This is a genomic window from Burkholderia sp. Bp8963, assembly GCF_003854275.1.
Classification (GTDB): Bacteria; Pseudomonadota; Gammaproteobacteria; order Burkholderiales; family Burkholderiaceae; genus Burkholderia.
On record NZ_QTQP01000047.1, the window covers coordinates 1 to 54,347 of the forward strand.

Here is a 54,347-nt window from a genome sequence, read left to right on the forward strand (position 1 = left end):
GTTAACTACCCACCGAAGGTCGCAGTATCAACACTTGTCGCGTCGCTCAAGGGCGTATCGAGCCGGATGCTGCGGCAGCAGTTCGGCGATTTCCACCCGTGGCTCAAGCGCCGTGGCGTGCTATGGTACGCCGTCGTACTTCGCCGCGTCGTGCGGAGGCGCGCCAATCGAGATTTTGAGGAAGTACATTGAGGACCAGCAATCGCCGCACTAAGGCCTAAAGGACGCCCGCGGCGTCCGTGCTCTCGCCCCCGGATTGAACTCCGGGGCTTCCCGCACATTTGGTGAAATGTGTCCGAAATTTGTCTACATTTATCGGACTCTGCGGATGACCAATGTGATGACAGTCCAGCCAGAGCGAACCTTCTGGGACAAGATTGTCATCCTGCGTGGGCTGCGCCAATGGTACGAGCGGCGTGGCGAGTTGCGTCATGGCGGACAGCGCGTATCGCGTCACTATTACGACGTTCACCAGCTCATGTGTAGCCCGCAGGCCGCCGGATGGATGGCGAACACACTGCTGGCCGAGGACTGCGCGCGCCATGCGCGGCTATTTTTCGGAAGTGCCGATTTGGGCCTGGACCTCGCCCGACATGGCTCCTTTACTCTCATGCCGTCCGCTGCGATGCGCGAAGCGCTGCGACGCGACTATGCCGCCATGGCGGGCATGATCTTCCGTGATGTGCCTGCGCTGGACGATGTGTTAGCAAGCGTGGAGCAGAGTGTGGCGACCATCAACGCCCGAGCGTAGGGCGGCGCGCCTGACTTGCTGGACTCCCGCGAATCAGGGAGTGAACAAGGTTCACTCTAATGCGCCGCAGCGCATAAGAGTGTCCGCGCCACGTCCGACATCCGGCGCAGCGCATTCGCCACGAATCAGGCCTCGCGATACGTACCCTTGGCCTTGGCCGCCTGGATGGCCAGAATGTCCATCAGCGCCGGACTGAGGCAATCATAGGGTTCCAGACCTTTGTCGCGCAGCGTCTGACGTACTTCGGCCATCGCGGACGGCGGCGTTCCGCTTTCGATGATGGACGAGACGAACGCCGCGAAGCCCGGGCCGTCCCAGCCGGCGTCTGTCGACAACTCGGTGTGAATGAAGTCGAGCCCGTAGAACGCATGCGCGCTGTTCTCGATACGGCCGAACAGGTGCGTGCCGCAGGCCGTGCACGCGTGTCGCTGGATCAGTGCACTTTCGTCGACGATCTTCAGCTTTTCACCGTGCGCAGTGACCGACAGCTTGTCGCGAGGCACCACGCCGACGACTGAAAACAGCGCGCCCGCGGGCTTCCAGCATTTGGTGCATCCGCATGCGTGGTTGAACGCGACTTGCGAATCGACGCGAACCTCGACGGGCTCGTCCGCACACCGGCAGCGCAACGTGCCACCAGCGAAATGCTCGGCACCTTTCTGGATGCCGCGATCAACCGACGGGTGAATGGCGACGGCCATGGTCTGTCTCCTTTCGCGAGTGTCAGAAATGCACGACGGTCCGGATGGATTTGCCTTCGTGCATCAGGTCAAACGCTTCGTTGATTTCGGTGAGCGACTTCGTGTGGGTCACGAACGGCGCCAGCTCGATCTTGCCGGCCATTGCGTCCTCGACCATCCCCGGCAATTCGGAGCGGCCTTTGACGCCGCCGAACGCGGTGCCGAGCCAGCGGCGGCCGGTGACAAGCTGGAACGGACGGGTGGAGATTTCCTGGCCGGCGCCAGCCACGCCGATGACGACGGATTGCCCCCAGCCGCGGTGCGCGCATTCGAGCGCGGCGCGCATCACGTTGACGTTGCCGATGCACTCGAAGCTATGGTCGACGCCCCAGCCGGTCATTTCCACGATCACCTGCTGGATGGGTTTCTCAGAGTCCTTGGGGTTCACGCAATCGGTGGCGCCGAAGGCACGCGCAAGGTCGAACTTGCCGGGATTGGTGTCGATCGCAATGATGCGCCCGGCCTTGGCGAGCTTGGCGCCCTGGATCACGGCCAGACCAATGCCGCCGAGGCCGAACACGGCGACGGTATCGCCTTCCTGCACCTTGGCGGTGTTTTTCACCGCACCGAGGCCCGTGGTGACGCCGCAGCCCAGCAGGCAAACCTGTTCAGGGTTCGCCTGCGGATTGATCTTCGCAAGCGACACTTCGGCGACGACGGTGTATTCGCTGAACGTCGAGCAACCCATGTAGTGGTAGATGGGCTGGCCGTTGTAGCTGAAGCGCGTCGTTCCATCGGGCATCACCCCCTTGCCCTGGGTTGCCCGCACGGACACGCAAAGATTGGTCTTGCCGCTCTTGCAAAACAGACACTCTCCGCATTCGGCGGTGTACAGCGGAATGACGTGGTCGCCGGGTTTCACGCTCGTCACGCCTTCGCCGACTTCTACCACGATGCCGGCGCCTTCGTGGCCCAGCACGACAGGAAACAGCCCCTCCGGATCATCCCCGGACAACGTGAAAGCATCGGTATGACAAACGCCGGTGTGGGTGATCTTGACCAGTACCTCGCCCTTGCGAGGCGGTTCGACGTCAATTTCGACGATCTCCAGCGGTTTACCAGCCTCAAAGGCAACAGCAGCACGTGATTTCATAGCAGTCCTGTTAAAAATCTCGTCGAGCAACTCGGCGTGTTGGAGATCCCTCGTCAGTCAGCGCAAGTAGGAGCGAACGAGGGTCACGATTTCATCAATCGATCCGGAAGAGGGCGGTGCAGATTCCGCGAGGTGGGTGAACTCTTCGCGCAAATGGCTTTCGAGTACGCCAGCCATGACCCCATTGATCGCGCCCCGGATCGCTGCCAGTTGCTGGAGCACCGGGCCGCAGTCCGCGCCTTCTTCGAGCGCGCGTTCGAGGGCGTTCAACTGTCCGCGAACTTTACGCACGCGTGTCAGGACGCGTTTCTTTTCTTCGGGCGAATGGGGCATGGCGTCGCGAATGACATGATACTGGGCGGCAGTATAGGTCAATACTGGTCAGGAGTATAGGGGAGAGTCGCCGACGTTGGCCCGAAGTGTGAACGAACCGGTGTAGCGCATGAGCGATCACCGCGATGCCAGCAAACCAGGGGCGACGTGCATTTGCCCGTTTTCGAACGCGGGCGCAAAGGCGTCGAGGTGGTCGTTGTTCATGCCGACTGGCGCAGATTTTGCATTCGTTTTCCCGTAAAGCGGGCGGAGACTTGCCGCCTATATTATGAATCGCCGCCTGTCGATTAATCGGCAAAGTGCAATTATTAGTCATTCGTAATAACAATTTTCAATTGCTTGCTTTTTCTCCGCCTACCTATACTCAGGCCACACCAGGCGCACCGCGTGATCGCATGCCGTAAGCGGGACGAGCGGGACGGCATCGTGCGACGCGGTGGCAGTCGAGCGATAAAAACGAAATAAAAAATACGCGCGTTTGTAATAAATCGTGATTGCGGGGCGGACAATTGACGGGCACGTGTCAGTTTCCGGAAAAATATTAATTCGGGGGTCATATGGCGAGTGAGACTGACGCGCAGCAACCGCGCTGGGCGCGCGATTACGTGTTCGACGCGCTGCGTGAGCTTGGCATCCATTACATCTTCGGCGTGCCTGGAACCAACGAGATTCCTGTCATCGACGGCACGTCCTATCCCGAGAATCAGGTCCAGTACGTCGAGTGCCTGCACGAAAACATTGCGATCGGGGCGGCGATGGGCTCGGCGCGGATGACGAACAAGCCCGGCGTGGTGGTCGTCCATGTTACGCCCGGCATCGCACATGCAGTCGGCAACCTCTTCAATGCCGCGCGTTCGCAGGTGCCGCTCGTGATTCTTTGCTGCCAGCAGCAGAACGAGCTGGTGACTCAGGAGCCGCTCCTCGCGTCGAATCTCGTCGAGATCGCGCGGCAATATACGAAGTGGGCACATGAGGTGCGTGCGGCTGAAGAGTTGCCGCTGGTGCTGCAGCGGGCCTTCAAGGAGGCCATGGCGCCGCCGGGCGGGCCGGTGTTCGTGTCGATTCCGTGGGAGTACACGATGCGCCGCATTGGTGACGCGGATCGGCTGCCCGGCATCACGCAGATTTCCCCGCGCTTTACCGCGGATGCCGACGCGATTCGCGAGGCCGCGACGTTGCTCGCCGACGCAAAGAATCCGCTCATCGTCGGCGGGGACGCGGTCGGCTACGCCGGTGCATGGCATGAACTGCAGCAACTGGCCGAACTGATCGGCGCGCCGGTGCTGCTGCAAAGCTTCAGCAGCCTCGCCAACTATCCGAACGACGACTATCACTGGCAGGGCGAATTGCCCGGCACGCAGCAGGGCGTTCAGAAAGCGTTTGCCCCGCACGACGTCGCGTTTCTGGTCGGCTTCAGCAATCAGGCGCAGGTGACGATCTTCAAATATTCCGACGGGCCGTTGATCCCTTCGGGCGTCAAGCAGGTCTACCTGACCAACAACACTTGGGATATCGGCAAGAACTTCTATGGCGAAGCGGCGCTGTTTGGCGACATCAAGAGCACGTTGCCGCTCATCAACGATATCGTCCGCAGGAATCCGCCGCCCGGCGCGGGCGCGCGCAACGGCCGTCTGCGCGAGCTGGACGCCGCGCGTCGTGTGTCTTGGGACCACTACCTGTCGCTCGCGATGCAGCAGGACGAAATCTGGGCCGTCGTCGTCGCCGACGCGCTGCGACGCGAGATTCAGGCGCGCGGCCTCGGCAGGAAGTTCGTCTACGTCCATGAGGCCGTGTCCGATCCGGCGCCATTCCAATACCTGTTGCCGCTCGGTACTGAAGGGGCCGAGCCGATCAGCTACTACTGTGTCGGCGGAGGCTCGCTCGGCTGGTCGATGCCGGCCTCGCTAGGCATCAAGCTCGAGCAGAACGGCTGGCAGAATGTCGAAACCAGCCTGGTCATCAATGCAGTCGGCGACGGCTCGTCGCTGTTCTATCCGCAAACCTGGTGGACCGCCGGCCACCGCGAGCTGGGTGTGCTCTACATCATCACCAACAACCACGAATACCACACGCTGCAACTGGGCCTCCAGCAGGTGGTCCAGGCGTATGGTTCGTCACCCGACTACGGCTGGAAGCCGAAGACCGACGATCCTGACTACCTGCGGATCCGCCGTCCCGCGCCCGACTTCGTGTCGATCGCGCAAGCGATCGGCGGCGTCGATGGCGAGGTCGTGCGGCATCCGGAGAGTGTCCGCGCTGCCGTGAAGCGCGGCATCGACCATGTGCTGCAGTCTCGCCGCCCGTACATTCTCGACGTACGCACCGCCGGCGACCCGCCGTCGTCACCCCAAGGGCTTCAGGCCAACGCGCTCCAGGCCAACGCGCTCCGGCGCCTTGTCGCCCAGCCGCCGCTCGACGTGTTCCACCGCGATGTGCGGATCGCGCAGTCCGCGCGTGACGAGGGGCCGCCGATGCCGAACCTGCCCGTGATCTTCTGAGCGCCACGCGCTCACGTTCGCGCAGAACGGCGCACCGAGGGCGCACCGAGGGCGCACCGAGGGCGCGCCGAGTGCGCGATCCTCGCGATCCTCGCGATCGTCATGATCCGGCGCACCGGCGGAAGAAAGCCGTGCCAGGAATCGAAGCACCACCAACCCGTATCCGATCATCCGGAGGTAGCAGACTATGGCTGACGAGCATATTGATATTGCTGTCGTGGGCGCGGGCATATCGGGTGTCTATAGCGCGTGGCGCCTGCGGCAAGCCGATCCGAAGCGCAAGATCGTCGTGTTCGAAGGCAGCGACCGGATCGGCGGCCGGCTCCTCTCGGTTACCCCGCCGGACATTCCGGACATGGTGGCAGAGCTCGGCGGCATGCGCATCCTGCCCGCGGTGCAGCCGTTGATCTGGACGCTGATCGGTACGCTGAACGCGACGTTGCCCACGAGCCAGAAGATCGAACTCTACAAATTTCCGGTCGACGAGCCGGTCAACCTCGCCTATCTGCGCGGCGTCCATCTGCGGTTGTCGGATTTCACGCGGGAGCCGTTCAAGGTCCCCTACCAGTTGTCGTTCCTTGATCGCGGCCAGAGTGCGGGCAGCATCATCGTCAACGCGATCGAGCAGATCGTGCCGGGTATTACCGACAAGGGGCTGACCGAAGAGCATCGCAGACAGATGGCTCAGCAGGCGTGCTTCGGCGGGGTGCCGCTGTACAAGCAAGGCTTCTGGAACGTGCTGGCGCGGGTGATCAGTGGCGAGGCGTATCAGCTCGGCGTCGATGCCGGCGGTTACGACTCGACGCTGACCAACTGGAACGCAGCCGACGCGATTCCGTGGTTCCTGTCCGACTTCGGCGTCAATCCCCAGTACCAGGGATTCAAGAAGGGCTTTCAGGAAGTGCCGAAGTCGGTAGCACGGCTGTTCATGCAGTCCGGCGGTGACATTCGCCTCGGCGCGCCGGTATCGGATCTCGAGTGGGTCGATGGCGCGTTCGAGTTCAGCACGCAGGGCAAGCGGATTCGCGCGAAGAACGTCATTCTGGCGATGCCGCGGCGCTCGATCGACTTGCTGGCACAAAGCAGCGCCGTCCTGAACGAGATCGAGGGGCTCACGTCGACCGTGACGCCAAGACCCTTGTTCAAGCTGTTTACGACCTACCACAACCCGTGGTGGCGGGCGGCGGGCTGCACGCAGACGGCGGCAGACGGCACTTCGTCGTTCGCGCCCGTGGAAGCGGGCCGGTCGGTCACGGACTTGCCGGTGCGGCAGGTTTACTACTGGCCGAAGTCGAGCGGTTTGCCTGCGACCGGCGGACCGTCGATGTTGCTCGCGAGCTATGACGACGGATCCAACATCGGCTTCTGGGACGGCCTGCGTCCGCGGCGCCGGCAGCCGAGGCAAGCCAGCCGGGAGGTGGCGGAGCTGGCGGATCCGTTTATCGGCGCGGAGAACGACACGCGCAACGAGTTACCCTGGTTCGAGTATCAGGCGCCTCGGCGAATGGTCGAGGAGGTGGCGCGGCAACTGTCGACACTCCACGGCTTGTCGTACACGCCGGAAGTCAGGAATGCTGCGTTTCGTGACTGGGGCGACGACCCCTATGGCGGCGGATGGAACAGCTGGAATATCGGCGTGAAGAGCTGGGAGGTGAAGCAGCAGATCGTTCAGCCGATGGGGGACAAGCCGCTGTTCATTTGCGGAGAAGCCTATTCGGATGCGCAAGGTTGGGTGGAAGGGGCCTTGCAGACGGCGGACCTCGTACTTCGCAAGTTCGGCGTCGCAGCGCTGGAACCGACTTGACCTGCCGGTCGATTGACCGGGCCAAGGCGCGGGGCTTTGCTCCACGCCTTGGCATCGCCGGTCTGAATTCAGAACGACCTTCATGCGGGGCGTGCGTTGCGGCCCATGATGACCGCCGGCAGACACGCACTCACGTATGTGGCCCCGCTCACCCGCGTCGTCAGTGTGATTCGACGAGACGCGGATCGATATAGGTGTCGACGTCCTGCGACTGCTTGTACACCGCGTTGCGCACGTTGAACGCGTTCGCGTTGCGCGTCGACCCGTAGATCGAATCGAGGCCGTCGCCGTTGCGGAACGCCTGCTTCGCAGCGGCCATGTCGAGCAGGTGCGTGCCCTTCAGCAGCGGCAGGTATTGCGCGGGCTTGAGGCCCACGCGTGCGGACATGATCTTCACCGCGTCGGCCTGGGTTTTCGGATCGTTGATGTACGCGACGCAGCGATACCAGACCTTGATCACCTTCGCCCAGTCGGCCTTGCGTGCGGCAAGGCTCGTCGGCGTGACCGTGATCGCGTCGTAGATCAGCCCCGGCGCGTCTGCCGACGTGAAGATCGCGCGCGCGCCCGGTGCGCGCTTCAGCGCCTCGCCGGCGTTCGGTTGCCACGCGGCGACGGCCGCGATATCGGCCGACGACCCGAGCACCTGCGGCAGCTCGTTGGTCTTCGCATTGACGAGCGTCACGTCGCCGTCCTTCAAGCCGTGCTTTTGCAATGCGGTTTCGAGCAGCAGGTGGTCGACGAGGCCGAGCTCGACACCGACCTTTTTCCCCTTCAACCCTTCGACGGTGCGCAGCGGCGGCTTTGCGACGATCATGTCGTTGCCGGCCGAATAGTCGGTGAGCAGGATCATCACGTTCTTCGCGCCGGCCGCGCCCGTCACGAGCGCATCACCATTCGTTGCCGCGACCGCGTCGAGCTTGCCCGCGGAGAACGCGTCGAGCGACGCCGAGTAATCGAACCATTCGAAATCGACGTCGACGCCGGCCTCCTTGAACCAGCCCTTGTCGAGCGCGACCTGGAACGCGACCCAGCCGGGCCAGTCGCTATAGCCGATCTTCAGCGGCGCGGCCGCGTGCGCGGCGGGCGTCGCCAGCAGCGACGCGGCAACGGCGGCGGCGCACAGCAGCGGGCGGACGGAAACGGAGGACAGCAGGCGGCGGAACGGCGAGGCGAGGCGGGTCATCGTTTTCTCCAGGAGACCGGGATCGGGATCGTCGGTCCGGACCGCGCTCGTGCGCGATCCGGCCGCGTGGCCGGTTCCTGCGGATGCGGGACGAACGACCGGCCACGGAGAGGCGCGACGGCCGTCGCCATCGCCAATCTCCCGGGCTTTTGTCCCGCCGTGTAGCGCCGTATCCATGCAATCTGACGACCTGCCGAATCCGCGCCGGGCTGCTCTCGGACCAGACGTTCGATGAACCGGAACCCTAGCATCCCTAAGATGCGACGCCGCCGCACCTCTCGGTATCGGGCTGAGCGAGAAGCGTGCCAGTGACGTGGCAGGCAGCGAACGCGACGCATGCGCGGCGCGCCGATCAGCGCCGGTTAGTGCCGGTTAGTGTCGGTTAGTGACGGTTAGCGGGCCGCTGCAATTCGATGAAGCGGGCGGAGAAGAGCGCGGCCAGTGCGCGCCGGAGCCTGTCGAGCGTATTCATGAGCGGTCGGTTCGGGAATGAGGATGCGTGTGTCGTGCAATGCCCGTGCCATCGCCACATGGTCCGCATCGGGCGTGCATCGGGCGCGCGCGGTCGCCCCGCGCTGGTGCGCATCGCGTTCGCGTGGTGCGCGGCGCGCCCAGCGCTTGGGCAGGCTGGCCGCCGGGTATCGCACGCTGCACGGCGGCCGCACGGGGCGACCGCGCGCGCCGCGGCGCACGGTTGCGCGTGGTCGTGCGTGGTCGTGCGTGGCCGCGCGCTCACGCTGGCACGCAACTCGCTTATCCGTTGCCCGAGAGGTGCGAAGCAATTTGCATCATCTTCAGGATCGCTAGGGTTCCGGTCGCGCGACATCACACACCGCGCGACGCCTGGTCCGAGAGCAATCCGGTCTTGCTGCCTTTCTCGCTACGAGGAACCGGCGAGGCTCCACGGAGGGATAAAAGCCCGGGAGGTCGCGATGTCGTTCGGTCGCCCTCTCACGCTTTTTTTCCGCAACCGATCCGAGGAGCCGCCATGTCGCCGAGCCCCCAAGCCGTCCTTGCCCCGCTGCCACACGTCGTGTGGGAGACACTCATTCCCGCCGGAACCCACTGGTCCGGCATCCTGCGCCGCGGCCTCGCGCTGCGCGTCGTCGACGTCGACGGTGGCGCGAACCTGTCCGCCGTGTTTCATCGCCAGGAAGACCCGCTCGAACGCTACAACATGGCCGACACGCTGAAGGCGCAGCACACCGCGCATCTGACGCGCGGCCATGCGCTGTATACCGACATGGGCCGCGTGATCGCGTCGATCACGGCTGACACGCTCGGCTGGCACGACCCGCTCGGCGGTGTCGGCGACGCGCGGCTGTTCGCGCGCAAGTACGGCGCGTCGTCGTATCAGGCCGACCGCAACGCGATGATCCGCAACGGCCGCGACAGTCTCGTGCTCGAACTCGCGAAATACGGGCTGTCCGCGCGCGACCTCGTCGCCAACGTCAACTTCTTCAGCAAGCTCGCGCCGCGCGACGACGGCGCATTCGACTTCGTTGCCGGCCATTCGCCGGCCGGCAGCGCGTTCGACCTGCGCTTCGAGATGAACACGCTCGCCGCGTTCTCCACCGCGCCGCATCCACTCGATCCGAGTCCCGACTATGCGCCGAAGCCCGTGAAGCTGATCGCGTACCGCGCGTATCCGGCCGACGGGGCCGCGCCCGACGACGACCCGTGCCGCCGCGCGCGCCCGGAAAACGCGCGCGGCTTCATCAACACCGACCGGCTGTTTGCGTGAGGCGCCCCATCATGACGATCATCGAAAGCCGTCTCGACACGCAACACGCGGTCTACGACACCACGCTGAACGCGGGCGAACCGTGGCTGCACGCGCTGAAACGCGGCCAGATCTTCCGCATCCTCGATCTCGAAGGCAACCAGGCCGTCGACACGCTGTTCTATCGCACCGACGATCCCGACGAACGCTACAGCGCGCAGGACACGATCCGCGAGCAGCGCAACCTGTACCTGAGCGCGGGCAGTGTGCTGCTGTCCAATTTCGGCAACCCGATGGTGACGATCGTTGCCGACACCTGCGGCCGCCACGATACGCTCGGCGGCGCCTGCGCGGCCGAGAGCAACACGGTGCGCTACGCGCTCGACAAGCGTCACATGCACAGCTGCCGCGACAGTTTCCTCAACGCGATTGCGCACTGCACGTGCGGCGCCGGCGCGCGACTGTCGAAGCGCGACCTCGTCAGCAACGTCAATTTCTTCATGAACGTGCCCGTCACGCCGCTCGGCCGGCTCACGTTCGAGGACGGCATTTCCGCGCCCGGCAAGTATGTCGAGATGCGCGCGGAGATGGATGTCACGGTGCTGATCTCGAACTGCCCGCAACTCAACAATCCGTGCAACGGCTATAACCCGACGCCCGTGCGCCTGACGATCTGGGAGGGTGAATGAACTACCCCCACGCTCACGATCGTTCGCTGCCCCCCAAGGGGGCGGTTGCCTGCCACGTGGCGGCCCAGCGGGAGGCAACATGAGATTCACAAAAGTCCTCGTCGCGAACCGCGGCGAAATCGCGTGCCGCGTGATCCGCACGCTGAAGCGGCTCGGCATCGCATCGGTCGCGGTCTATTCGGAAGCGGACCGCGACGCACGCCATGTGATGCTCGCCGACGAAGCCGTGTGCGTCGGCCCCGCACCGGCGGCCGACAGCTACCTGAATGTCGCGGCGATCCTCGACGCGGCGCGCGCGACCGGCGCGCAGGCCGTGCATCCGGGCTACGGCTTCCTGTCGGAGAACCCCGGCTTCGCCGACGCGTGCGAAGCGGCCGGCCTGCGCTTCATCGGGCCGCGCGGCGGCCAGATGCGCGCGTTCGGCCTCAAGCACACCGCACGCGAGCTCGCTCGCGCACATGACGTCGCGCTGCTGCCCGGCACCGGCCTGCTGGCCGACGTCGCGACGGCGCTCGCCGAAGCGGACACGATCGGCTATCCGGTGATGCTGAAGAGCACGGCGGGCGGCGGCGGAATCGGCATGTCGCTGTGCCGCGATGCCGCACAGCTCGCGGCGGCCTTCGAGTCCGTCGTGCGGCTCGGCAGCGCGAACTTCGCGCATGCGGGCGTCTATCTCGAGAAATTCGTCGAGCACGCGCGGCACATCGAGGTGCAGATCTTCGGCGACGGGCAGGGCGGCGTGATCGCGCTCGGCGAGCGCGACTGCTCGGTGCAGCGGCGCAACCAGAAGGTGATCGAGGAAACGCCCGCGCCGGGCCTCACCGACGCGGAGCGTGACACGCTGCACGCGAGCGCGGTGCGGCTCGCGCGCGCGGTCGATTACGCGTCGGCCGGCACCGTCGAATTCGTGTTCGACGTGACGACGCGCCGGTTCCACTTCCTCGAGGTGAACACGCGGCTGCAGGTCGAGCATTGCGTGACGGAGGCGGTGACGGGCGTCGATCTCGTCGAATGGATGATCCTGCACGCCGAAGGCGACCTGCCGCCGCTCGACACGCTCGCCGTTGCACCGTGCGGCGCGAGCATCCAGGTGCGGCTGTACGCGGAAGACCCGCACAAGCAGTTCCAGCCGAGCGCGGGCATGCTCACGCACGTCGTGTTTCCTGACGCGGTGCGTGTCGATACGTGGGTCGACGCCGGCACCGAGGTCAGCGCGTACTACGATCCGCTGCTCGCGAAGCTGATCGTGCGCGGCGAGACGCGCCGCGACGCGCTCGCGGCACTGCGCACGGCGCTCGAGCGCACCGAGCTGTACGGGATCGAGACCAATCTGGACTACCTGCGTGCGATCGCCGGTTCCGACACGTTCGCGCGCGGCACGCAGACCACTGCATTCCTCGCGCGCTTCGCCTACGCGCCGCACACGATCGACGTGCTCGACGGCGGCGTGCAGACGACCGTGCAGCAGACGCCCGGGCGCATCGGCTACTGGAACATCGGCGTGCCGCCGTCCGGGCCGATGGACGATCGCGCGTTCGATCTTGCGAACGCGCTGCTCGGCAATCCGCGCGACGCGGCCGGCCTCGAATTCACGATGGTCGGCGCGACGCTGCGCTTCAACACCGCCACGCTGTTCGTGCTCGGCGGCGCGCCGCTCGCGGCGACGCTCGACGGTGCGCCGGCGCCGTTCTGGCAGGTGCTGCGCGCCGCGCCCGGCGCGGTGCTGAAGCTCGGCGGCGTGACGGGCGCCGGCGTGCGCGCGTGCGTCGCGGTGAAGGGCGGCCTGCAGGTGCCCGACTATCTCGGCAGCAAGGCGACCTTCACGCTCGGCCAGTTCGGCGGCCACGCGGGCCGCGCGCTGCGCAAGGGCGACGTGCTGCACCTGCATGCGGACGCGGGGTGCGGCGAAGCCGGCGCGACGCTGGCCGACGCCGACCGGCCGGCGCTGACGCACGCGTGGACGCTCGGCGTGCTCGACGGCCCGCACGGCGCGCCGGATTTCTTCACGGCGGACGACATCGCGATGCTGTACGACACGCGCTGGACGGTTCACTACAACTCGAGCCGCACGGGCGTGCGCCTGATCGGCCCGAAGCCGCAGTGGGCGCGCGCGGACGGCGGCGAGGCGGGCCTGCATCCGTCGAACATCCACGACAACGCGTATGCGATCGGTGCGGTCGATTTCACCGGCGACATGCCGGTGATCCTCGGGCCGGACGGGCCGAGCCTCGGCGGCTTCGTGTGCCCGGTGACGGTCGTGCGCGACGAGCTGTGGAAGCTCGGCCAGCTGCGGCCGGGCGATACCGTGCAGTTCGCGCGCGTGGCCACGGCGCCCGCGCGCGTGCCGTCGGCGCCCGCCGTTCTGTCGAACGCGGCCGTGCCGGACGACTGCGTGCTGTACCGCGATCCGGCGGCCGGCGACGGCATCGGCGTCGTCTACCGGCGTTCGGGCGACCGCAACGTGCTGATCGAGTACGGCCCGCTCGCGCTCGACCTGAACCTGCGATTCCGCGTGCATGCGCTGATGTGCTGGCTCGACGCGCACCGGCTGCCCGGCATGCTCGACCTCACACCGGGCATCCGCTCGCTGCAGGTGCAGTTCGACCCGCGCACGCTGCTGCTCGACGCACTGCTCGCGCATCTGCAGGCGGCCGAGCGCGAACTGCCCGACGTCGCCGACATGCGCGTGCCGAACCGCATCGTGCATCTGCCGCTGTCGTGGGACGACCCGTCGACGCGTGTCGCGATCGAACGCTACATGCAGTCGGTGCGGCCGGACGCACCATGGTGTCCGAGCAATATCGAGTTCATCCGGCGCATCAACGGTCTCGACTGCATCGACGACGTGAAGCGCATCGTGTTCGACGCGCGTTACCTCGTGATGGGTCTCGGCGATGTCTATCTCGGCGCGCCCGTCGCGACGCCACTCGATCCGCGCCACCGGCTCGTGACGACGAAGTACAACCCCGCGCGCACGTGGACGCCCGAGAACGCGGTCGGCATCGGCGGCGCGTATCTGTGCGTGTACGGGATGGAAGGGCCCGGCGGCTACCAGTTCGTCGGCCGCACGGTGCAGATGTGGAACCGGCATCGGACCACGCGCGAGTTCGAGCCCGGCAAGCCGTGGCTGCTGAGGTTCTTCGACGAGATCCGGTTCTACGAAGTCAGCGAGGCCGAATTGACGGCGTTGCGTTCGGATTTCATCGCCGGCCGTGCCGGGTTGAAGATCGAGGCATCCGAATTCGATCTCGGCGCATACAACCGCTTCCTGCTCGACGAAGCCGATTCGATCGCCGCGTTCAAGGCGTCGCAGCAGGCCGCGTTCGATGCCGAACGCGAACGCTGGCGGGCGGCCGGGCAGGCCGAGTATGTCGGCGAAGCGGGGCAGGGCGACGCAGCCGCAGCAGCCGCGGACGGCGCGCTCACCGACGCGCAGCGCGGCATTACCGCCGACGTGTCGGGCAGCGTGTGGAAGGTGCTGGTCGATGCCGGCGCGCGCGTGACCGAAGGGCAGGTCGTCGCGATTCTCGAATCGATGAAGATGGAGGTGGCGGTGGTGGCAATCGAAGACGGCGTGATCGAGACGATCGACTGCGCACCGGGCGCGGCGGTCGTCGCCGGGCAGCGGCTGATGGTGATGAAGGCAGGCGCCGCCGAGGAGGTCGCATGAGCACGCACGACCGTCTTCCGATGCTCGACATTCGCTCGATTGCGGCGCTGCGCGCGCGCTACGAAGCGGGCAGCCTGACGCCGCACGCGCTCGTCGACGCGATCGCCGCGCAGTTCGACGCGGGCGATCCGCATCATGCGTGGATCCGGCCGCTGACGCGCGACGAGATGAGGCAATACGCGGACGCGCTGACCGGACGCGACATCGCGACGCTGCCGCTTTACGGCGTGCCGTTCGCGATCAAGGACAACATCGACCTGGCCGGCATTCCGACCACGGCCGCGTGCCCCGCCTACGCGTACACGCCTTCGCGCAGCGCGCCCGTCGTCGAGCGACTGATCGCGGCCGGTGCGATTCCGGTCGGCAAGACCAATCTCGACCAGTTCGCGACCGGGCTGTCGGGGCAGCGCTCGCCGTACGGCGCGTGCCGCAACGCGCTCGACCCGCGCTACGCGTCGGGCGGATCGAGTTCGGGGTCGGCCGTGGCCGTCGCGCTCGGCGTCGCCGCGTTCTCGCTCGGCACCGACACGGCCGGCTCGGGTCGCGTGCCGGCCGCGTTTCACGGGCTCGTCGGTCTCAAGCCGACCAAGGGCGTGCTGAGCACGCTCGGCGTCGTGCCGGCCTGCCGGTCGCTCGATTGCGTGTCCGTATTCGCGCATTCGCCGGCCGACGCGCGGAGGGTGTTCGCGGTCGCGCACGGCGTGACGGAAGGCGATCCGTACGGACGCGAGTGGCAACCGCTGCTGGATGCGGACGGCAGCCGCGCGCGGCACGCGCCGCCGCTCGGCCGCATGCGCTTCGGCATGCCGCGCGCCGACCAGCTCGAATTCTTCGGCGACGAATCGTACCGTGCGGCGTGGCGGGCGACGCTCGAGCAGCTGCGCGCGACCGGCGCGCAGATCGTCGAGATCGACTTCAGCGCGTTCTTCGCGACGGCGCGGCTGCTGTATGAAGGTCCGTGGGTTGCCGAGCGGCTCGCTGCGATCGGCGCGTTCTTCGCGCGGCAGCCCGATGCGCTGCATCCGGTGATCCGCGAGATCGTGGGTGGCGCATCGCGCTTCAGCGCTGCCGACGCGTTCGCGGCGTTCGACCGGCTCGCCGCGCTGCGCGTCGAGGCCGGCCGCGCGTGGGACGGCATCGACGCGATCGTGATGCCGACGTCGGCCACGACCGCGACCGTCGACGAACTGGAAGCCGATCCGATCGGCGTCAATTCGCGCTTCGGCTATTACACGAATTTCGTGAACCTGCTCGACCTGTCGGCAATCGCGGTGCCGGCAGGTGTCTGTGTGACGGGGCGCCATGCGGGCCTGCCGTTCGGGATCACGTTCGTTGGCCGCGCGCATGACGACGCGATGCTGATCGATCTCGCCGAAGCATGGGGGGAGGCGCGCGAACGCGGCGGCGTCGCGGGCGACAGCGCTGCGTTGCGCGCGAGTGATGCCGACACGTTCGCCGGTGCCTTCGCCGATGCGGACGGCGAACCCGATGCTCGCGATAACCGAAGCCATGGCGCGGCTGCACCGACGCTCGCCGCGCCGTTCGGCGTCGTGCGGGTGGCCGTGGTCGGCGCTCACCTGCGCGGCGAGCCACTGAACGGGCAGCTCACGCACCGCGGCGGGCGCTTCGTTGCCGCGACGACGACGGCGCCGATCTACCGCCTTTACGCGTTGAGCGCGGCCGCGTCGGGCGGCGTCGCCAAACCCGGCCTCGTGCGCGTGCCCGAACGTGGGGCCGCGATCGCGGTCGAGATCTGGGAGGTGCCGATCGTTGCCTATGGCAGTTTCGTCGCCGGCATTGCGGCGCCGCTCGGCATCGGCACGCTGACGCTCGCTGACGGCACGCAGGTGCAGGGTTTCCTGTGCGAGAGCGCGGCGCTCGACGGAGCGGAGGACATCACGCGCTTCGGCGGCTGGCGCGCCTACCGTGCGAACGGCACGAACGGCACGAACGGCACACCGCGATGAACGCCCGGTCGCGCGCGGCGAGACCCCATCCCGCGCTGGCGCGACAGGCATGCAACACGATACGGAGATTCACCATGTCAGTGACCCGCAATACGACCGAATGGCTCGCGGTGCGCCGCGAGCTGTCGACGCGCGGCAAATGGACGCTCGGCGTCGCGTCTTTCCTGCTGCCGCTCGCCGTCTGGTGCGTGCTCAGCTACGCGCCATTCGTCTGGCACCCGCAGGTGCGCATCACGAACCCGGGCAGCGTCGACTACTTCCAGACCGGCATGCAGGTCGATCGCGATGTGTTCGACGACGAGCTCGAGCACGCGCGCGCGACGCATGCGGCCGTGCCGGAAGGCGAGCGCGCGAACCCTGTTTACCTGCCCGCGCCGCATCAGGTGCTGCGCGCGTTCTTTACCGCGTTCACCACGCCGCCCGCATCGCGCGAAGGCGTGTGGCTGCACGAGAGCCTGTGGCACAGCATCCGCATCATCTTCTGGGGCTTCGTGATTTCGTCGGCGATCGGCGTGCCGGTCGGCATCGTGTGCGGCACCTTCAGTGCACTCGCGCGGCTGCAGGAGCCGTTCTTCGAGTTCTTCCGCTATCTGCCCGCGCCCGCGTTCGGCGCGCTGATGGTCGCGATCCTCGGCATCTACGACGCGCCCAAGATCGCGATCATCGTGATCGGCACGTTCTTCCAGCAGGTGCTGATCGTCGCGAACACGACGCGCAAGCTCGAATTCGGGCTGTTTGAAGCCGCGATGACGCTCGGCACGAAGAAGCTGAAGCTGATTTCCCACGTCGTGATTCCCGGCATCCTGCCTGACCTGTACCGCGACCAGCGGATCCTGCTCGGCTGGGCGTGGACTTACCTGATCGTCGCCGAGCTGGTCGGCACGAGCTCGGGCATCACGTGGTACATCAGCCAGCAGGCGCGCTACCAGCATTTCGACAACGTGTATGCGGCGATCCTGATGATCGGGATCATCGGCCTCGGCACCGACATCGTGCTCGCGCTGCTCGGCCGCAAGCTGTTTCCGTGGGATCGCACGCTGAAGGCGTGACGGTCTTCGACGACGATCTTTCGAACGATTTCCGCAGAGGCCATCATGCAGAATCCGCACTTCATTCCCGATTACCTGATCCAGTCCGACGCGGTGCGCGAGCGCTTCGCGCGCCTGAAGGCGCGCGACGTGATTCTCGACGTGCGCCATCTCGGCAAGCGCTTCCGCACGCCGCAGGGCGAATGCGTCGCGTTGAGCGACATCAGCTTCCGTACGCACCGGCGCGAATTCGTTTGCGTGATCGGACCGTCCGGATGCGGCAAGTCGACGCTGATCCGCATCCTGGCCGGGCTCGAATCGCAGACCAGCGGCGACGTGCTGCTCGACGGCAAGCCCGCGCAGGGGCCGGGCGCCGACCGCGGGATGGTGTTCCAGGGCTATACGCTGTTTCCGTGGCTGACCGTGAAGAAGAACGTGATGTTCGGCCTGAAGATGAACGGCAGCAGCAGTGGCCAGGCCGAACGCGAAGCGCTGCAGTGGCTCGATCTCGTCGGGCTCACGCGCTTCGCGGACATGTATCCGCATCAACTGTCAGGCGGGATGAAGCAGCGCGTCGCGATCGCGCGCGCGCTCGCGAACCGGCCGCGCATCCTGCTGATGGACGAGCCATTCGGCGCACTCGACGCGCAGACCCGCGCGAAGATGCAGACTCATCTGCTCGACATCTGGCGCAACATCGACATCACGATCCTGTTCATCACGCACGATCTCGACGAGGCGATCTTCCTCGCGGACCGGATTCTCGTGCTGAAGGCGAACCCCGGCGAAGTGCAGGAGCTGATCGAAGTGCCCGTGCCGCGCCCTCGCGGCGACTCGCAGTTCAATACGCCGGAGTTCATCGCGACGAAGGCGCGGCTCGAGGCGCTGATCCATCCGAAGGACGTCGCCGGTGCGGAGGGCAGCGATGCCGTGAAGCCGCACATGATCCGGATGACCGACGTCGCGGACAATGTCGAGTGAGGGGGGGCGGTCGTAGACGTTAGCGGCGTTTCGTGCGTCATTCGTCGATGACATTCCACGGAAGGCGCGGGCAACGATGGGTATTGCGGCGATTTCCACAATCGTCTATAAGTTGGCATTCGTTCTACAAGAACGGATGCCCGTTCCCCTTACCCATGGAGGATGCTATGTCACCGTTAAACGTAACGCCGCGCTGATCGTCTCGACAGCCACACCTTCAAACGCTTCCCCCTCCCCGAGCGCTTGCGCCGCCGCGCGCAACGGCTTCGTGCTTCATTCCCGCGCTTCGTTCTCACGCATTTCCCGCGTCGTTTTCCGTTTCATTTCCCGCGACATTTCTTGTTTCGTCGCAGTCGGTCCGCTCGGCCCGCGCGAGCCCCGACCGCCGGATATTCGCGCTGTTGGTCGCCGTGCTCTTGCAACCCGGCCTGCTTGCCCATGCCGGCCGGCCGACCGTCACGCGGCCGTATCGGGCCGCCATTAGCGCCGTCGAACAGGGCTGTTTGCTCGTCACCGATCGCATGGATTGCGGCGGGCACAGCGCGTGCTGCGCGCCTGTTCCGCGCCATCCGGCTGCTTACCATACCGACAAAAAAGGGAAATGCTCATCATGTCTCAAGCAACGACACCGCTCGTCAGCCGCGCTATTCCGGAGAAGCCAGGACTCGAAGGAATCGAGGCGAAATGGAGCGCCCGCTGGGAAACCCGGCGCATTTATGCGTTCGACAGCACCGCCACGCGCGAATCGGTGTATTCGATCGACACCCCGCCGCCCACCGTGTCCGGCTCGCTGCACGTCGGCCACGTGTTCAGCTACACGCACACGGACATCATCGCGCGCTTCCAGCGCATGACCGGCAAGACCGTGTTCTATCCGATGGGATGGGATGACAATGGGCTGCCGACCGAGCGCCGCGTGGAGAATTTTTATGGCGTCGTGTGCGATTCGCATGTGCGCTACGAGCCGGATTTTCGGGCACCGGATCCGGTGCCGACACAGCGTGCATCGTTCACGCGGATCAGCCGCCGCAATTTCATCGAGCTATGCCACCAGTTGACCGCCATCGACGAGGCAGCGTTTCGCGCGCTGTTCGTGCGGCTCGGCATCTCGGTCGACTGGGATCTCAACTACGCGACGATCGATACGCGCGCGCAGCGCATCAGCCAGCGTGCGCTTCTGCGCAATCTGCAGCGCGGGGAGCTCTATCAGCAGGAAGCCCCGTGCCTGTGGGACGTCACGTTCCAGACCGCGGTGGCCCAGGCGGAACTCGAAGATCGCGAGATCGACGGCGCGTGGCATGACCTCCGGTTCATCGATGCGGACGGCCAGGACGTGATCGTGTCCACCACCCGGCCCGAACTGCTCGCCGCATGCGTCGCACTCGTCGTGCATCCCGATGATGCGCGGTTTCGCGCAATCGCCGGCACGCGTGTGCGCTGCCCGCTGTTCGGGTTCGACGTTCCTGTGATGACCCATGCGCTAGCCGATCCCGGCAAAGGCTCGGGCATCGCGATGGTGTGCACGTTCGGCGATCTGACCGACGTGGTCTGGTGGCGCGAACTTGCACTGCCGACGCGTGCGATCGTTCGCGAGGATGGCCGCCTGCGCGAAGATACGCCTGCATGGCTCGCTTCGGCCGAAGGCAGCCGCGCGTATGCGCGCATCGCGGGCAGGCCGCTACCCGACGCGCGCCGCGAGATTGCCGTTCAGCTTGCGTCGGCCGGCTGCCTGATCGGCACGCCGCGCCCGATCAGGCACGCGGTCAAGTTCTTCGAGAAAGGCGATCGGCCGTTGGAGATCGTCGCGACGCGCCAGTGGTATCTGCGTAACGGCGGACGCGATGCATCGCTGCGCGATGCGTTGCTCGCGCGCGGCGCCGGGCTTCAGTGGCATCCGCCATTCATGGGCAGCCGCTATGCGAACTGGGTGAGCGGCTTGAATGGCGACTGGCTGATCAGCCGTCAGCGCGTGTTCGGCGTGCCGATTCCGCTGTGGTATCCACTCGACGCGGAGAGCCAGCCCGATTACGGCGCCCCGATCCGGCCCGACGAAGCGGCGCTGCCCGTCGATCCGCAAGCCGCTGTTCCGCCCGGCTATCGCGAGGATCAGCGCGGCCAGCCGGGCGGCTTCGTCGGCGAAAGCGACGTGATGGATACGTGGGCGACCAGTTCGCTCACGCCACAGATTGCCGCCGCGTGGGGCGAACCGGACGGATGCTTCGAACGCGTGTTTCCGATGGACCTGCGCCCGCAGGCGCACGACATCATCCGGACCTGGCTGTTCTCGACGGTCGTGCGCTCCCATCTGGAGAGCGCGCAGTTGCCGTGGACGCATGCGATGCTGTCCGGCTGGATCCTCGATCCGGACCGCAAGAAAATGTCGAAGTCGAAGGGCAACGTGGTGACGCCCACCGCGTTGCTGGACACCCATGGTTCGGATGGCGTCCGTTACTGGGCCGCGCTGGGACGCCCGGGCATGGACGCCGCGTTCGACGAAACGCAGATGCGCAATGGCCGACGTCTCGCGCTCAAACTGCTGAATGTCTCCCGGTTCGTGCTCGGCTTCGGCGAGCCACAGGACGCGCCGCCTGCCGAGGCACTCGATCGGGCGATGCTCGCGCGTCTCGCCGAAATCGTGACGCTCGCGACAGAGGCCTTCGAGGCACTCGATTACAGCAAGGCGCTGGCGCATGTCGAGGCCTTTTTCTGGTGGTACTGCGACGACTATGTGGAGCTCGTGAAGCGCCGCGCACGAGGAGACGATGCGCGCGCTGCTTCCGCGCATCGTGCGCTCGCGGCTTCCCTGTCGGTGTTGCAGCGCTTGTTCGCGCCGTTCCTGCCATTTGCCGCCGAAGAGTGCTGGTCGTGGTGGCAGCCGGGATCGGTCCATCGTTCGGCGTGGCCCTCGGCGGAGTCGCTCGAGGTGCTGGCTGGCGCAGGCGCCGACAGCGCGCTTGTCGCCGTCGTGTCCGACGTGTTGCGCGAAATCCGCCGGGCAAAGTCGGACGCGAAAGTGTCGATGAAGGCGGCTGTGTCAGTCGTCCGGGTCGGCGATACGGCGCAACGCCTCGCTTCACTGCAGCAAGCGCGGGGCGATCTGTGCGACGCGGCGCACATTGGCGAGCTCGTCATGACACCGTCGGAGCCGCGATGCGTCGACGTGACGCTTGGCTGAACCCGCTATCATGCAACGCCTTGATGGATAAGAATCTTCTCGACAAAAACATCACTTTTCACGATTCGGACAATGATCTTAGCGAGGAGTGCCTCTTGTCTCATCGGGCGGTTGCCCCATCGCCTGAAACAGCGTCGCCGTGTCCGCGAGCCGAGTGCTCGTAAATCGCAGCTCGTCGATCCGCGATTGTAAAAAGCGTGCCTCGGCGGCTCGGGTTGCGGCAGGCGTCGCGTTTCCTAATCGCTGGCGCGCGGCCGTGTCGTCGAAACCGTCGTGCGCGGCCGTCGTGGCGCGCACCGCCGCGTCGAGCGCCACCGCGTCTTGCTCGAGCGCGTCAAGCATGGTGGCTACGTCCTGGAAAGCCGAGAGAACGGTCGCCTGGTACTGGGCGGCTGCCGCCTCGTACGTGTCGAGTGCGGCGCGTCGCTGGGCACGCAACGCGCCGCCATTGAAGATGGGTTGTGTCAGCGTACCCGCTATGCTCCACAGCTTGCCCGCTCCCCCGGTTGCAAGCGACCACGTGAAGCCGCCTTGCGCGAGCGCCGCAGTCAGTGACAGGCTCGGGTACAACCGTGCGGTCGCGACGCCGACATCGGCTGCCGCCGCTTGCAGTGCTGCGGCGGTCGCCAGGATGTCCGGGCGTGTGCGCAGCAGCTCGGACGGTACGACGACCGGCACGTCGCGCGGTAGCCGCAGTGCAGCGAGCGTCAAGTCTGGCGGTGCCGCTTCGGGCGTGCGGCCGAGCAGCACCGCGAGGGTGTGACGTGCAGCCGACCGTTCGTGCAGCAGCCCAGGCAGATGTGATGCCAGCACCGCCACGTTTTGGTGCGCGGCGGCCGCGTCGGCGCGGGTCGATGCGCCGAGCGCAAGGCGCTGATCTGCCTCCCGCGCATCGTCGGCCGAGAGTGCGACGATGCGCTGGCTCATCTCGATCTGTTCGCTGAGTGAGGCGATGTTGATCACGCCGATCACGATATTGGCGGCAAGCGCGCGTCTCGCTGCGTCCGCCTGATACGCCTGGAGATTCACGCGTGATGCTTGCGCGCCGTTCGCGAAGCGCATTGCCCCAAACAGGTCGAACGTGTAGTTGACCTGCAACTGTCCAGCGAAGACGTTGTAGACGAGCGTTTTTGGTCCGCCGTTCGGCTGTCCGAGATTGCGCTCGCGATCGGCTTGCCCGTACGCGTTGACGGACGGAAAGATCGAGTTGCCGATCTGCGCGCGCAGTTGCGCTTGCGCGGCGGCAAGCGCTTTCTCGGCCGCGGCGAGCGTCGGGCTGTTGTGCAGTCCTTCGTCGACGAGCGCATCGAGCACATCCGATCCGTAGCGCTTCCACCATTGCGGTACCGGTGCGGCCCCGATCTCGAAGTGTTGCGCGACGCCCTGCGCGTCGACGGTATGCCCCGGCTGGGGGGCGACGCCGTAGTGCGCGGGCAATGCCATGCGTGGCGGCTCGCCGTCGGGCGCGAGCGCACAGGACGCGAGCGCCGCGGTCGCACAGGCGGAGAACCCGGTCCGCAGCCGGGAAATCAAGCTCATCGGCATGCGATCAGGCAACGGGTTCATGATCGATCCCGGAAAGGGTGTGGGGACGTTGGCTGCCGCGCTCGTCGCGGCCGGCTCTGAGCGACAGCGCGCACCACGCCGGGAGGAAGAACAGCGTAAGGACGGTGGCGCTGCCGATGCCGCCCATCAGCGCGGCCGCCATCGGCCCGAAGAAGTTCGACCGCAGCAACGGGATCAGCGCGAGCACGGCGGCGGCGGCGGTCAGCGTGATCGGCCGGAAACGCCGTACGGTCGCACCGACGATCGCGTCGGTCCGACGTTTCCCGCTCGCGATATCCTGCTCGATCTGATCGACGAGAATCAGCGAATTGCGCATGATGATCCCGAACATGGCGATGACGCCGAGCATCGCGACGAAGCCAAACGGCTTGCCGAGCGCAAGCAGTGTTGCGACGACGCCGATCATGCCGAGCGGTGCGGTCAGCAACACCATCACCACGCGCGAGAAGCGTTGCAGCTGCAACATCAGCAGCGTGAGTACGATGACGATCGTCAGCGGGATCTGGGCGTCGATCGCCGCCTGCCCCTTTGCGCTCTCCTCGACCGAGCCGCCGATCTCGATCCGGTAGCCGAGCGGAAGCGTTGCACGCAGCGGCTGGAGCGCCCGATCGAGCGCGCGGGTCACCGCAATCGCTTGCGCGTCGCCGCGCACGTCCGATTGCACGATCAGTGTCGGCTGCCGGTTGCGTTCCCAGATCACGCCATATTCCAAAGTGTTCTTCCACTGTCCGAGCGAACCGAGCGGCACCGGACCGCTGGCCGTCGGCATCGCCAGGTCGGCGAGGCCGGCCGGATCGGCGCGGTCGCCCGGCGGCGCGCGCAAGTCGACGCTGATCAGCTTGTCGCGCTCGCGATACTGAGTCGCGGTATATCCCGACAGCGTCATTGCGAGGAAGCTCGCGACGTCTTCCGACGTGACGCCCGCGTCGCGAGCCTTGCTCTGGTCGACCTGGAACGACAGCGAGCGCTCCGACGGTTCGTTCCAGTCGAGCTGCACATTGGTCGTCCGCGCATCGGCGCGCATCGTCGCCGCGACCTGCTCGGCGACCTCGTGCACCTTCGCGACATCGTCGCCACGTACGCGAAATTGCACCGGAAACCCGACGGGTGGACCGTTTTCGAGCGGCGCGACACGTGTGCGGGCCATCGGAAACGCATTCGCCAGCATCGGGCGCAACCATCGGGCGAGCTTTTCGCGATCGTCGGGCGACCGGGTGTTGATCACGAACTGTGCGAAATTCGGCGTCGCAAGCTGCTGATTGAGCGGCAGATAGAAGCGCGGTGCGCCGGTGCCGACGTAATCGACGTAGTGATCGATTTCCGGTCGGCCTTTGAGCGCCACTTCGAGGCGCTTCGCCTCGCGCAGCGTCGCGGCGAACGATGCCCCTTCCGGCAGCCGCAGATCGACGAGAAGTTCGAGGCGGTCCGAGCTGGGGAAAAACTGCCGCGGCACGAGCGAGAAGCCGGCAAGCGCGATGACGAACAGCGCGACGGTGGCGCCCAGTACCGCGATCCGGTGCTGGACGCACCATGCAACCCAGCCTGTGAGGCGGCGGTAGAACGGTGTGTCGTAGACATCGGCCTGCGGCGAGCCGGCGGCGCATGCGCGCGGCTTCGGCAGCAGTTCGTGGCCGAGAAGCGGAATCAGCACGACCGCGGCGAACCACGACGTGATCAGTGTGATGGCCGACACCTCGAAGATCGAGCGCGTGTATTCACCAGTGCTCGATTTCGCGAGCGCGATCGGCAGGAAGCCGGATACCGTGACGAGCGTGCCCGTCAGCATCGGAAACGCGGTGCTGGTATAAGCGAACGCGGCGGCGCTCGCGCGGTCGTAGCCCTGTTCGAGCTTCACGGCCATCATCTCGACCGCGATGATCGCGTCGTCGACGAGCAGGCCGAGCGACAGGACGAGTGTGCCGAGCGACACCTTGTGCAGGCCGATGTCGAACAGGTACATGAAGAGGGCGGTGATGGCGAGCACGACTGGAATCGAGATCACGACGACCATCCCGGTGCGCAGGCCGAGCGACACGAGGCTCACGACCAGCACGATCGCGACGGCTTCCGCGACGGCCTCCAGGAAGTCATCGACCGAATGCGATACCGTGCGCGGCATGCTCGAGACCTCGGTCAGCTTGAGGCCGGCCGGAAGTTGCGCCCGCAGCGTTTTTCCCTCGGCGTCGAGCGCTTTGCCAAACCGGATCACGTCGCCACCCGGCTGCATCGTGACGCCGATCGCGAGCACGGCTTTGCCGTTCGCGCGTACCTGTGTGACGGGTGGATCGTCGTAGCCGCGCGTGATCGTCGCGACGTCGCCGAGCCTGAACGTGTGGCCGTTGATTCGCAGTGGCGTGTCGGCGATCGCGGCGACGTTCGGGTACTGGCCGCTCGGCCGCACGTATACGCGGTCCATCCCGGTCGTCACGACACCCGCGGGTGCGATGGCATTCTGCGAATTGATCGCCTGTCCGATCTGCTGCGGTGTCGCGCCGAGCTGCGTCATCAGCGCGTTCGGAATCTCGATGTAGACGTGCTGGCCCGGATCGCCGAAATAGTCGACCTTGGCGATGCCGGGAACACGCAGCAGCGACGCGCGCAGCACCTCCGCGTAGTCGTGCAGCTGCGCGGGCGAGAAGCCGTCTCCTTCGAGCGTGTAGATATTGGTGTACACGTCGCCGAACTCGTCGTTGAAGAATGGCCCCTGAACACCGGCCGGCAGCGTCGCCGCGACGTCGCCGACCTTCTTGCGCACCTGATACCAGGTCTGTTGCAAATGTGTGACGGACTCCGAATCTTTAAGGACAAAAAAAATCATCGATTCGCCAGGGCGGGAATAGCTGCGCAAGAAGTCGAGCGCAGGCGTTTCCTGCAGCTTGCGCGCAATCCGGTCGGAGATCTGCTCCTGCACCTGCCGCGCAGTGGCGCCCGGCCAGAGCGTGCGAACCACCATCATCCGGAATGTGTAGGGCGGGTCTTCCGATTGTCCGAGGCGGGTGTACGACAGGATGCCGGCGAGCGTGGCCACCACGATCAGGAAAATCGCGAGCGATTTGTGCCGCAGCGTCCATGCGGACAGGTTGAGCCGGCCCTCCGGGCGAAGTATCGCGCGCGCGACATGGGTCATGATGCGAAATCCTCCGGATGCAGCGGCGCAACGATGCGCACTTTCTCGCCCGGCCCGACGGTATGGACGCCTTGCAGCACGACGCGATCGCCGTCGCGCAGGCCGGCCGACACGGCGATCGACAGGGCGTCGAAGCGTGACACCGTCACGCGACGCAGCTCGAGCGTGTCGTCGCCACGGACGATCCAGACCGCCGTCTCGCTGCCGGCATGGAACAGCGCGGTCGCGGGTAGCGTCACCGTCCCAGCCGCGTCGTTCGGCGCGCCGGCGTCGAACCCGACTTTGGCCGTCATGCCGATCCGAACCACATCGTCGGGTTTGTCTAGCGTCATCTTGACGCGATAGGTGCGGCTTTGTGGATCGGCTGCCGGCGCGATCTCGCGCACGCGGCCTGTGTAGCGCCGGCCGGGCTGCGACGCCAATGCGACCTCGACCGCGCGCCCGACCGGTAGCGACGCGAGGCGGCTTTCGGGCACGTCGCAGACGACGTCGAGGTCACCGCTCCACGCGAGCCGGTAGACGCTTTGTCCGGGCGACACGTTTTGTCCGGTGTCGGCATCTTCGCTGGTGATCACGCCCGCGTGATCGGCGACGAGCGTCGTGTAGCGCAATTGATTGCGGGCCAGCATCAACTGCTGCGCGGCCGCATCGCGTTGCGCGGCGCTCGCCACCCGGGTGTCCTGGGACTGCTCCAGCTGGGCAGCCGTGATCAGGCTGGCGTGCGCCTGGAGGGTGTCGCGGTCGAGCTGGGTCTTCGCGTATTCGGCACGGTGTCGCGCGGCGTCGTATTGCGCCCATGCACTGCCGACACTCGCTTGCGCATCGGACGGGTCGAGCCGCGCGATGACATCACCCGCGCGCACCGCGTCGCCGAGCCGCGCGCGCCGCTCGACGATCTTGCCGGCGATACGGAACGACAGCGGCGTCGAGTAGCGAGCCTGTACCACGGCGGGCAGCGACACGCGGGCTGCGGCAGCGTCGGCCCGCACGGTGGTGGCGATGACGGCGCGCGGCGCCGGTGCGGAAGCCTGCTCGCGATGGCATGCCGACAGCGCGAGTACGGCCGCGACGGCGAGCGCGCGGACACGCGGCGCACGCCACGGGCAAAGAGCCTGCGGCAACGCGTCGGAGCGGGCCGGCGTCACGACGCCGCTCCTGGCAACGCGTCGATGACGTCCTTGACGAGACGGTTCGCACCGTCGATGTCGAAGTCGTGGGTCTGCGCATTTCCGAGCCGCACGATCACGAGCTGCTTCGATGGTACGACGATCACGTACTGTCCGAGGTTGCCGAGCGCGTAGAACGTATCGGCGGGCGCGTCCGGCATCAGCGGCATGTCGCCGACCGGCTTGTCACTCGCGCGATCGTGGTGGTTGACCCACCAGCCGGCGCCGTAGTCCGTCGCGAGCGTCGGCGTCGTCGACCACCGCACCCAGTTCTGTGGCAGGAGCCGCCGGCCGTCCGGTGCGACGCCGTCATTCAGATACAGCGCGCCGAAGCGTGCCCAGTCACGCGTGGACGCGAGCATGTAGTGCGCACCGATCGGCGTGCCGGTCTCGTCCATCTCCATCGTCACGTGCTGCATGCCGAGCGGCGCGAACAGCGCGTCGTGCGCGAAGCGCTGGACGGTGGCGGCATTGCCGCCGACGGCGTCGCGCACGATGCGCGCGACGAGATGCACGCTTGCGCTGCTGTACGCCCAGCGCTGCCCTGGCGCGGTGATCGCACGCGTGCGGCGGGTGGCGGCGGCCATGTCGTCCGTGTGCACGTACATCACCTGATTCGACGGGTCGAAACCGCTGCCGGTTTCGTCGATGTCGAGCCCGCTCGTCATCCGCATGAAGTCTTCGAGCGGTATCGATGCGCCGGATCCGTTGTCGAGCGGCACCGGCATATCGACACGAAGCTTGCCTTCGCGGACCAGGACGCCGACGAGCGCGTTCGTCACGGACTTGCTGATGGAAAAGCCGAGGATCGGTGTGTCGGGACCGTAGCCCGGCGCGTAGCGTTCGCCGATCAGCTCGCCGCGATACAGTACGGCGACGGCCTTGGTCCGGCGCGGCGCGCGTGGATCGCTTTCCGCAAAGGCCGCATCGAGCGCGCGCGACATGGCGGGAGACGGATCCTGCGCGACGGGCAGCGGCGTGTCGCTTACTGCGGGCAGCGGTTGCGGTGGCGCGATCGAAGCGGCGTCGCTCTTCACAAGCATGCAGCCCCACGCGCCGCGATAGACGGCGCGGCTGGTGAACGCGCCCGCGAGGCTCGCGCTGACTTCGCGGCGCCCGCGGTCCACGCGATAGCGGATCAGTGGTGCGATCCAGCCGAAGCCCGGCCGCGACGCGAGCGTTTCGGCGAAGATGTCGTCGGGCTGCTGGCCGCTCACGAATGTTTCCGAGCAGACATCGTGGGCGGTGGTGCCCGTCGCGACGCGTGCCGCGTAGTCCGGGCGGACTGCCGTGCAGCCCGCGAACGACACGGCGAGCGCAGCGCAGATGAGGAGCAGACGTTTCTTTGGCATGTCGAAAGCAGGTTGTCGTGTGTTGGCTGTGACGTTGGCCGAGAGCGGCCGAGTAGGACTATGCACTCATTCCTCCATCGACCGCCAGCACCTGGCCGCTGATATAGCTGGCGGCGTCCGATGCGAGAAACGCGACGGCTTCGGCTACTTCGTCGGGCTTGCCGAACCGGCCGAGCGGCACCAGGTGCTGCCGCGCGAATTCGAGGCTCTTGTGGCCGGCGTCGCGGGCAGCAAGCCGGGCGAGCATGTCGGTATCGACGAAGCCCGGCGCGACCGCGTTTGCGCGAATCCCGTAACGGGCAAGCTCGCGCGCGAGCGAGCGCGTCATCGCGATCAGCCCGGCTTTTGCCGCGCCGTAGTTCGCCTGGCCGGGCTGGCCGTGCAGGCCACTGACCGAGGCGACGTTGACGATGCGTCCACTGCGGTTCGCGATCATTGCCGGCAGGCAGGCGCGCACGCACCAGAAAGCGCCCGTCAGCGACGTGTCGATGACGTCGGTCCACTCGTCGTCGCTCATCAGCGCCGCGAGATTATCGCGTGCGATGCCCGCATTGTTGACGAGCGTGTCTATCCGGAATCCGAGGGCCTTGATGTTGGCGAACATGGCTTTGACGGACGCAGCGTCGCGAATGTCTGCCGCGCATGCGGCCGCGTGGGCGCCGCGCGCACGTATCTCGTCGACGACGGCTTGCGCGGCGTCGGCGTCCGTGTGGTAGTTGACGATCACGGGCGAGCCAAGGCTGGCAAGGCGAAGGGCGATCGCCCGGCCGATGCCGCGGCTTGCGCCGGTAACGAGCGCCGCGGCGTCCGGCCCACCGGACGAGGCATGTAAGTTAGCGTTCATGTCGGGAGCCGTCAACGGACGGAGCGGGTGACTGGAAGAATGTCGGTACGGCGGCGAGGATCAGGGCAAGCGCCAGCGCGGCCTGGACGCCGACGACGTATACGCTGAGCGCGAGTGCGAGCGTCGCCCAGCGCGCGAATCCGTGATCCGCTCGCACGGCCTTCCAGCCGGAGCGAACCATGCTCCAGCCGACGAGAACGAGCACGCCGGCGATCGCGGGGCGCGACAGATACGCGTAGACCGGTGCGGCGACGAGCGAGATGCCGAGCAGAATCAGCGACGACAGCACAGCGGCGGCGCGCGTCCGCGCGCCGGCCTCGACATGCGACGCCGTGCGGTTGAACGAGCCGGAGCACGCGAAGCCGCCGCATGTCGCCGCGGCCAGGTTGGCCGCCGCCTGTGCGGCCAGCTCGCGCCGGCACTGGCGGGAACCGCCGTCCGGTTCGAGCGAACGCAGGATCAGCACCGATTGCAGGCTTGCGACGATCGCGATGCCGACGGCGCTGACGCCGAGCTGCTTGATCACGTAGAAGTCCTCGATCGAGACCGACGGCAGTTGGAACGGAACTCGCCCGAGATGCAGGCTCAGGTGACCGATGCGTTCGAGATGAACGGTCGTGGGGCCGAGCAGCAAGTCGAGCGTCCAGCCGGTCGCGGCGCCGAACAGCATGGCGGCGACGAGCCCCGGCATCCAGCGCGTGGACCAGCGCGTGAAGATTTGGCCGGCCGCAATCGTCACGACGGTCACGACGACGGCATATGGATTGATCGCGGACCAGCGCTGCGCGTCGAGCCACGGGCCGATCCACGCCGGGATGCCGGGCGGCGGCAGCAAGCCCAGCGCAGGCGCCGCCTGGCAGCTCATCATCGCGATCCCGATGCCCATGCTGAGCCCGGTCGACGTGAAGCGCGGCAGGCATGACAGCAGCCGGCCGATGCCGCCGAGCGCAGCCGCGAGCTGCAACAGGCCGACGAGCGCCGACAGTGCCGCCGCGTATGTCACGTATTCGACGCTGCCCGGCACGCCGAGCGGGCCGAGCGCCGCGCCGAGCATGATCGCGACCGCGGTGTTGGGGCCCGACAGCAGCCGTGGCGACGGGCCGAGTACGGCCGCGACGACCACCGGAATCACCGATGAGTAAATCCCCATCTCGGGCGGCAGGCCGGCCATCACCGCGAAGGCGATCGCCTGCGGCAACATGATCAGCGCTGACACCCACGCGGCGCGGATGTCGCCCGGCGCGGGGCGATGGCCGGCCAGCGCGTTGCCGACGGCCGTTCGATTCCACGGCCATCCGCGCATGAAACCGCCGCGGGCGGCGTCGCTGCGAAACGTCGGGGGCGGGTTGGACATGGCGATCACCGCTCCAGAAAACCAAACAACAGGCCCTTGCGCGGATCGGGCCAGCGTTCCTGCAATTCGACCCATGCGGCGATGTCCCACGCGTCCTGATCCGTCAGGTTCGGATTGCCGTACGGCATGTTGGCTTTCAGGAATCCCGCGAGCAGGTCGATGCGATGCATCCCCGCGCCCTTGTTGAAGCTCTGGAAGCCCCACAGCGGCGGGAACGCGTAGTCGCCAGCGCTGTTCTTGCGGCCTTCGCCGTGAGCGCCGTGGCACGCTGCGCAGCGCTCGCCGAACAGCACCTTGCCGTGCAGCGGATCGGGATCGGAGCCCGTGTCAGGCACCGTCGGAAAGCCGCGCCCCGGCAGCGCGACACCGACCGGCCGGTCGCGCGACACCCACTGAATGTAGGTGACGATCGCGCGGATCTCGTTGCTGTCGAGCGGCGGGCTGATACCGTTCTCGCTGAACTGGAAGCACTGCTGGATGCGTTCCTCGAGCGTCACCACGCGGTCGAACTTCGCCTGGTATGCCGGATACATGCCGAACGCGCCCCACATCGGCGCCGAATCGGGCCGCCGCCCGTTGTCGAGATGGCAGTTTGCGCAGCTCAGGCCATTGCCGGTGTAGATCCGCGCTGCCTTCGGCGTCTGTGTGAAGATCAGGTAGCCTTGGTACGCGAGCTCTCCGTACTTGCCCGGCGGAAACTGCGCGCGCGCGCTGTCGGCGGACGGTGCGACGCCGGCGCTCGCGTCAGGGCCGCGATCGGAGCACGCGTAAAGCGCCACGCTCGCGACGAGCGCGACCGCTAGCCGTGCGGCGGCGCGCGGTCGCGGGCGCGTCGCGCCGAGAGGCGGAATGAAGGATACGGTCTGCATGGCCGGCGCCGCGTCAGGGCTTGATGTACGCGAAGTGCTCGACCGTCTGCAGGCGCGTCAGCTCGACGACGCCGGACGGCACGACCGTCACGTTGGGCACCAGCATCGACTCGACGACATTGTTCTTGCGCATCGCCGTGCCGCACGCGTCGAAGCGGACGCCCTTCGCCGCGAGCTCGGCGACGGTGCTGCCGTACTCGCCCTGGCGGTCGCCTTCGCCCTTCACGAGCGCGAAGATGCCGCGCCCGTTGACGAGCAGGATGATCCGCGCGTTCGGCGTGACTGCGATCTGGCTCTTGATGTTGTTGAGCGCGTCGCGCATCGACGCGACGTCGTCAACGTGATAGACAACGCGCGGCGCTTCGGCGGCTTGCGCAGCGGCTTCGCCGGCGGCGGACACGATCACTGGATGGACCGACGCGCAGGCGATCATGATGGCAATGGCGGTACGAACGAGGAATGGCATGGGTTGGCTCCTGAATCCGATCGAGGGAACGTTCGTCGAATGGCTCGCGGCGTCGAGGCGTTCCCGGCCCCGTCCGCGAGGCCGTCGTCACGGCAACGGGGACGAGACGGGTTGGCGTGTCGGGATCCGGACGGAGGCGGGCGCGACGTCGACCGCGCCGGTCCATGAATCGCTGACGCCGACGGCCGAGAACACGCCGGAGCTGGCCGACGCGAACAGGATCGCGTTGCCGCTCGCGACAAGTGCCGGGTCGGAAAAGCGCTCGAGGAAATTGCAGAACGGGTCGCAGCAGAACATGTGGCCGATCGTGCCGATGTTGCGGCTGTGCAGCTTCTCGTGCGGCAGGCCGAGCATGTCCATCACGCGCGTGAACGCGGACAGGTTCGCGTTCATCGGCAGCACCGCATCCACGTCGCCGGCGAGCCAGCCGTGTGCGCGCATCACGTCGGTCATCACCTGATGCGCGAGGATCGGGTAGTTCAGCGCGAAACGCTGGCCCAGTTCGGGCCCCTTCGCGGCGCCGCGGTAATAGCGGCTGTCGATGTAGTAAGCGATGTGGCCGATGCGGTTGAGCGGGTAGCCGCGCGCGACCCATATCGCGAGCGACGTGTCGCTCTGGATCGCGTAGCTGCTCACGTTGCGGAAGCGCTCGCCGAATACCTTGTCGGTGCTGACGATCAGCACGTTGTCGAGCGCCGGATGCCGCCACATCAGCGTCTTCAGCAGGCGCAGCGCGCAGACGAGCGACGCGCAGTTCTGTTGCGCGATCGAATGGCCGTGCGCATTGCGCATGCCGAAGCGCCTGGCGAGCGTCGCCGGGATGCTGTCGGGCGCCGCCATCATGCTGGTGGAGTTCGTGTGGCAGTACAGCACGAGATCGATGCGCTCCGGCTCCAGCGCGCTCGTGTCGAGCAGGCGCTCGACGGCCGCGCAGCTCAGCGCCTCGATGTCCATGTCGGGCGCGACGTGGTAATACGCAAGGCCGTTGTCCTGCATCGAGCCGAGGAGGCGCCGCTGGGCCGGTCCGACAGCCTTCGCCCAGTCATTGAGACTGCGCCGTTCCGGCGGCAGGTAGCTTGCGCCCGCGACGATCCCGAACGACGGGGCGGGCGGTTTCATCCGATGCGCGTCAGCAGGCAGCATGCAAACTCTCCGTTGTTTCCGTTGCACCATCCAAGAATCGATCGGCCGGGTGCGACGTCCGGCGCGACGCGGGCAATCTGCAGTAGCAGGTCCGCGCTGGCGATGAGGCCTGACGAGGGAACCACCCCTCGCACGTGTCCGAGCTGTGCGAGCGCATGGACGCGGCGCGCAAAGCCGGCGTCGGGCGTCGATGCGACGACCGCGTCGAGGTCGTCCGGACCGATTTCCTCGCCGCGCACGCATTGCGCGAGCGACGCCGCGCAGTAGTCTGCGAACGAGAGCGTCGCGTCCTCGGGCCAGCGGTCGCGCGTGCCGAGTGGCGTTGCGAACCGGCCGAGCGCGACGCGCCGCACGCGCCAGCCTGCGCTCGCGTCGCGGCTGATCACGGCGGCCGCCGCGACGTCCGCCCAGTCCATCCTGCACGGGTTCGTCGGCGGCTGGCCGAACGCCAGCTTGTCTACGGCGACGAGCAGCACCGATTCCGCCGCTTCCGGTCCTTCGATCAGACCCGCCGCGAGATCGAGCCCGATCAGTACCGCCGTGTTGTGCGCCTGGGAAATCGAGAACGGGTTCGCGTTGCGCAGCCCGAGCTCGAACTGCAGGCGGCCCGCGCTCGAATCGGTCGATTGCTCGTCGGGCACCGCATGGCAGTAGACGATTGCACCGATCGAATCCGGTGCATGGGCGGCGAGCGCCCGCTTCGACACGTCGAGCGCCAGCGCGGTCGAGCTCGGCTCGTTGCGCCAGGCGGCCGACAGCGGGATGACGCAGGCCGGATGGCGCATGGGGCGCGGCGATGCGACGCGTGTCAGCAGGCTGCGCGCATCCGTGCAGTCGCCAAGGTTCGCGCGCCGCGTGAGCAGCGCGCCGCGCAGTCCGGTGCGGCGGCTCAGACCGCTGTCGTGCATTTCGATCGATGTGATGCAGACCATGTCGGCGGGCTCCGTCGCGTCACTGCCGCACGAGCACGAGCTTGCGCGCGACGAGCGTATGCCGCTGCGCCGGCCACTCGCCCTTCGCCGCGAGCTCGAGGATCTTTCGCACGAGCAGCGTCGCGTAATCGGCCGGCACGTGCCGCTCGAACGCGGCACCCGCGCGCGAATAATTGCGCTGCGCGCTTTCCTGCAGCACGCGATCCTGCTCCAGCGTGCGCGGCTCGTCGTCGCACCATTCGACCATCGGTTCGTCGCCCGGCTGCCGCGTGAGCCATTCGACGCGGCACGTCGTTGCGCCCGTCGGCACCATGTGAATCACGTTGAAGAAATCTGTGCGCAGTCCCTTCTGAAAGATGATCGCGCGGTCCGGCAGCTCGAACGTCGCGCGCGAGTCCGCATGAGCCGGGATCGGCTCCGATTCGTCCGACGTCGGCGGGTAGAACAGCGTGAAGCCCGTGTCCGTCACGCGCACCTCGTACTCGTATTCCTTGAAACCGTTCAGCACGTTGAAGAAGTACGACGGATGTGCCCCCTTGTGCGTGAACACCGCATGCGCGCCGTCGAGCATGTTCTCGAGGAACGTCGTCGCATTGCACGCGACGTGCACGTGGCCCTGCCGCCAGGCATAGTCGTGCGCGCCGGGAATCCGCGGCGGGGCGCCTTCGGGCGCGCGGTCGCCCATCCAGATCCACACGTAGTGGTCCTGTTCGCGAACCGGGTAGCTCTTGACCTTGAAGCCGTCGGGAATGCGCGTGCCCGCGACGAACGACGGCACGTGCGCGCAGCGGCCATCGCCGTCGTATTCCCAGCCGTGATACGCGCAGGCGATCCGTCCCGAGTCCGTCACGCAACCTTTCGAGAGCTGGACGCCGCGGTGGCAGCAGCGATCCTCAAGCGCGAACGCGCGGCCGTCCCGATCGCGATACAGCGCGATCGGCTCGTCAAAGATCCGGGTCGCAATCGGCGCGCTGCCGAGCTGCGACGAGGGTGATCCGATATACCAGTGGTTGTTCATCGTCGGTGAATTCCGTTTCCTGTCAGGTTGGGCAAGACGCCGCGGCGGGCTGGTCGGCGAGTGCGCGGTCGATGCGCTCGGCCGCGCCGTCGAGATGCCGGAACTCGCTGAAGAGCGTGTCATGCAGCGCGATCGGGCAGAGCGTGTAGTAGCCGTTCAGCGCGATCGCGCCGCACAGCACGAGCAGCGGCGCAGGATGCGGGCCTGGCGCGAGGTGCTCGATCAGCCCGATCCACGGATCGGCGCCGAAGCAATGCCCCCACGCGTCGTAGCGATTCGGTGCGAGCGGCGTGCCGCCGAGCGCGGCCCGCGCGGTCGCATGCAGCGGCGTGCGCGTGAACGGGATGAAGCACGCTGCGGGCTCGGCGAGGGCCGCGTGCCGGCGCAGCGCCATCACGAACTCGCTGTATGCGCTGTTCGGATGCGGTCCGGAGCACTCGGGCCGCAACGCCGCCGGGGCACGCGGCAGCGAGAACAACAGCGTCGTCGTGCCGAAGCCGCTGCGGCCCGTCAGCGGGTGATCGAGATGCCAGGCCATGTCGTGCACGTCGAGATCGACGATCAGAAGCGCAATGCGGGTCAGCGCGGTATTACGCTGCAGATGCCTCAGCGCGAAGCCCCAGCTTGCGCAAAGGTACGCGCTGACAATGCCCTGCGGCGCATGGCCGCTCGTCGACGCGATGGCGGCGACGAAGCGAGCGACCGCACGCTGCGGCGCGGTGAACGTGCTGTCCATGATCGTCGACAGCACCATCACGCTCTGCGGCTCGAAACCCGTCGCGCGCAGCGCGTGTTGAAGCTGCGTGCCGGCGACGCGCCCGGCACGCTCGGCGCGGTCCAGCCAGTCGGCGTCCGCGCAGGCGAACGGAGGCTCGATACGCCAGTGCGAGACGGCGTCGAGACGGGGCGCGAGCAGGTGCGGTGCGGTCTGCGTCATGGCAGGCTCTCCGTGGCGTTGACGTGCAGCTCGGTTGCGGTGCGCGGGCCGACGCGCAGCGTCGCGGCCGTGTAATAGCCGTCGAATGCGAAGGCGCCGAGCGTCACGTCGCATTCGGCCTCAGGCGGCTCGGCCCGCAGCCATTCGACGAGTCCGATCCACGGATCGGCGCCGAACGTATGGCCGTAGGCGTCGTGGCGGTTCCTGCCCAGCTGTTCGCCGACCGAGCGCCGCGCGATGTCGGCGAGCCTCTGGGGCAGGAACGGCAGGAACGTCGGCGATATGCCGCGCTGCTGGTGCAATCGCCGCACCGCGTGCAGCAGGTCCGCAAATCCCCGATTCGCGAACGGGCCGTCGCAGCGCAGTGTGTCGAGCGCGTCGCGCAGCTCGAGCGCGACCGTCGTCACGCCATAGCCGATCCGGTCGATCGCGGCTTCGTAGCCGGTACGCATCATGTCGTGTAAGTCCGCGTCGACGATCGTCAGCAGCAACACGCGCGTGCGGCTATGCGCGGCCGCGAAGCGCAGCGCGTAGCCCCAGCCGGCGCACTGGTAGGCGAGCAGCAGCGCCGCGGGCCGCGAACCGCTGCGCGCGCCAATTGCGTCGAACAGCATCGATGTGCGCACATCGTGGCCGCTGACCATCTTGCTCAACGTCGTCGAGCAAACGACGTGCAGGTCGGGCCGGGCAGGTAGCCGCGCGATCGTTCGGCCGGCCTGCTCGGCACATGCATTGGCGAGCCAGAGGACGCGCTCGTCGATTCCCACGGCGGCGTCGACGACCGGCGTCGAGACGCGCGTGTGCGCGACCGCGTCGATATGGGCGGGGGAGCGCAGGCCGGTCGTCATGATGCGCGCGTCCCGTCCAGCATCGCGATATGAAGCCCGCTCAACGCTTGCATCGCCGGGCAGCCGTCTACGAACGCCGTCAGCTGCCGCAGCGCGACGGCGGCGCATTCCGGTTGCAGCATGCTCACGCGCAGGGTGTTCATCCCGAATTCGGGGCCGTCCGCGCGCAGGTTCTGATCGATCGATGCGATGTTGCGGTTGCCGGCCGCGACGATGGCCGGCAGCACATCGAGCGGCCGATGCACGAGCAGCACGTCGTCCGCGAGCAGGTCCGCCGGCAACTGGACGTTGAAGTCGGGCCCGTAAAGGCGCACGAGCACGCAGCTCAGTCCGTCGACGTGGCGGCGCAGCCCGCGCACGAGGTCGGCGAGCAACGCGTACCGCTCGCCCGGCGACACGATCACCGGCGCGACGCTCGGATGTTCGAGCAGCACGCCCTGCGCATATTCGCTCGCGCGCGTCATCGGCACCGATTCGAGTTCGGCCTTGCGGAACGTGCCGGCGAACGGCGAGCGCAGGTACCTGCCGGCCGCATAGCAGCCGGAGAGCGGGGGCGGCGACGCCGGATCGATTTCGGTGGCGCTCATGATGCGATGTATCGCTGGGCTTGCCGCAGGTTCAGGAAACCTGTCGGCGAATACGTGTGATACGCGCCGCAGTCCTCGAAGACCAGCAGGTCGCCGGGCTGCGGCGCGTGCGTTGCCTGCAGCTCGCCGATCATGTCTGCACGGTTGCAACTGTTCCCGACGACCGCGAGCATGCGCGGCGCGGCGTACGGCGCAACCTGCGCGTCCGAGGCGCGGACGAGCCACGGCGTGCGCCAGCGCTTCATGATCTGCTCGGTCTGCGCGAGCGGGAAGCAGTGCGCGATCCCGCCGTCGCAGACGACGATGCCGCGTCCGTCGATGTCCTTGACCGCGACGACGCGCGTTGCAAACACGCCCGAGCGGGCGAACACCGCGCGGCCGGCTTCGTGCTTCACGCTCAGGCGCGCGCGCAGCGGCTCGAGCGCGGCGCGATACGCGGCGAAATCGTACGATGCCGTTCGCCAGTCGCCGGGAAGTCCTGCGCCGATCGTGACGGATTCGAGCGGTGCGGCCGGGTAGCGGCACAGGTCGGGCACGATGCGCGCGAGCGCCTCCGCGAGCGGGATGCCGTATTGCCCGAACGTGAGCGAGCCGGCGAACACGTGAAGGCCCGCAACGGTCACGCCCGACGCCGCGCTGCCGAAGCGGTCGAGGACGCGGTGCACGGTGCGCAGGTCCATGCCGAAATGATCGGCCGGAACGTTGCGCCGTTCGAGCACGCTCATCGCGTTCAGGCGCAACACGATGGCCGGCGCGGGGCGGCCGCTCGCGCGCGCCTTCGCGGCGGCCGCTTCGATCAGGTCGACCTGGAACGGGCTGTCGGCGACGAGCATCGCGCGCGACGCAAGCGCCGCGGCAACGAGCGGCGCGTCCAGCGCCGGAGTATTGACGATGCGCGGCACGTTGATGCGGCCGACGGTCAGGTTCAGTTCGCCGAGCGACGCGATCTCGACGCCGTCGCCGAACGCATGGTTGCAACGGACGATCAGGTCGAGCACCGGGCTCGCCTTCAGCGACACGATAACGGGACCGCCGAGCGCATCGCGCAGCCCGTTCAGATCCTCGATGACGACGGCGGGATCAAACAGGTAGCAGGGCGTCTCGAGCGCGGCCGGCTGCAGCGTGTCGAGCGTGCCGATCGAAAGATGGGGCGTCATCGCGAGTCAGCGGCCGGCGGCTGCGGTTGCGTCGGCGCTCTTGCGCGGCATCGCGAGGAACTGCTTGTCGAGATCGCGCAGTGTCGTGTACTGGGTCAGCTCGATCGATTCCGGATTGATCGACGTGTTGTACAGCTTGTCGCAGATCAGGATCAGCTCGACGATCCGCATCGAGTCGAAGCCCAGCTCGCCGATCGGCGTGTCGGGATCGATCGTGTCGAGGTTGAGCGCCTGCTGCACGTGGTCGGTCAGTTGGGTCAGCGTGACTTGCGTGTTCATGAGCATCTCCGGAAAGGCAGGTGGGTCGAAATCGGGGCGTGCGCGCGTCATTGCCGGTGCCAGCGGAACGTGACGAGCGCGAGCACGGCGAAGAGGGTGGTCCATCCGGCCATTTCGGCGAGCGACGGCCAATGCTGGCCGAGGCCGTCGGCCTGGACGAACACGTCGCGCAACGTATGGACGAACAGGGCGGGCGGCAGATGCGCCATTACGTTCGCAACATTCACGGGCATGCTGTTGAGCGGCATCGTCAGGTCGCTCAGGAACAACAGGCCGATGTAGGCGAGCCCCGTGACGAAATTCGCATCGGACACCGTCGACAGCCGCGAGCCGAGCGCCATGCCGAGCGAGAGCAGCATCGTGCCGCCGACGATCATCACGACGCTCCCTTGTGCGACTCGGCCGAACGTCAGCACGAGCGGGATGCCGAACAGGTGTTGCGCGCACAGCACGACGACGAATGCGGCGACGATCAGCGCAATGAGCCGTGCCGCGAGCATGCTGAACAGGAAGTCGAACGCGCCGAGCGGCATGCACGCGAGCATCTTGAAGCCGTTGCGTTCGCGCCGGTACGCGAGCGCGACGCAGATCGACGTCATGCCGGCCGACATCATCGCCATCACCATCGTGCCGGTCAGCACGTAGTGGACGAATGCCAGCGCGCCCCGCGAGCCGCGGCCGTCCGCGCGCACGTCGATCAGCTCGGGCTCGCCGGTCTCGACGGACTGAAAATGCAGGCTGACGGCGCGCAGCACGCGCGTGACGAGTTGCGGCCCGAGACCGTCCTGCGCGTAGCTGACGGAAACGTCGATCGGCCGGTGCAGCTCGAGCGAGCGGCCGAAGCCGTCGGGAATCGTGATGCGCGACGCGTCGCCGCGCACTGGCGTGTCGGCATGTGCGGCGGCGATGAGGCCGGGCGTCGAGCTATTGGCAGCGAACGCGCGGCGGATCTCGGCGATGTAGCGCGCGGACGCCTGCGTGCCGTCGAGGTCGACGATCTCGATCGTCTGCTGCGGCAGGCTGCCCGAGCTGCCGAACGCGAACAGCAACATGAACATGAAGAACAGCGGGAACAGGAAGATCCAGAACAGCACGGACGAATCCCGGACCAGGATGGCCAGCTCGTTGTAGATCAGGCGGGGAAGATGAATCGGCACTTAATGCTCCTCGGCGCAGTATCGGAGTAGGTCGTTCAGGTCGCTCTGGCCCATCTCGACGCGCAGCACGTCCGAATGCCCGAGCAGCGCGCGGGCGAGTTCGACTTCCTGGCGCGCCGATGCGACCGTGACGACCGCGTGCTCGACGCGCGGCGTGCCGTCGAGCGGCGCGCGCTGCCGCAACTCGCCGCCGAGGCGCCGCGCGCCGTCGGGCGTGCGGCAATGCACGGCCAGGCGGTAATCTCCGATGAGCGCGCGGCGCAGCGCGTCGGTGCGCTCGTGGCGAACGAAGCCGTTCCGGCTCAGCCACGCGGTGTGCGTGCTCAGTGCGAGTTCGGTAGGCGTGTGGCAGCACATCACGAGCGTCGTGTCGCGCATGTCCTCGAGCAGCGCGCTGAGCTGCGCGGCGTAATTTGGATCGAGGCCGGTGAACGGCTCGTCGAGGAACAGCATCGCCGGTTCGTGCGCGAGCGCGAGGAACAGGTCGACGCGCTGCGTTTCGCCGCGCGACAGGAGTTCGTAGAGTCGCGACGACAGCGCGCCGATGCCGAGGGCGTCGATCACGCGGTCCGACGTGGTGCGATACAGCTTGCGATGCAGCGCGACCAGTTCGCCGATGCGCGGGCGACCGGGAAAGAACACGCGCTGCAACTGCACGCCCAGGCGCCGGCGCAGCGCGGGCTTGCGATGCCAGTCGCGCAGCGGAGCGTGAAGCATCGTGCCGTCGGTGTGTGCGCCAGCGCGCAGGCCGAGGATCGCTTCCGTCAGGCTCGTCTTTCCGACGCCGTTGCGGCCGATCACCGCGACCTTGTCGCCGTGGCCGACGCGCCAGTTGGACACGCGCAGCGGCCCGCCCGGCAGCTCGACCGACAGGCGGCGCACGTGAAGCGCAGTATCCTCGGGCGCGCCGCGCGCGTCGGTGTCCGCGAGCGCGTCGACGAGTTGCAGGTCGTCGGGATCGGGCGCCTGCATCAGGGGAGTCGATCCGGTTTTCATCGCTGACGCTCGTCGTGGAAATGCGCGCAGTGCGCGCGCAGCGCGGGCCGGTCGAGCTTGCCGTTCGCGGAGCGCGGCAGCTCGCGCATCATCACGATCTGGGGCCACATATACGCGGGCAGCGTGTCGCGGCATTGCGCTTCGATCCGCATCTTGAGCGCGCCGGGCTCGGCGTTGGTGTCGAGGGGCGAGACGGTCGCATAGATTGCGTCGCCGATGTCGCCCGCCGCGATGCCGAACACGGCCACTTCGTGTACGCCGGGCAGGGTGCCGAGCGTCGCTTCCAGCTCCGTCGGGCTGATCCGGTAGCCGCTGGTCTTGATCATCTCGTCGCGACGGCCGATGAAGTACAGAAAGCCTTCTGCATCGCGCCTCACGACGTCGCCGGACCACACTGCGTATTCGGGGGTGAGGCCGTCGCACTGACGGTTCGGCAGCGGCCGATAGCGCTCGGCGGTGCGCGCGGGGTCGTTCCAGTAGCCGAGCGTCACGAGTGCGCCGCGATGCACGAGTTCGCCCGGTTCGTCGGGTGCGCACGGCTCGCCGTCCTCGCGCAGCACGAGGATCTCGGCGTTCGGGATCGCCTTGCCGATCGATCCGGGGCGGCGCTCGATCTCTTCGGGCGGCAGGTACGTCGAGCGGAACGCTTCCGTCAGACCGTACATCAGGAACGGCTGCGCCGCCTGAAAGATGCCGCGCAGCTTCGCGAGCAGCGACTCGCTCATGTGACCACCCGTGTTCGCGAAGCGTCTGACGCTTCGCGTGTCGACGTGCGTCCAGTCGGCCTGCGTCAGCATCGACCAGAGCGGTGGCACGGCGGTGATTGACGTCACCTCGTGTCGCGCGACCACGTTCGCGACCGTTTGCGCCTGCATCGGCGTATGCAGCACGACGCGTGCGCCGGCGGCGATCCCGGTGCTCAGCTGGCTCAGGCCGGCATCGAAGCTGAGCGGCAATAGCGCAAGGACCGTCTCGTCCTGCCGCGTGCCGAGATAGGCGTTGACCGACCGGCAGCCGGCGACGAGGTTGCGGTGCGATACGACGACGCCCTTCGGATGTCCGGTCGAGCCGGACGTATAGAGAATCGCGGCAGGATCACCGTCGATGTTCCGATGCGTGGCGAGCGGCGTCTCGGGTGCGTCCACCGTGTCAGGGCGCAGCACGCGCAGAGCGGGCAGTCCGTCGAGCTGCATGCCGAGCTCGCGCTCGCGCCATGTCGTGACGAAGAGCTGCGCGGCGGCGCAGTTCTCGAGGATGTAGCGCACCTGCTGCGGCTTCAGCTTCGGGTTGATCGGCACTGCAATGCCGCCCGCGTGCAGTGCGGCGAGGATCAGCGCGCACGCGTCTGCGGACTTGTCCATGAACACCGCGACGCGGTCCTGCCGCCGCAGGCCTGCCGCGAGCATGCATTGCGCGAAATGCTCGACGCGCGACGCGAACGCCGCATAGGTGAGCGAAACCTGCTCGTCGACCAGAGCGACGCGATCGCCGTCGCGAGCGGCGGCGGCAAAGAGCAGACTGGAGAGCGATTCCATCATTGGAACTCCTCGGCGACGGGCGACGCGAATTCCGCCGCGTCGGCGTCGACATGGCAGTGGTCGGCTTGCCGCAGCAGCGCGGCGGTCGCGTCGACACGCGGCAGTATGTTGCGCACGAAGTAGCGCATTGACTTGATCTTGCCGAGATAGAACGGGCGGTCGTCGCTGCCGGCATCGAGCGCGGCAAGCTTGCGATGCGCGGCATTCGCGGCGTCGAGCAGGTTCCAGCCGACGATGACGTCGCCGAACATCGTCATGAAGCGCGTCATGAACTGGCTGGCCTGCATCATCCGGCCGGCCTCGGCCAGCGTGCCGAGCGTGGTCAGCGCGCCGTCGAGCGTGTCCCACGCGCGTACGAGCGCGGTGGCGTCGTCGGTCAGCTCCGGCGCGCTTCGCGCCGCGTCGGCGACTTGCAGGATCTCCTCCTGCAAGTCGAGCATCGCGGCGCGCTTGCGGCCGAATCCGAGCTTGTCGCGCACGAGATCCTGCGCCTGGATGTAGGTGGTGCCTTCCCAGAGACTCAGCACCTTGAGGTCGCGCGCGTACTGTTCGAGCGGCCGTTCGCGCAGGTAGCCAGACGCGCCGTGCACCTGGATCGCCTGCGTGACGACGTGCCATACCTCCTCTGAGATGTACGCCTTCGATACCGGGCCGAACAACGCGATCAGCCGCGACAGCCGTTCGGCTTGCGCGCGCAGCGTGGGGTCAGCGGCGTGCTGCAACGCCGCCCGGCACTGCTGCAGGCGCGACGCCCAGAACGTGATCCGCGCGACGATGAGCCGGCAGCCTTCGACCTTGGCCTTCATGTCGAACAGCATGCGTTGTACGTCGTGATGCTCGATGATCGCGACCTTGGGCGCCCACGGATTCGACGACTTGTCGAACGTCGTGCCTTGCACGCGACGGCGCGCGTGGCCAAGCGCGTGCAGGTACGCCGACGATGCGAGCGAAACCCCGAAGATGCCGGTCTCGATGCGCGCGCGGCTCATCAGCGCATACAGCTGCAGCAGTGCGACGTTCGGCGAATCGCCGAGCAGCAAACCGCGCGTCGCGCCGTCGCGGCCGAACACGAGCCGCGTGTTCGCGCAGCCCTTGAGCCCCATCTTGTCGTGCACCTCGGCGCATACGACATGGTTCGGCACGACGCGGCCGTCGTCCTCGATCCAGTAGCGCGGAACGATGAAGCACGACAGCGACAACGGCGACGGACGCGCGCTGTCGATCCGGCCGAGGACGAGGTAGAGCGTGTTGCCGGTCAGCGCGTGCATCCCGGCGCTGACGAGGATCTTCTCACCGCTGATCGCATACATGTCGTCGGCGAGATGCGTCGCGCGGGTCTGAATCGACGACAGGTCGGAACCGGCCTCGCGTTCCGTTGCGCACAGGCATGCATCCCACTCGCCACTTTCCAGCTTGTCGAGAAAGCGACGGCGCTGCAAGTCGGTTCCGTGCTCGCGCAGCAGCGCCGCGGCGGCCGGCGTGAATCCGGAATACGGCATGAACGACGGATTGGAGCCGAAGAACATTTCCATCGTGACCTGAATCGCAAGATGCGGCACGCGCGGCGACGTATCGCGCAGCGTGCCGCTCATGTCGGCCTGATGGCGCATCCAGAACCAGTCGCGCAGATGCTCCGACCACATTGCCGGATAGGCGGCAGGAATCTCGACATCGTCGTCGCTGACGCGGCGCGCCGGGTGCCGGTCGCTGTCGTAGAACGCTTCTTCAAGCGTGCGCGCGTGTTCGCGTGCGCGTGCGAGCAGCGCTTCGATGTCGGCGCGCGATACGCGGTCGTACGGTGCGGCGGTGAGCAGCGTGCGTTCAATGTCGAAGAGCTCCCACAGCAGGAATTCCTGCTCGCGCCGGTCGGCGAGATAGACGCCGCGAGGATCGAACGGAGTCGCGGTGGCCGTCATTGCAGCACTCCGTGCTGGTCGGAGGCGGCATGCGGGGCTACGCCGTTGGGGGGGCGCGGCATCATCGTGGCCATCAACGTGACGGAGGCAGCCGGCGCGCCGTCGACGCGGGCCTCGCCGTTCAGCCGCCAGAAACGACCCCAGGCACGATCGCGCTTCACGCGCAGTTCGAGTTCCTGGCCGGGATGGATGGCCTTCAGGAAGCGCGCGCGCTCGATGCCGGTGAGGACGGGCAGCTCATTCGCCACTTCGTCGCCGACGCTGCGAATCGCAAGCAGCGCCGCTGCCTGCGCGATTGCCTCGACGATCAGCACGCCCGGATAGACCGGGTAGCCGGGAAAATGGCCGCTGAACCCCGCCTCGTCGTGCTTGAGACGCTTGATCGCGACAATACTGAACGGCTGGTCGAGCGATTTCACCTCGTCGATCAGAAGCATCGGCGCGCGGTGAGGAAGGGTCTGCACGATTTCCGCGTAATTCAGTCGCATGAGTGACGCTCTTTCGAAGGAGGTTGATCAGACGTAGGCTGGCGACCGAACCGCCAGCACCGCGTTGTGGCCGCCGAACGCGAACGAATTGCTGAGCGCGCACGAGCCCGCTCGCAACGGCTGCGGCTCGTTCGGCACGTAGTTCAGGTCGCATTCGGGGTCCGGCTCGGAGAAGTTCATCGTCGGCGGCGCGAATCGCGCTTCGAGTGCGACGAGCGTCGCGAGCAGCTCGAGCGCGCCACCTGCGCCGAGCGTGTGGCCATGCATCGACTTCGTCGACGACACTTGCACGCGCTTGGCGTCGTCCCCCAACGCGCGGCGCAACGCGCGCGTCTCGGTGACATCGTTGGCCGCCGTGCCCGTGCCGTGCGCGTTCGTGTAGGCGAGGTCGCTTGCGGCGATGCCCGCGTCGCGCAGACACGCCTGGATCACGTTTGCCTGTCCTTCGAGCGACGGGCTCAGGATGTGATGCGCATCCGAATTCATCGCGTACCCACACAGTTCGCCGGCAATCGTCGCGCTGCGCGCGCGCGCGTGCGCGAACGACTCCAGCACCAGCATCGCGGACCCCTCGCCGAGCACGAGTCCGCGCCTTCCTTTCGAGAACGGGCGACACGTATCCGGCGCCAGCACCCGAAGCGCTTCCCAACCCTTGAGATTGCCTTCGACGAGACACGCCTCTGTGCCGCCGACGATCGCGACGTCGACCGCGCCGGACCGGATCAGCTGCATGCCGACGACGATCGCGTACGCGGAGGACGTGCACGCGGCCGAGATCACGAACGCGGGGCCGGTGACGCCGTAGCGCAGGCTGATATGGCTCGCGACCGCATTGGCCATGATCTTGGGCACGGTGAACGGATGCAGGCGTCGCGCGCCGTCGCCCAGGTGTATCCGGTACGACTCCTCGAGGCTGCAGATATTGCCGGAGCCGGCGCCGACGATCACGGCCGCGCGCGGACCTAGCCCGCCGCCAGCGTCGAGCCCGCTTTCGTCGACCGCTTCCTGCACGCTCAATAGCGCGAGCTGGGTCGCTCGGTCCATCAGCGCGACATCGGCGGCGCCGAACGACGCGGTCGGATCGAGGCCGAGGATGGGCGCGCCGACTTTTGCCGGCAGGCCGGAGAGGGGCCTGATGCCAACCGTCCCAGCCTGCAGCGCGCGCGAGAATTCGGCGACACTGCCGCCGATCGCCGAACGCACGCCACGGCCAGTCACCACGATGCGATTCATATCCGAGTGATCCGTATCAGAGAGGGGGGTATCGCTTCACGCGTGCTGCGGGAGTGTGGCGACGATGCGCTTCGCGAGCACGAGATCGACGATCTGCCCGAGCAGGTCGCTGACCGACCGGAATGCGCCGGTATCGCCGTCGTTCTCGACGTTGGCGTTGTACGGAATCGAGATATCGAAACGTTGTTCGATGACGAATACCGCTTCGACGAGTCCGAGCGAATCGATTCCCGATTCGGCCAGCGACATGTCCGGTTGCAGCGTCGCAGTGTCGATTTTCAGCACGTGGACGAGGGAGTCCATTACTTCGCGTTCGATCTCGGATCGTTCGAGGGACGTCATGGCAGGCATCTCCGTTGCGCGGGCGCGTGGGTGCGGATTCAGGCGGTGGCTTCTTCGAGCACGTGCTGAGGCACGTCGTCGGCGGTGCGGGTGTTGCGCGTCGTGCACGCGATGTAGTACGCGGCGATCAGCTGGCCGTCCGCGACGCGCGGCGGTGCCGCACGGCGGCCCGAGAAGCCGTTGCGCGCGAGCAGCCGCTCGACGCCGACAGGCGACACGGTGACGACGACGGATGCACCGAGCGCGGACGCACATTCGAGCGCGCGGTCGAGCAGCGCGGCGGCGACGCTTGACGAGAACTGCGCGAGCGGCGAGTCGCCGGACCCGCGGAAGTCCACGGCGCAGAAACGCGACAATTCCCAGACAGCTGGCTCGGCAGGCAGCGGCTGACCCGCAAGCAGATCGGGAAACACATCGCCGAGCAGGTACGGGCGCGTGGTGGGCAGAAGCCGCGCCGCGCCGACGATTGCGTCGCCGCTCAGCGCAGCGACATAGACCGTGTCGGGGCGATCGAACTGGTCTCGCTCGAGCCCGGTTTCGCAACGCAGGTTCCAGCCGAGTTTTTCAATGAACACCCTGTGGCGATATCGCTCGAGCCGAGCGAGCAGGTCACTGTCGAAATCTGCGCGAGCGCCGACGTAAAATCGCATGATTCGTACCCTCGGTTCATGGAAGTGCGTGCCGCGATTACATCCGATTTCGGAACGTTCGTAATCCTGCCAAAATGGGTAGTGTCTTGCGAAATATTCGCGAAACATTGCGCGCCCATGCGGCACGCGCAAGCCGCTATGCGAGCGTGTCGGCTGCGGCCACGCAGTCGTGCATCGCATCGAGCGCCGCATAGATCTCGCGGCGCGCCTGAAACGCGAACAGGTGCCAGAAACCCATGTGCCGCTGCGTCATGATCACCGCGGCCGATCGGTTCGACGGCGAGACCCACCAGTGCGTGCCCGCCATGCCGCCCCACTGGACTTCTCCAAGCGCGCCAGGCGGATCGAGCGAGGACAGCGTGTGCGTCACTGCGCCGCAAAAGCTGAATCCCTTGCCGCTGATCGGGCGTCCGCCTGGCAGGCGCATCTCGACGCCGGGCGCGAGCTGGTCGGTCACGAGCCACGCGAGGCTTGTCGGCTTCAGCAGCGCGCGTCGCGGCGACACGAGACTGCGCACCAGCTTCGCCATGTCGTGTGTCGTCGACAGCAGGCCGCCGCCGCCCGACTGCAGTGCGCTTCCGCTCGCGTACGCATGTTCCGGCAGCACGTGGTCGCAGCGTTCGAGGCCGCCTCGCAGCGGCATCTCCGGATGCACGCTGCGATACAGGCCCGCGAGCAGGTGGCGGCGCGCCGGCGCGAGATGGAACGCCGTGTCGGTCATCTGAAGCGGTTCGAAGATGCGCTCGGCAAAGAAGCGATCGAGGCGCGCGCCGCCGACGACTTCCACAAGCCGCGCGAGCACGTCCGTGCTGACCGAATATTCCCAGCGCGTGCCGGGCTGGAACATCAGCGGCAACCGTGAGAGCGTATCGACGACGTCGGCGAGCGATTGACTCGAATCCTGCAGGATCTTCAGGCTGTCGTATGCGTCGCCGAGCAGCGTGCCGCGTCGCGTATGCGCGTATGAAAAGCCGGCCGTGTGCGTGAACAGGTTGCGCACGGTGATCGGCCGGGCGAGCGGCTCGGTGTCGTCGAGCCGCGTTGCGCCGGCGCGCAGCACCCGCATGCCGCGCAAGGCCGGAAGCCGGTCCGCGACCGGCTCGTCGAGGTCGATCATGCCGTCATCAACGAGCAGCAGCGCTGCGCACGATGTGACCAGCTTAGTGTTCGAGAAGATGCGGAACACGTGGGCGTCGGACAGCGCAACGCGTCGTTCCCGGTCGGCCCAGCCGATGCAGGCCTGATGCACGATGTCGTCACCGACGACGACGGCCGCGGCGGCGCACGGCAGTACCTCGGCCGCGATGAAGCGGCGCAGCACGTCGTCGACACGCGAAAAACCGTTCCGCCAGACCGCGTGCGGCGGAGTCATGACGCGTCGTATCCGGCTTCGCCGGACAGATCGCGTGTATTGACGACGGCGGCGGGAATGCCGACCGCGGTCGCGCCGGCCGGCACATCGGAGAGCACGATCGCGCCGGCGCCGATGCGCGCAAACGCACCAATCTGCACGTTTCCGAGAATCTTCGCGCCGGCGCACAGCAATGCGCCGCGTTCGATTTTCGGATGGCGATCGCCGCGCTCCTTACCGGTGCCGCCGAGTGTGACGCCCTGGAACAGCGCGACGTCGTCCGCAACGGTGGCGGTTTCTCCTATTACGATGCTGGTGCCGTGATCGATCGTGACGCCGCCGCCGATGCACGCGGCCGGATGGATGTCGAGTGCGAACGTTTGGGCGATCCGGCCTTGCAGGAAGAGCGCGAGGCCGTGGCGGCCGGCGCACCACAGATGGTGCGCGATCCGGTATGCCTGGAGCGCCTGGAAACCCTTCTGGTTCGCGAACACGTTGACGAGATCGTACGCGGCGGGGTCGCGCGTGTAAGTCGCATGCAGATCGAGCCGGGTCCTGTCCGAGATCGACGGATCATCGGCAAGGCATTGCATCGTGAGCGACGCAAGCTCGGTGCGCGGAAGCGCGTCGCTGCCGAGTGCGTCCCCTACGGCGTGGCTAAGGGCGATATCCAGACCATCGTGGGCGAGCACGCGGGCATTGAGGTAGGCGAACAACAGCGGTTCGCGGCGGGCATTTTCTTCGGCCTGCCGGCGCAACGTCGGCCAGAGGTCATGGGCCAGCCGCGTGCGACGCACATCGCCGGCGAGGGTCGCCCCACGCGGTGCAGCGACCGGCGCGGATCGCTCCGCGAGCGAGGGGAGAGCGTGGGTCATTGCCGCACCCGGACCAGCTTGCGCTGGGTCAGCTCATGACGTCGTGCAGGCCATTCCCCGGCATCGAAAATCTCCACCGCCTTGCGCAGTTGAAGCAACGGAAAGTCGGCGGGAACGTGGCGCTCGAAATCGGCGCCGGCGCGGTCGTAGTTGGTCTGCGCGCTTTCGAGGATCACTCTGTCCTGGTTCAATGTCGTGTTGTAGTTGTCGTCCCACGTGACGGAACCGGGCGCATTCGCGACATCGACCATGATCCATTCGATCCGCGAGCGATTCTCCGCCTCGCGGACGAGATGCAGCACGAGATGGAAGTGATGCTTCGCACCGCGCTGGAACACATAGATGCGATCCGGCAATTCAAATTGCAGATACGAGCTGACATCGTCGCCGCTGAATTCTGCGTCGGCATCGGAGAGCGGCGGGTAGAACACGATCAGGCCGCGCTCGGTCACGCGAAGTTCATAGTCGTATTCGACGAATCCGTTGATCCGGTTGAAGAAATAGGACGGATGCGTTCCCTTGTGCACGAACGGCACGTGCGACGAATCCAGAATGTTTTCCATCAGGAAGTCCGCTCGGCAGTCTGCGCGCACCGTGCCTTGACGCCAGCCGTGCAGTGCCAGGTCGCGAATCCGGGGCGGCGCTTCCGGTTGCGGTTCGGCATCGCCCATCCAGGCCCAGATGTAGAAATCCTGCTCGATGCAGCGGTACGAGCGAACCCGGAATCCTTTCGGCACCGGCGTGCCGGCGCAGAGCGACGGCACGTGAACGCAGCGGCCGTCCCCGTCATATTCCCAGCCGTGGTAGCCGCACGCAAGGTGACCGTCGTTCGTGACGCGGCCGAGCGACAGCTCGACGCCGCGATGACAGCAGCGATTCTCGAGCGCATGCGGAACACCTTCGGCGTCGCGATAGATCACGACCGGTTCGTCGAGCAACGTGACGGCCATGATCTGTTGTGCGCCGAGTCGGCTCGACGGGCAGGCAATCAGCCAAACATTTTGCGGATGGGACATGGAACGGATTTCCTTTTCCAATGTTGGGATGGAGCAGCCGGGACGCGCGTCATGGACAACGGGCGGAGACGTCCCGATCGATATCGCGCGTCATCGGTGCGATGCCGGCGAGCGCCAGGCCCGTCAGGTGCGCCCAGGTGAGACCGGGACCGAGTGTGATGCCGCCGCCCGGGCATGCGCCCCGGAACAGATTGACGCGGTCGTTGCCCGAGACATAGAGGCCGTCGATTGGGGCGCCCGCCGCATCGAGTGCGCGGCCGACGCGATCGGTCTCGATGCCGCTCAATGTCGCCATGTGCCCGACGCTGAAGCGCACTGCGTAGAACGGCGGCTCTTCGATCGCGCCAAGGCACGGGTTCGGACCGCGGCCGCCGCAGAAGTACCGGTTGAACAGGCTGTCGCCCTTGCCAAATTCGATGTCGACGCCAGTGCGGGCCGCGTCGTTGTTCCGCGCGATGGATTGCATGAGCGCATCGGCCGGCACGTCAATCGCCGCCGCCAGCGCGGAGATGGAATCGCGACGGACCAGATAGCCGGAACGCAGATGCTTGCCGAACGGAAACGGCTTGCCGTGAATCGCCTCGCCCATGCCGGTGAGCGCGAAGCTCTGGCGGTCGCAGATCAGCCACGCGACCGGTTCGCCGCCCGGCGGTGTCGCGCGCAGCAGCGCTTCCGCGAAATGATGATTCGAATCGGCTTCGTTCGCGAAGCGCCGGCCGTCGGGCGTGACCGCGATGTAGCCCGGCGAAAAGCGATCGCGGAAATGTCCCGAAAGCACGAAGCCGTGATCCCGGACGCGCGATACCGGCGCCCAGAAGCCATCGTTGATGACGTCGCGCGCAGCGTGCGCGCCGGCGTCGAGCGCCGCGCGCACGCCGTCGCCGCGGCAACTGTCCGGGGCGAGTCCCCATGATTGTCCGTCGGTCAGCGGTCGGCTGAACCACTGTTCGCAGCGCGACACGTCGTGCGGATAGCCGCCGCACGCGAGCACGACGCCCTCGCGTGAGCGAATCCGGCGAGGTCCGTGTGGCGTGTCGACGATCACGCCGGCAATACGATCTGCGCTGCGCCACAGCGAGCGCATCGCGACGCCGGTGTGGATCGGAACCTGTCTGTCGGCAGCCGCTTTCAGCAGTTGAGCGACCAGTGCGTTTCCGCCTGTCAGGAACGTGCTCCGGCCGTGCCGCACCAGGTCACCGACATGACGGGCATAGCGTCGCGCAAGATAGGCGACGCCTGCGGGCGAGCGCGATGAAATGAGCTTGTTTTCGGCCGGCGTGAACGTCATTCCGAAAAGCGTCTTCTGCGGCGCGCGCAACCGCTGCAGCAACGGCCCCAGACGTCGCCCGTCGTAAGGCAGCGGTATCAGCGCGCGGCCCTCGTGCAGCGCGCCTGCCTTGTCCGGACGATAGTCCGGGAAGTCCTTGCGCGGCACGAGCACGATGCCGCAGTGCCGCTCCATGAAGTCGAGTACTCGCGGGCCGTGGTCGAGATAGTCCAGGAACGCGTCCGGATCGAAGTGGCGGCCCATTTCATCCGCGAGATACGTGAGCGCCGCATCACGGTCATCGGCTATACCGTGGCGCGCAGCAACTGGATTACATGGCATCCAGAGCATGCCGAACGAATAGGCACTACACCCCCCGATCTCGTCAGCCTTTTCGATCACCTTCACATCAATACCGTGATGGGCTGCCGTCACCGCCGTCATCAGGCCGCACGCGCCCGAGCCGACCACGACCGCGCCGCACTCGATCTCGTCAACTTCTTCGGCGAAAGGCAATGTCGTATGCGACGCACGTGCTGAAAAGACCATGTCGTTCCCTTCGATGTAGGGGGATGGACAACATTTGCCGCTCGGGCGTTGCTACCCCGTTGCTACCCCGTGACTACCCGTTTCTCGCCGTCCGACAGGCGCATCCGCTGGGCGGACCAAGCGCGCCGTTCAAGACTGGCGAATTAGACTGAATTTCTGGTGGGCCGAGAACCTACCCATTTTGTGAGGGGCATGGGAAACGATTACAGATCGGCGCAGAAATACGCGTGTAATATTTGGATGTGAAGACGAATGAATCAGAGAATTACAAATTCCTGTACACGCCTTCGCCAAATGAAAGGGAATGACGAATTGGGGGGGTACAGCGTGCCGAGGTATGCGGAATCCGCATTTCAGAAATCGCGAAATAGTTATCACAATTCCGTAATAGATATCGCGCAACAATGCACGACGTTACGAGAGTCGACACACGTGTAATGAGCATACCGACCGGTATCTCAATGAATTTGTAGTAAATCCGCCCTGGATGCTTCGTTGGAGGCAGGGAAAACAATATATCTAAATGAGAGAGACTCAGATGCATGGATGGGCGGAAGATTTATTGGGGCTGATACCCAAGGAAGCAGCCGAGCACGAAAGAACTGTCTTCTCGCGGATCGAAAGTGCTGGGCGTGCGCTCGGCTTCGATTACTGCGCGTATGGCTTGCAATTGCCACTGCCGCTGACGAAGCCCAGGGTTCTGATGCTCAATAACTATTCGGAAGCATGGCGCGTGCGCTATGACGCCGCACGCTATATCGAGATCGATCCGACGGTCCAGCACGGACGGAGAAGCGCGGCGCCGCTGGTGTGGAGCGGTAAGACATTCCCTCAGACACCGCAATTCTGGGAAGACGCTCGCGCGCATGGACTCGAGGTCGGATGGGCGCAGTCGTGTCGGGACAGCTACGGACTGGGAGGAATGTTGACCCTTGCTCGTTCAGGCGAGCCATTGACGCAAGCCGAACTACTCCAGAGCGAATCCAAGATGAGATGGCTCGCGAACGTCGCGCATCTGTCGCTCGCGTGTGTGCTTAAGGGGCGGCTCTGTTCAGGCGAAGATGCCGCGCTCACACCGCGGGAAGTCGAAATACTGAAGTGGCACGCGGACGGTAAGACGCTCCAGGAAATCTCCGACATCCTGGTTGTCTCGGTAGAGACAGTCAAGTTTCACACGCGAAACGCGATGCTCAAGTTGGGGGCCGCGAACAAGACCGCCGCTGTCGTGCGGGCCGCCGTGCTTGGGTTGCTTTGCTGAAATATTACTTGGAACGTCTGGCAAGGACGCTTGTCAGTGCGCGCCAGCTGTTACGAAGTGCGGCTCACGACGTGGATTTGTAGCAGTGGACGGTATCTAGTACAACATCCCGTAAATGGATTGAATAATTAAAGGGCTCGGTTATCATCTCTGGATGAGCCGAGGCCGCCATGCAACGCCAGTGAAGCTGGCGAATAAAGAACGACAGGAACTGCGATCGCTGATCGAGCGGAAGACGGCTACGCAGCGAGACGTGATGCGGGCGCGGATCGCGTTGTGGACCCACGAGGGTCACTCCAATACGGTGATTGCGCGGGAGCTGGGTGTCTCGGTGCAAACGGTCTGCCTGTGGCGCAAGCGCATTGCCCGGCAAGGTGCCCAAGGTATTCGCGAAGGCGAGCGCAGTGGCCGTCCACCACGCATCACACACG

At 66.5% G+C, this 54,347-nt stretch carries 44 protein-coding genes, 1 pseudogene and 2 riboswitches; of the genes and pseudogenes, 13 read left to right on the forward strand and 32 right to left on the reverse strand.

The window, feature by feature from the left end; genetic code table 11:
• Both tnpA and DID96_RS29070 read left to right on the forward strand, forming a co-directional pair.
• Positions 1–214 (forward strand): annotated as a pseudogene (tnpA, locus tag DID96_RS29065) (IS200/IS605 family transposase); the annotation flags it as partial.
• A gap of 114 nt (positions 215–328) precedes the next feature.
• Complete coding sequence (locus DID96_RS29070) at positions 329–751, forward strand: nucleotidyl transferase AbiEii/AbiGii toxin family protein (protein WP_260464035.1); 423 nt, start codon at positions 329–331, stop codon at positions 749–751.
• 125 nt (positions 752–876) lie between these two features.
• Here the strand turns inward: DID96_RS29070 and gfa are convergent, their stop codons facing one another.
• Genes gfa through frmR form a run of 3 tightly spaced genes read right to left on the reverse strand, consistent with a single transcriptional unit; the run spans position 877 to position 2,917 of the window.
• On the reverse strand, positions 877–1,452 hold the full coding sequence (gene gfa / locus DID96_RS29075; protein ID WP_124602682.1) for an S-(hydroxymethyl)glutathione synthase: 576 nt from the start codon (positions 1,450–1,452) through the stop codon (positions 877–879).
• Between the two features lie 22 nt (positions 1,453–1,474).
• Positions 1,475–2,584, reverse strand: a complete 1,110-nt coding sequence (locus tag DID96_RS29080; protein WP_124602683.1) for an S-(hydroxymethyl)glutathione dehydrogenase/class III alcohol dehydrogenase — start codon at positions 2,582–2,584, stop codon at positions 1,475–1,477.
• A gap of 57 nt (positions 2,585–2,641) precedes the next feature.
• Positions 2,642–2,917, reverse strand: a complete 276-nt coding sequence (gene frmR / locus DID96_RS29085) for a formaldehyde-responsive transcriptional repressor FrmR (RefSeq protein ID WP_124602716.1) — start codon at positions 2,915–2,917, stop codon at positions 2,642–2,644.
• A 557-nt stretch (positions 2,918–3,474) separates the two neighbouring features.
• Between frmR and DID96_RS29090 the strand changes: the two genes are divergently transcribed.
• Entirely contained in the window at positions 3,475–5,415 is a 1,941-nt protein-coding gene (locus tag DID96_RS29090) for a thiamine pyrophosphate-binding protein (RefSeq protein WP_124602684.1), read from the forward strand.
• Positions 5,416–5,602: 187 nt separating this feature from the next.
• Positions 5,603–7,219 (forward strand): FAD-dependent oxidoreductase, encoded by a 1,617-nt coding sequence (locus DID96_RS29095; protein ID WP_124602685.1) that lies wholly within the window; start codon positions 5,603–5,605, stop codon positions 7,217–7,219.
• A 160-nt stretch (positions 7,220–7,379) separates the two neighbouring features.
• Here DID96_RS29095 and DID96_RS29100 read toward each other — a convergent pair whose 3' ends face one another.
• A complete protein-coding gene (locus tag DID96_RS29100) occupies positions 7,380–8,402 on the reverse strand; it encodes an ABC transporter substrate-binding protein (protein WP_124602686.1) in 1,023 nt (340 codons plus the stop codon).
• A 136-nt stretch (positions 8,403–8,538) separates the two neighbouring features.
• Positions 8,539–8,661: riboswitch (guanidine-I (ykkC/yxkD leader) on the reverse strand.
• 533 nt (positions 8,662–9,194) lie between these two features.
• A riboswitch (guanidine-I (ykkC/yxkD leader) is annotated at positions 9,195–9,330 on the forward strand.
• 60 nt (positions 9,331–9,390) lie between these two features.
• Between DID96_RS29100 and DID96_RS29105 the strand changes: the two genes are divergently transcribed.
• The 7 genes from DID96_RS29105 (at position 9,391) to valS (ending at position 21,635) form a co-directional block, all read left to right on the forward strand.
• Positions 9,391–10,146, forward strand: coding sequence for an urea amidolyase associated protein UAAP1 (locus tag DID96_RS29105; RefSeq protein ID WP_124602687.1), 756 nt, complete (start codon positions 9,391–9,393; stop codon positions 10,144–10,146).
• Between the two features lie 11 nt (positions 10,147–10,157).
• Entirely contained in the window at positions 10,158–10,814 is a 657-nt protein-coding gene (locus DID96_RS29110; RefSeq protein ID WP_124602688.1) for an urea amidolyase associated protein UAAP2, read from the forward strand.
• A 79-nt stretch (positions 10,815–10,893) separates the two neighbouring features.
• Entirely contained in the window at positions 10,894–14,484 is a 3,591-nt protein-coding gene (gene uca / locus DID96_RS29115; RefSeq protein ID WP_124602689.1) for an urea carboxylase, read from the forward strand.
• Positions 14,481–16,451, forward strand: coding sequence for an allophanate hydrolase (gene atzF, locus DID96_RS29120; RefSeq protein ID WP_124602690.1), 1,971 nt, complete (start codon positions 14,481–14,483; stop codon positions 16,449–16,451). Before uca ends, atzF begins: the two co-directional genes overlap by 4 nt.
• A 74-nt stretch (positions 16,452–16,525) precedes the next feature.
• On the forward strand, positions 16,526–17,500 hold the full coding sequence (locus DID96_RS29125) for an ABC transporter permease (RefSeq protein WP_124602691.1): 975 nt from the start codon (positions 16,526–16,528) through the stop codon (positions 17,498–17,500).
• 45 nt (positions 17,501–17,545) lie between these two features.
• Positions 17,546–18,460, forward strand: coding sequence for an ABC transporter ATP-binding protein (locus DID96_RS29130; RefSeq protein WP_124602692.1), 915 nt, complete (start codon positions 17,546–17,548; stop codon positions 18,458–18,460).
• 610 nt (positions 18,461–19,070) lie between these two features.
• Complete coding sequence (valS, locus tag DID96_RS29135; RefSeq protein ID WP_221624619.1) at positions 19,071–21,635, forward strand: valine--tRNA ligase; 2,565 nt, start codon at positions 19,071–19,073, stop codon at positions 21,633–21,635.
• Between the two features lie 78 nt (positions 21,636–21,713).
• On the opposite strand, the gene DID96_RS29140 is transcribed toward valS, so the two are convergent.
• From DID96_RS29140 to DID96_RS29270, 28 genes are all read right to left on the reverse strand, one after another.
• Complete coding sequence (locus DID96_RS29140) at positions 21,714–23,174, reverse strand: efflux transporter outer membrane subunit (RefSeq protein ID WP_260464036.1); 1,461 nt, start codon at positions 23,172–23,174, stop codon at positions 21,714–21,716.
• A gap of 10 nt (positions 23,175–23,184) precedes the next feature.
• A complete protein-coding gene (locus tag DID96_RS29145) occupies positions 23,185–26,328 on the reverse strand; it encodes an efflux RND transporter permease subunit (RefSeq protein WP_124602694.1) in 3,144 nt (1,047 codons plus the stop codon).
• Positions 26,325–27,449 (reverse strand): efflux RND transporter periplasmic adaptor subunit, encoded by a 1,125-nt coding sequence (locus DID96_RS29150; protein WP_124602718.1) that lies wholly within the window; start codon positions 27,447–27,449, stop codon positions 26,325–26,327. Before DID96_RS29150 ends, DID96_RS29145 begins: the two co-directional genes overlap by 4 nt.
• 20 nt (positions 27,450–27,469) lie before the next feature.
• Positions 27,470–28,846: a serine hydrolase gene (locus DID96_RS29155; RefSeq protein ID WP_124602695.1), complete on the reverse strand. Its 1,377-nt coding sequence runs from the start codon at positions 28,844–28,846 to the stop codon at positions 27,470–27,472.
• Positions 28,847–28,904: 58 nt separating this feature from the next.
• The gene (fabG, locus tag DID96_RS29160; protein WP_124602719.1) at positions 28,905–29,690 is read right to left on the reverse strand and encodes a 3-oxoacyl-ACP reductase FabG; all 786 of its coding nucleotides are present in this window, start codon (positions 29,688–29,690) and stop codon (positions 28,905–28,907) included.
• Positions 29,680–31,044, reverse strand: a complete 1,365-nt coding sequence (locus DID96_RS29165; RefSeq protein ID WP_185732389.1) for a SulP family inorganic anion transporter — start codon at positions 31,042–31,044, stop codon at positions 29,680–29,682. The genes fabG and DID96_RS29165 overlap by 11 nt, the downstream gene beginning before the upstream one ends.
• Before the next feature lie 5 nt (positions 31,045–31,049).
• Complete coding sequence (locus tag DID96_RS29170; RefSeq protein WP_124602697.1) at positions 31,050–31,913, reverse strand: c-type cytochrome; 864 nt, start codon at positions 31,911–31,913, stop codon at positions 31,050–31,052.
• Between the two features lie 13 nt (positions 31,914–31,926).
• Complete coding sequence (locus DID96_RS29175; RefSeq protein WP_124602698.1) at positions 31,927–32,379, reverse strand: DsrE family protein; 453 nt, start codon at positions 32,377–32,379, stop codon at positions 31,927–31,929.
• Positions 32,380–32,466: 87 nt separating this feature from the next.
• A complete protein-coding gene (locus DID96_RS29180) occupies positions 32,467–33,522 on the reverse strand; it encodes a 3-oxoacyl-[acyl-carrier-protein] synthase III C-terminal domain-containing protein (RefSeq protein ID WP_185732390.1) in 1,056 nt (351 codons plus the stop codon).
• Positions 33,495–34,454 carry a hypothetical protein gene (locus DID96_RS38465; protein WP_185732391.1) on the reverse strand — a complete coding sequence of 320 codons (960 nt, stop codon included), beginning with the start codon at positions 34,452–34,454 and terminating at the stop codon, positions 33,495–33,497. The genes DID96_RS29180 and DID96_RS38465 overlap by 28 nt, the downstream gene beginning before the upstream one ends.
• A 19-nt stretch (positions 34,455–34,473) precedes the next feature.
• On the reverse strand, positions 34,474–35,472 hold the full coding sequence (locus tag DID96_RS29185; RefSeq protein WP_185732392.1) for a Rieske 2Fe-2S domain-containing protein: 999 nt from the start codon (positions 35,470–35,472) through the stop codon (positions 34,474–34,476).
• Positions 35,473–35,494: 22 nt separating this feature from the next.
• On the reverse strand, positions 35,495–36,409 hold the full coding sequence (locus DID96_RS29190; RefSeq protein WP_124602701.1) for a hypothetical protein: 915 nt from the start codon (positions 36,407–36,409) through the stop codon (positions 35,495–35,497).
• Positions 36,406–37,257, reverse strand: coding sequence for a hypothetical protein (locus DID96_RS29195; RefSeq protein WP_124602702.1), 852 nt, complete (start codon positions 37,255–37,257; stop codon positions 36,406–36,408). The genes DID96_RS29190 and DID96_RS29195 overlap by 4 nt, the downstream gene beginning before the upstream one ends.
• Positions 37,254–37,844 (reverse strand): hypothetical protein, encoded by a 591-nt coding sequence (locus tag DID96_RS29200; protein ID WP_124602703.1) that lies wholly within the window; start codon positions 37,842–37,844, stop codon positions 37,254–37,256. Before DID96_RS29200 ends, DID96_RS29195 begins: the two co-directional genes overlap by 4 nt.
• Positions 37,841–39,001 carry a PLP-dependent decarboxylase gene (locus DID96_RS29205; RefSeq protein WP_124602704.1) on the reverse strand — a complete coding sequence of 387 codons (1,161 nt, stop codon included), beginning with the start codon at positions 38,999–39,001 and terminating at the stop codon, positions 37,841–37,843. Before DID96_RS29205 ends, DID96_RS29200 begins: the two co-directional genes overlap by 4 nt.
• A gap of 6 nt (positions 39,002–39,007) precedes the next feature.
• On the reverse strand, positions 39,008–39,280 hold the full coding sequence (locus DID96_RS29210) for an acyl carrier protein (RefSeq protein ID WP_260464037.1): 273 nt from the start codon (positions 39,278–39,280) through the stop codon (positions 39,008–39,010).
• Positions 39,281–39,327: 47 nt separating this feature from the next.
• Positions 39,328–40,437 (reverse strand): ABC transporter permease, encoded by a 1,110-nt coding sequence (locus DID96_RS29215; protein WP_124602705.1) that lies wholly within the window; start codon positions 40,435–40,437, stop codon positions 39,328–39,330.
• Positions 40,438–41,433, reverse strand: coding sequence for an ATP-binding cassette domain-containing protein (locus tag DID96_RS29220; RefSeq protein WP_185732393.1), 996 nt, complete (start codon positions 41,431–41,433; stop codon positions 40,438–40,440).
• Positions 41,430–42,971 (reverse strand): acyl-CoA ligase (AMP-forming), exosortase A system-associated, encoded by a 1,542-nt coding sequence (locus DID96_RS29225; RefSeq protein ID WP_124602707.1) that lies wholly within the window; start codon positions 42,969–42,971, stop codon positions 41,430–41,432. Before DID96_RS29225 ends, DID96_RS29220 begins: the two co-directional genes overlap by 4 nt.
• Complete coding sequence (locus tag DID96_RS29230; protein ID WP_124602708.1) at positions 42,968–44,887, reverse strand: acyl-CoA dehydrogenase; 1,920 nt, start codon at positions 44,885–44,887, stop codon at positions 42,968–42,970. The genes DID96_RS29225 and DID96_RS29230 overlap by 4 nt, the downstream gene beginning before the upstream one ends.
• Positions 44,884–45,375 (reverse strand): 3-hydroxyacyl-ACP dehydratase FabZ, encoded by a 492-nt coding sequence (gene fabZ, locus DID96_RS29235; RefSeq protein ID WP_124602709.1) that lies wholly within the window; start codon positions 45,373–45,375, stop codon positions 44,884–44,886. Before fabZ ends, DID96_RS29230 begins: the two co-directional genes overlap by 4 nt.
• Positions 45,376–45,402: 27 nt before the next feature.
• Positions 45,403–46,608 (reverse strand): beta-ketoacyl synthase, encoded by a 1,206-nt coding sequence (locus DID96_RS29240; RefSeq protein ID WP_124602710.1) that lies wholly within the window; start codon positions 46,606–46,608, stop codon positions 45,403–45,405.
• Between the two features lie 36 nt (positions 46,609–46,644).
• Positions 46,645–46,950: an acyl carrier protein gene (locus tag DID96_RS29245; protein ID WP_221624620.1), complete on the reverse strand. Its 306-nt coding sequence runs from the start codon at positions 46,948–46,950 to the stop codon at positions 46,645–46,647.
• Positions 46,951–46,988: 38 nt separating this feature from the next.
• Positions 46,989–47,600: an acyl-homoserine-lactone synthase gene (locus DID96_RS29250; RefSeq protein WP_124602711.1), complete on the reverse strand. Its 612-nt coding sequence runs from the start codon at positions 47,598–47,600 to the stop codon at positions 46,989–46,991.
• A gap of 136 nt (positions 47,601–47,736) precedes the next feature.
• Positions 47,737–48,972, reverse strand: coding sequence for a serine hydrolase (locus tag DID96_RS29255; protein ID WP_124602712.1), 1,236 nt, complete (start codon positions 48,970–48,972; stop codon positions 47,737–47,739).
• Complete coding sequence (gene epsC, locus DID96_RS29260; protein WP_124602713.1) at positions 48,969–49,826, reverse strand: serine O-acetyltransferase EpsC; 858 nt, start codon at positions 49,824–49,826, stop codon at positions 48,969–48,971. Before epsC ends, DID96_RS29255 begins: the two co-directional genes overlap by 4 nt.
• Positions 49,823–50,842: an aromatic ring-hydroxylating dioxygenase subunit alpha gene (locus DID96_RS29265; protein WP_124602714.1), complete on the reverse strand. Its 1,020-nt coding sequence runs from the start codon at positions 50,840–50,842 to the stop codon at positions 49,823–49,825. Before DID96_RS29265 ends, epsC begins: the two co-directional genes overlap by 4 nt.
• A gap of 49 nt (positions 50,843–50,891) precedes the next feature.
• Entirely contained in the window at positions 50,892–52,625 is a 1,734-nt protein-coding gene (locus DID96_RS29270) for an FAD-dependent oxidoreductase (RefSeq protein ID WP_185732395.1), read from the reverse strand.
• 571 nt (positions 52,626–53,196) lie between these two features.
• Here DID96_RS29270 and DID96_RS29275 point away from each other — a divergent pair.
• Together DID96_RS29275 and DID96_RS29280 are read left to right on the forward strand one after the other, a co-directional pair.
• Complete coding sequence (locus tag DID96_RS29275) at positions 53,197–53,916, forward strand: LuxR family transcriptional regulator (protein WP_124602722.1); 720 nt, start codon at positions 53,197–53,199, stop codon at positions 53,914–53,916.
• Between the two features lie 181 nt (positions 53,917–54,097).
• Positions 54,098–54,347: helix-turn-helix domain-containing protein (locus DID96_RS29280; protein WP_260464038.1), on the forward strand; the 250-nt coding region annotated here is incomplete at its 3' end.

What these genes read in the sequence shown, in the direction of transcription:
- DID96_RS29190 (WP_124602701.1), bottom strand. Translation starts at nt 36,409, where the DNA reads ATGACGCAGACCGCACCGCACCTGCTCGCGCCCCGTCTCGACGCCGTC.
- DID96_RS29110 (WP_124602688.1), top strand. Translation starts at nt 10,158, where the DNA reads ATGACGATCATCGAAAGCCGTCTCGACACGCAACACGCGGTCTACGAC.
- DID96_RS29140 (WP_260464036.1), bottom strand. Translation starts at nt 23,174, where the DNA reads ATGAGCTTGATTTCCCGGCTGCGGACCGGGTTCTCCGCCTGTGCGACC.
- DID96_RS29245 (WP_221624620.1), bottom strand. Translation starts at nt 46,950, where the DNA reads ATGACGTCCCTCGAACGATCCGAGATCGAACGCGAAGTAATGGACTCC.
- DID96_RS29105 (WP_124602687.1), top strand. Translation starts at nt 9,391, where the DNA reads ATGTCGCCGAGCCCCCAAGCCGTCCTTGCCCCGCTGCCACACGTCGTG.
- gfa (WP_124602682.1), bottom strand. Translation starts at nt 1,452, where the DNA reads ATGGCCGTCGCCATTCACCCGTCGGTTGATCGCGGCATCCAGAAAGGT.
- DID96_RS29210 (WP_260464037.1), bottom strand. Translation starts at nt 39,280, where the DNA reads ATGAACACGCAAGTCACGCTGACCCAACTGACCGACCACGTGCAGCAG.
- DID96_RS29100 (WP_124602686.1), bottom strand. Translation starts at nt 8,402, where the DNA reads ATGACCCGCCTCGCCTCGCCGTTCCGCCGCCTGCTGTCCTCCGTTTCC.
- frmR (WP_124602716.1), bottom strand. Translation starts at nt 2,917, where the DNA reads ATGCCCCATTCGCCCGAAGAAAAGAAACGCGTCCTGACACGCGTGCGT.
- fabG (WP_124602719.1), bottom strand. Translation starts at nt 29,690, where the DNA reads ATGAACGCTAACTTACATGCCTCGTCCGGTGGGCCGGACGCCGCGGCG.
- DID96_RS29070 (WP_260464035.1), top strand. Translation starts at nt 329, where the DNA reads ATGACCAATGTGATGACAGTCCAGCCAGAGCGAACCTTCTGGGACAAG.
- DID96_RS38465 (WP_185732391.1), bottom strand. Translation starts at nt 34,454, where the DNA reads ATGGTCTGCATCACATCGATCGAAATGCACGACAGCGGTCTGAGCCGC.
- DID96_RS29200 (WP_124602703.1), bottom strand. Translation starts at nt 37,844, where the DNA reads ATGAGCGCCACCGAAATCGATCCGGCGTCGCCGCCCCCGCTCTCCGGC.
- atzF (WP_124602690.1), top strand. Translation starts at nt 14,481, where the DNA reads ATGAGCACGCACGACCGTCTTCCGATGCTCGACATTCGCTCGATTGCG.
- valS (WP_221624619.1), top strand. Translation starts at nt 19,071, where the DNA reads ATGTCTCAAGCAACGACACCGCTCGTCAGCCGCGCTATTCCGGAGAAG.
- DID96_RS29240 (WP_124602710.1), bottom strand. Translation starts at nt 46,608, where the DNA reads ATGAATCGCATCGTGGTGACTGGCCGTGGCGTGCGTTCGGCGATCGGC.
- epsC (WP_124602713.1), bottom strand. Translation starts at nt 49,826, where the DNA reads ATGACCCACGCTCTCCCCTCGCTCGCGGAGCGATCCGCGCCGGTCGCT.
- DID96_RS29080 (WP_124602683.1), bottom strand. Translation starts at nt 2,584, where the DNA reads ATGAAATCACGTGCTGCTGTTGCCTTTGAGGCTGGTAAACCGCTGGAG.
- DID96_RS29205 (WP_124602704.1), bottom strand. Translation starts at nt 39,001, where the DNA reads ATGACGCCCCATCTTTCGATCGGCACGCTCGACACGCTGCAGCCGGCC.
- DID96_RS29175 (WP_124602698.1), bottom strand. Translation starts at nt 32,379, where the DNA reads ATGCCATTCCTCGTTCGTACCGCCATTGCCATCATGATCGCCTGCGCG.
- DID96_RS29225 (WP_124602707.1), bottom strand. Translation starts at nt 42,971, where the DNA reads ATGATGGAATCGCTCTCCAGTCTGCTCTTTGCCGCCGCCGCTCGCGAC.
- DID96_RS29170 (WP_124602697.1), bottom strand. Translation starts at nt 31,913, where the DNA reads ATGCAGACCGTATCCTTCATTCCGCCTCTCGGCGCGACGCGCCCGCGA.
- DID96_RS29165 (WP_185732389.1), bottom strand. Translation starts at nt 31,044, where the DNA reads ATGTCCAACCCGCCCCCGACGTTTCGCAGCGACGCCGCCCGCGGCGGT.
- DID96_RS29220 (WP_185732393.1), bottom strand. Translation starts at nt 41,433, where the DNA reads ATGAAAACCGGATCGACTCCCCTGATGCAGGCGCCCGATCCCGACGAC.
- DID96_RS29095 (WP_124602685.1), top strand. Translation starts at nt 5,603, where the DNA reads ATGGCTGACGAGCATATTGATATTGCTGTCGTGGGCGCGGGCATATCG.
- DID96_RS29155 (WP_124602695.1), bottom strand. Translation starts at nt 28,846, where the DNA reads ATGCCAAAGAAACGTCTGCTCCTCATCTGCGCTGCGCTCGCCGTGTCG.
- fabZ (WP_124602709.1), bottom strand. Translation starts at nt 45,375, where the DNA reads ATGCGACTGAATTACGCGGAAATCGTGCAGACCCTTCCTCACCGCGCG.
- DID96_RS29265 (WP_124602714.1), bottom strand. Translation starts at nt 50,842, where the DNA reads ATGTCCCATCCGCAAAATGTTTGGCTGATTGCCTGCCCGTCGAGCCGA.
- DID96_RS29250 (WP_124602711.1), bottom strand. Translation starts at nt 47,600, where the DNA reads ATGCGATTTTACGTCGGCGCTCGCGCAGATTTCGACAGTGACCTGCTC.
- DID96_RS29185 (WP_185732392.1), bottom strand. Translation starts at nt 35,472, where the DNA reads ATGAACAACCACTGGTATATCGGATCACCCTCGTCGCAGCTCGGCAGC.
- DID96_RS29090 (WP_124602684.1), top strand. Translation starts at nt 3,475, where the DNA reads ATGGCGAGTGAGACTGACGCGCAGCAACCGCGCTGGGCGCGCGATTAC.
- DID96_RS29130 (WP_124602692.1), top strand. Translation starts at nt 17,546, where the DNA reads ATGCAGAATCCGCACTTCATTCCCGATTACCTGATCCAGTCCGACGCG.
- uca (WP_124602689.1), top strand. Translation starts at nt 10,894, where the DNA reads ATGAGATTCACAAAAGTCCTCGTCGCGAACCGCGGCGAAATCGCGTGC.
- DID96_RS29145 (WP_124602694.1), bottom strand. Translation starts at nt 26,328, where the DNA reads ATGACCCATGTCGCGCGCGCGATACTTCGCCCGGAGGGCCGGCTCAAC.
- DID96_RS29195 (WP_124602702.1), bottom strand. Translation starts at nt 37,257, where the DNA reads ATGACGACCGGCCTGCGCTCCCCCGCCCATATCGACGCGGTCGCGCAC.
- DID96_RS29230 (WP_124602708.1), bottom strand. Translation starts at nt 44,887, where the DNA reads ATGACGGCCACCGCGACTCCGTTCGATCCTCGCGGCGTCTATCTCGCC.
- DID96_RS29125 (WP_124602691.1), top strand. Translation starts at nt 16,526, where the DNA reads ATGTCAGTGACCCGCAATACGACCGAATGGCTCGCGGTGCGCCGCGAG.
- DID96_RS29180 (WP_185732390.1), bottom strand. Translation starts at nt 33,522, where the DNA reads ATGCTGCCTGCTGACGCGCATCGGATGAAACCGCCCGCCCCGTCGTTC.
- DID96_RS29275 (WP_124602722.1), top strand. Translation starts at nt 53,197, where the DNA reads ATGCATGGATGGGCGGAAGATTTATTGGGGCTGATACCCAAGGAAGCA.
- DID96_RS29255 (WP_124602712.1), bottom strand. Translation starts at nt 48,972, where the DNA reads ATGACTCCGCCGCACGCGGTCTGGCGGAACGGTTTTTCGCGTGTCGAC.